Source organism: Leptolyngbya sp. AN02str, from assembly GCF_050565595.1.
Taxonomy (GTDB): Bacteria; Cyanobacteriota; Cyanobacteriia; order Elainellales; family Elainellaceae; genus Kaiparowitsia.
Genome location: NZ_JBNXVR010000038.1, coordinates 1 through 57,671, shown reverse-complemented (window position 1 = coordinate 57,671; position 57,671 = coordinate 1). Strand labels below are relative to the sequence as shown.

The window sequence follows — 57,671 nt, the reverse complement described above, 5'->3', positions numbered from 1 at the left end:
ACTTGGAAACGACACCATTGTAGGCGGTGCCGGTATCGATACCATCTTTGGTGAAGATGGCAATGACATTATCAATGGTGGCCTGGGAGACGATAGTAGTTTAGCTGGTGGTGCTGGCGATGACACCATTCTCGGTGGTGATGGCAACGATCGCCTCTTTGGTGACGCCGGAAATGACTCGCTCGATGGTGGAGATGGAAATGATTCTTTTGAAGGTGGTGACGGAATCGACACCATTCTGGGAGGAAACGGCAACGATTCAGTCAATGCCGGACTTGGAAACGACATCATCCAAGGCGGTGCCGGCATCGATACCATCTTTGGCCAGGATGGCAACGATGTAATATCTGGTGGCACTGAAGGCGATTCCCTTATCGGTGGCAGCGGAAACGATTTCCTTAACGGTGATGATGGAAACGATGTTCTGTATGGCAGTTTGGGCGCTGACACCCTCGAAGGTGGCCTTGGTAGTGACCTTCTCGTTGGCGATGATACTTTCTTTGTCGAAGGTGTCGGCAGCAATGATGTGTTGAAAGGTGGTGATGGCAATGATGTGCTGACTGGCGGTTATGGAGATGATTCCCTGTTCGGCGGTACTGAAAGCGATGACCTTTATGGTAACGATATCCTTCGCGGGGAGGATGGCAATGATAAGCTGTATGGCGGTCTAGGCAATGACGCCCTCGAAGGTGGCCTGGGCAACGATTTTCTTGAGGGCGATGATACCTTCGGCGGCAGCAATGATGTGTTGAACGGTGGTGCTGGCGACGACACAATCTATGGTAGAGCCGGAAACGACACCCTTAGCGGCGATGACGGCAGCGATGTACTGTTTGGTGGCCTAGGCAATGACACCCTCGAAAGTGGCCTAGGCAACGATAGACTTGAGGACGGGGATGTCTTCTCTGACGATGATGATGCCGACATTGATGTCTTAAACGGTGGCGATGGCAACGACACCCTCAGCGGTAGCTATGGAGATGATTCGCTCACAGGCGGTGCTGGTGACGACACCATCTTTGGGCGGGAAGACGACGATACTATATTTGGCGGCACTGAAAGCGATGCCCTCTACGGTGGTGATGGCAGCGATACCATTCACGGTGAGGATGGAGCTGACTACCTCTCCGGTGGCTTGGGCAATGACACCCTTGAAGGCGGCCTAGACAATGACTTACTCGTTGGCGATGATTCCTACTCTATCGAAGGTATTGGCAGTAATGACCTCCTGAATGGTGGTGATGGTAACGACTCGCTCTATGGTCTGTATGGTGACGATTCTCTACTGGGTGGCATTGGCAATGACCTCCTTTATGGTGGTGATGGCAACGATACCTTACGAGGATCAGATGGTATAGACACCATTTTGGGAGACGCAGGCGACGACTCTTTGTTTGGCGGCCTTGAAACCGACATCTTGAATGGTGGTGCTGGCAACGACAGCCTACAGGGTGGCGCTGGTAATGACACGATTGAAGGTGGCGATGGTAACGACTTCATCCGTGGCGAAACCGAAAACGATACCATTCTTGGTAATGCTGGTAACGACACCGTACTTGGAGGTCTTGGCAACGATACGCTTGATGGTGGTGTAGACAACGATAACCTTGATGGTGTGAACGGAGATGACTCCATCTTCGGCGGCGAAGGATTAGATACCTTATCGGGTAATGTCGGTAACGATACGCTAGATGGTGGAGCTGACAACGACTCGGTCTTGGGTGGGGCCGGAGATGACTCGCTGCTGGGGGGTACTGGAGACGATACACTCCTTGGCGAAGATGGTAATGACCTGATTCGTGGCCTAGACGGAAACGACTCTATTTCCGGTGGCGTTGGCAACGATTCCATCTTTGGTGGCCTTGACAATGATGTAATCGATGGCGGAACTGGCAACGATAACCTTTATGGTGGCGTTGGCGACGATTCCATTCTTGGCAGTGATGGACAGGATACGCTGTTTGGCCTTGAGGGCAATGATACGCTGAATGGTGGAGCCGACAATGATTCTTTGCTTGGTGACATCGGAAACGATTTGTTGTTCGGCGGGCCAGGAGACGACACACTCAACGGTGAGGACGGTAATGACATCCTGCGAGGTGGACTTGGCAAAGATGTTCTCTTAGGTGGTAATGGGAATGATGTGCTGGTTTCAGGTGGTGAACCGGATGTGCTGACTGGAAGCGCAGGGGCAGACACGTTTGCCTTTTTGGCTTCTACTAAGCCAGCTGCCTTAGGTCACTCTCTCATCTCTAGCCTGGATGAGATTACTGGATTTAACGCAGCAGAGGGCGATCGCATCTTGTTCAGCTTCACCAATAATCTAGCCAGCCCGAATCAACCGGTAGGCTTGTTTAATGCAGGGTCGGTTGCTGGAGCTAGCTTGACAGCAGCAGCGAGTGCAGCCTTTGCAGACAAAAACCAAGTCAGTGGAGGTGCACAAGCTCTGCTAGCAGATGAAGCCGTATCCTTTAACTGGCAAGGGAAAACCTACCTTGGCGTGAATGACAGCAATGCAGCCTTTAGTGCAAGCTCAGATTTCGTTGTTAAGATTTCGGCAATCAACTACTTTCACCCCTCCGCTCCGACTTCCGGAGTTCTCAACCTGAACAACTACTTTGCTGGCACTCCCGTCAAGTAACAGATGCATAGGCTAAAAACTTGATGCGTGGGACTCACACCTTAACGTGGGTCCCATTTGCTTTAAGCTTTGTTTAACAGCTCTAGCATCACGGCTGTTAAGTGCCTCGACACCATTAAAAACTAGATCTGGACCTACGCATTGGTGTTGTGGGTAGGGTGCTTCGCGCCCTACCCACAACACCAACACACCAGATTTAAGAGGCTTGCGTAAGTCCTGTAGACCTTAAAGTTCTGTGTCGCCTGCTGTGCAGGCGACACAGAACTTTAAGGTTTATCTTTGATGATGGCTACTTGCTTAAAAAAACGTGTGGCTTATCAAAACGCACACTAAAAATGGGTTGGCGAATTGGGTTGGCGAATTGCGCTGTCTTAATCAGCTAAATGATTGCCAGATCGGTGAGCTTGAGGCAGCTAAATTTAATTAACCCCGAGTACCTGGCGATTCAGCTCCAACACTGGGCAAAACACATGGGCCTGATCGGCACTGAGGTGTTGCTGCACAACCTGCTGCATCACTTGGTAAGTCATTTCACAACTGCGCTGAGCACCAAACGCGCGCATGATGGTTTGAAACCACAGTAAAAACCGCTCTCGTAGGGTTTCTGGGTCGCTCAGCAGCATCGCCGTTGCCGAATACCGCAGCACTCGCAGCGTGTCCCGCTTCCACTTCGCCGTCATATCTTCTCGCCCGTTGTAAAACAAGTTGGGGCTGAGCCGCTTCATGCGGGCTAGAACCTGCTGAACAATTTCCGACTCTGCTTCCTGCAACCGCTGATAGGTTTCTAACCGCAAGGTATAGGAGCGAGTATAGTCTTCAATAAACTGGAGTTCACTGTCTGTGGCGTATCGCCCATCTAGCTCTGAGGTGAGGTGCTTGATCTGGCTCAGCATAAGAGGTCACTTCTTTCTGGTGGAGGGATGTGTTCTAGAATGCCCTAGTTTAATAATTTTTAACCTTCTTATCCTGCGCGATCCAATTAGACACCACTGCTTTGTTTGAAGTAATCTCCCACGTTGAAGCTGGTTGATTTCTCTAGCTGCATGAGCATGGAGCGGGTGATGAGTTTTCCAGCTTCCACCAGAACTTGCCCAGTCAGGGGGTGAAGCAGATTTTGCTCGGCGCGGCGGCCCACTAACACTTCAATGTCTTTCAAAGAGTTGATGTACATCCCTGGGGGCAACTCCACAACAACCCCATTGGCTAAAACCCGCGACTGGCACGCCAACCGAGAGTTCATTTTGCAGGAGGTAATTACTTCGAGGGTGCGCTGCTCTCGACGGTTGATGGGCGATAGCGAGTCCATACCTTCGGTGACGTAGATATGGCAAGTCGCGCACATGCCCCGGCCACCACACTCGCGCAATACGTCTAAATCTTTATTGAGCAAGACAGAAAGCAAGTTGCCGTTTGTTTCAACGGAGGTTTGTTGAGCGATCGGCTCTAGACGAACAATTTTGGCCATAGATATCTCCAACGGGTATGCAGGGTGGCCCCTTATTTAAGCCCAAGCAATAGCTTTTGGTGAAGGCTGAGGGGTATTTGCTGAGTCAGGGTTGCAAAGTCTCGAATGACAAAGGAGCATCGCTTGATGAAGGCGGCTGTCCAGGTTTGTAGCCACTCTATTTCTTGCGGAGATAGGGGCTTTTCGGCAATGTTGACAACCACAACAAGGCGTCCGGTGCGATCAACAGAGATGCTTGCCAGCCATTCCACTGCGGGGCGGGTTGACTTCCAGTAGTTGCCTACAACGGTGGGGCCTAGGTAATGGGATGCAAATTGGCTAATTTCGTTGAGAGCGATGAGGCAGTCTTTTAGCGTATCTGGTTTGTGAGCGGTAGGCGAGGCTGAGGTGGGCAGCGGGGATGTGGCAGCGGGAACGCTTGGCGGGGCGCTCGGTGGCGGTGAATGGGTGGTGCTGCCATTAGATGGCAGCTGAGCGGTGCTACCGTTAGATGGAACTTGGATATAGGACGATTTGCTGTTGCTGCGGGGTTGCTGAAGGCCAGTGCTAGAAACAGCGGCAGCGGCTCGTTGCTTCCAATAGTTTTGGTTGGTGAGCGAAATGTTGCCAGCCATGAGCCGAAAGGTGGCGATCGCATTAGCTGAGTCTAACTGGAGTTCGGTTTTGAGCTCTTCGACGGCAAGAGAGTAATCAGAAATGACCAGGTCCCCGCCCGTCAGCACGAGCAGCACAATCCGATGATCCAGCTTGTAAATATAGATTTGGTGGTTTACAAATTGAAACTCAAAAAAGTTAAAGCCAGCGGGTGTGGTTTCAACTACTTGTTGAATTCCCTGGGCTAGCGCTTCTTTTTGCTGAAAGTTTAAGTTTTGATCAACTCCATAGAAATAAGGCCGCGAATGCCCATCCATCAGGGCAATTCCAGCAATTCCTGGTAAATTCAAGAAATCTTCGATAACCTCCCGCTTCATAAGATGCTCTAATACATAAAGGATTTCCGTTCGGACGTTAGCCATTGCTGGCTACTAGGCTTCATTGGGGATTTTGACAATTGAATCAACTTAGGATCTACTTATATACAGGGTTTATATACAGGTCGGTAATTCAATTTAATCACGCTCTCAAGCCCCCCGTGAGTCGTTCCGGACTTTGCGCCAGTAGCGGTTCAAACTTACATCATCCAACTGATGAATTCTTTGTGAGGTGGATTGAATGGTGGGAGCGTAATCTCATAATGCCCACGATGCCCCCGATGATGTAAATGCTGAGAGTTTCTGGCTAATTTTTCGTTTCAGGCTTAGCTAACCATGTCTGACCTTCCTTTTACACTTGACCAGTTGCGCATTCTTAAAGCGATCGCTGCAGAGGGAAGCTTTAAGCGCGCTGCTGATAGTTTGTATGTCTCTCAACCTGCTGTTAGCCTACAGGTGCAAAACCTAGAGCGTCAGCTCGATGTACCCCTATTTGACCGAGGTGGACGACGCGCTCAACTCACCGAGGCGGGCCATTTGCTGTTGAGCTATGGCGATCGCATCCTGTCCTTGTGTGAAGAAACATGTCGCGCCATCGAAGATTTACAAAATCTCCAGGGCGGTACGCTGATTGTGGGTGCCAGCCAAACGACAGGAACCTACCTGCTGCCTCGCATGATTGGTATGTTTCGGCAGCGCTATCCCGAAGTGGCGGTACAGCTGCATGTTCACTCCACTCGGCGCACGGCTTGGGGCATTGCCAACGGGCAGGTCGATCTGGCCATTATTGGGGGTGAAGTTCCTCCCGAACTGCAAGATTCTCTAGAAATTATTCCCTACGCCGAAGACGAACTCGCACTGATCATGCCGGTTTTCCATCCCATGGCGCGTCAGGGCTTGATTCAAAAAGACGACTTGTACAAGCTGGGCTTTATCTCCTTGGATTCGCAATCTACGATTCGCAAGGTGATTGACCAAGTGTTGACCCGCTGCGGCATCGAAACTCGTCGCCTCAAGGTGGAAATGGAGCTGAATTCCATTGAAGCGATTAAAAATGCGGTGCAGGCTGGCCTAGGTGTGGCCTTCGTTTCTACTTCAGCCATTGAAAAAGAGGTGCAGATGGGCATGCTGCATCGGGCGCGCATTCACGATGTGACGGTGAACCGTATTCTGTCGGTGATTGTGAACCCCAACCGCTATCGTTCCAAGGCAGCACAGGCGTTTATGGAAGAGATTTTGCCGCAGTTTAGCGTGTTCAAGCCAGTTTCTGAAAGCGAGGCTGAGGCTGGTCAGGCCGAAGGCAGCCCATCCTTGCCGAGCAGTTCTGAACCTGTGCCACTAGAGTCAACTTGAAACGGTACGCTGCCCTTGGGGCAAGAAGTGGAAGAATTGCAACGGAAGCGTGGTCAAACTCGCTTAAGTGCAAGCTGCTGGCGTATGCTGGAAGTAACATAATGTAACGGCAAAGCTATGGTTGAACGTCCTATTAAGCGATCGGAGCGGCAAGTACAGGAGTCTTCTGGAGCCGCAGAAGAAACGACTCGTTCATCTCGGGATGAACGGCCCCGGTCGGGCAATCGCAAAGACAGACGAGATAAGCGAGATAAGCGAGGCAAGGGACGTGGCGATCGCGATGAAGCCCCACGTCCTCCGGTGAACCCAGCATTTGTGCGTGGGCCTCGCCCCAGCATGAAGGCAGAAGAGCCTGTGTTGGAAGAGCCCGTGCTGGAAGAGCCCGTGCTGGAAGAGCCCGCATTGATGGAAGAAACAGTGGCTGACGAAGCAATGGCCGCCGCCGCTCAAGACCCAACTGTGTTAGGGGATGAGCCAGAGGTCGCCTCGCTGGAGCAAATTCCAGAGTCTGCGGTTGAAACAGCGATCGCCGAAGCGGTGGTAGAAGAAACCACCGACCCGTCGGTATCGAAAGCGGTTGACGAACCCCAGTCTCACGATCAGTAGTTTCCAAGGGTATGGTGATTTCAGACGGTTCTTCTTTGACCTGCGCCCAGGCTCACCAGCTTCTAAAACGGTGGGATTGTTTGACTGGTCATCAGCCCAGTATGGCCGAGCGTGATGATTTGCGCTCGGCTGTGCGAACGGTTGCTCACCATTCGGACTATCAAATTTTGGGCATTTGCGCAGAGTCGTTGTCGCTGGGGGTGCAGGCGCTTTTGGCCTATGCGGCAGCGTTGGGATACAGCCCCTCTCCGGCGCACCTGCCAGAACTGGATGGGCCTGTCTATCTTAAGTTCAACCCCAAGTCGGGGTTGCTCTATGGCGATCGCTACGTGGGGCCTCATCGCGGTGTGCTCGTTTCTTGCCAATCTGCCTATGCTGACGGCCTGAACGAAATGTATGGTCATTTGCCCCTAGATTTGTTCGCACAGGAAGATCGTTCCTGAGTCGTGCGGTTGCATGCATGTGGGTAAGGACATTTGGAATCTTCTCTTAGAATGGTTTGACGAGTGGCGGGCTGACGTGAGGCTAAGTGGTAGGTCGCCAATGCTTGCCCAGTTGATATGTTATTCGTACTGAATTTTGGATTCTTCGCTGCATCTTACGGTTGAACAGAAGGGCGATCGGCTGGATCGATACTTAGCCGAGCAGCTTCCCGATTTGTCGCGATCGCGCCTACAAAAGCTGATTGAGCAAGGTCAGGTGTTGCTCAATGACGTGTCCTGCACGTCTAAAAAGGCGGATGTTAAGACGGGCGATCGCATCACCATTACCGTTCCCGAAGCGCAACCGTTGGAGTTAATCGCCGAAGAGATTCCGCTCGATATTTTGTATGAAGATCAGCATCTTTTGATTTTGAACAAGCCGGCAGGATTGGTGGTGCATCCAGCACCAGGACACGAAGCGGGAACCCTGGTGAACGCCCTGCTGGCCCACTGTCCCGACCTGCCAGGAATTGGCGGCGTACAGCGTCCAGGAATTGTGCATCGGCTGGATAAAGATACGACAGGGGCGATCGCCATTGCCAAAACTGATCTGGCCCATCAGCATTTGCAGGCCCAGTTCAAAGCGAAAACCGCTCGACGCACCTATCTGGCGATTGTGTATGGCTCGCCCAAAACTAGCACAGGCACAGTGGATGCCCCCATTGGCCGACACCCTAGCGATCGCAAAAAAATGGCGATCGTGCCGGAAGAGAAAGGTGGGCGTCGGGCTGTGACTCATTGGCAAGTGCAGCAGCGCTTGGGCAACTACACCCTCATGCAGTTTGATTTGGAGACGGGAAGGACTCACCAAATTCGGGTGCATAGCGCCCAGATGGGACATCCGGTGGTGGGTGATCCGGTGTATGGCTCAGGCCGAACGCTCGGCGTGAATCTGCCTGGACAGGCGCTGCATGCCTGGAAATTGCGTTTGCAGCACCCTATTACCGAAGAGTGGATTGAGGCGATCGCCCCACCTCCATCCTACTTCACCACGCTATTGCGCGTTCTAGAGCAGCGTTCCTCCTAGCGGATTGCACACGGCTTCGGTTCAAAAAATAAAAATTGTCGAACGCGCTGAAGCTCCAGCATCAGCGAAAAATTCCTGGAAAAGCATGTCAAAATATGGCCTCGTCACAGTCCTCGAAACAGCCGACTGCCGGGTGGCCGAAACCGGGGAATTCGAGTGGGCTTGTCGCTTTCATCGTAAATTTCGCCCACAAGCTCCTCCAAAATATCTTCCAGGGTGACGAGGCCAACGGTGCCGCCGTATTCGTCCACCACGATCGCCATATGAAAGCGCTGTTGCAACATTTCCTTCAGCAGATCGGCCAACCGTTTAACATCAGGAACAAAAATCGGTGGGCTCATCGCCTCTGTAACAACGCCATCTTCACGACCTTCTTGGCGCAGCGTTTGCAAGGTTTGAATTGCTTGCTTTAGGTTTACGATGCCCACAATTTGGTCGCGTGAATCTTCTTGAACGGGAATTCGGGTATGGCCTGTTTCCAAACAGAGATTGACCAACTCTTGTAAGCTGGCATCGTTGTGGATGGTGCGCATGTGTACTCGTGGCTTTACAACGGTGCGCACAGTGATTCGATCAAGCATGAGGGCTTTGGTCAACAGCTGCCGACGGTCGAGGTCAATTTGCCCCCGACTGCCTAGGATTTCGATCATGAGCTGTAGGTCTTTGACCGATTCTCCCTGCTGGACCACGTTGCCTTGAAACATGCGAATGGCAAATTGGGCGATTCCTTCCAAAAAGGATGCAATCCCCAGCCAAGATAGCAGCCGAGACAAGACATAAATTGGGCGCACCACCGCCCGAAAGATGGGCATGACGTTGTTGATTGCCAACGATTTTGGGGTGATCTCACCAAAAATCAGCACCAACACTGTAATGACAACGGTTGCCACCAAGACCGCCGTACCACCTCCAAACCACATCACGAACAAATTGCTGGTGAGAATGGCCGCCAGGTTATTGACCAAGTTATTGCCGACCAGCAGCGTGGTGATAAACCGAGCCCGCCGCTCCAGCACAAGGGTAAAAATGCCGCTTGGATCGCCTTGTTCTTTAATCAGCGATCGCAACTTTAGGTTGTCAAGGGCGGTAATCGCGGTTTCCGAGCCAGAGAAAAAAGCCGACATCCCAATCATGACGAACAGCACGGTCACATCTATCCACGCGCTACCCAGCAGCGGATTGACCTGAGCCAGCAACGAAGGTGTGGGAAAAGCAAACATGGAAGTGATGGGATGGATGAAGATGTGCGGTGGATGCGGGAAGCTGAGCATTATCCAGGATGCGAATTACCCCTGAGGATACCAGAGTGTTTCGATCTGGTGTGCGATCGCCTCGGCATCGGCTCGGGTTTGATGCGACTCTAGCAATACGGTAACGTGTCCCAGCTTACGTCCCAGACGAGACTGGGCTTTACCATACCAGTACACATGGGCCTGGGGAATGGCAGCCAACTGCTGCCGCTTGTCTGCATAGTCGGAATCGGAGGACTCGAAGCCCAGCAGGTTCACCATCACGGCCCCGGCGGTGGTCAGGTCGGGGCTGCCCAAATCCATTCCCGTCACGGCGCGAAGCTGTTGTTCAAATTGCGAGGTGGTGCAGGCATCGAGCGTGTAATGCCCCGAATTGTGGGTGCGCGGGGCGATCTCGTTTACCAAAACGGTCTGCTGTGCGGTGAGAAATAGCTCAATGCCCATCACGCCGACATAGTTGAGCGAGGTGAGCAGATTGTGGGCGATCGCCCGTACCTGTTGGGTCACGCCATCTTGCCATTCCCCTGTCGCATACACGATGCGGCACACCTGGGTTTTTGCATCTTGCACCGTTTCCACAACGGGATAGACGGCAATGTCTCCCTGGGGCGATCGCGCAGCCATCACGGCCAGTTCACGTTCAAACGGCACAAACGCTTCGAGCAGCCAGGTTTGCCCCGAGGCCGACTGCATAGCCTGCTGAACCTCAACCAAAGATTTGCAAACAAACGTACCGTAGCCGTCATACCCATGCCGCCGCGCTTTTAGCACGACCGGGAATCCCAATTCGCTCAGCTCCTCTAGCGAGGAATTTGCGGCTACGGCTCGAAATGAAGGGGTGGGTACCCCAATGTTGGCAAAATAGGTGCGCTGATGTAGCTTGTCGAGAACGGGCTCAATGGCCGACAGCGGCGGATAGAAGCGAACCCCTGTTTGCTCGAGCGATCGCAGCGCTTCCAAATCCACAAACTCGTTTTCAAAGGTGATGACATCCACCTGCCTAGCGAGCTTTGCTGTAATGGCCGCGTCGGCTACACCCCCTAGCACGGTGTCGGTGGCAATGCTAACAGCGGGATCTTGTTGGGATGGTGTTTGCACCACAAGCTCTATGCCTAGCTTTTGCGCTCCTTTTGCCATCATCCACGCCAACTGACCGCCGCCAATGATGCCGACCCGAATCGTCATGTCCTAAATCTAATGATGTGCCATCCCATGTTACGCCAGTTCGATGGCCGAATTCGGTGGCCGAATGGTCGCGTTTGAAAAGGCCTAGCAGCCAAGCGATTCTCGAGTATTTACTCCAGTTTGGGAATTGACGCCTTTGGCGATCGCACAGAGTTGCTTGATCTGGGCTCCGTCCAAAATGGCATCCGTAAAGTCGGCTCCAGTAATATCAACATCTTGAAATGTAGAGCGCAGCAGAATCGCGTTGGTTAGATTGGCATCGCTTAGATCCGTTTCTTGAAACTTGGTTTGATCAATCATCGAATCCGCCAAGTTGGCCCCGTGCAGGTTGGTTTTGGTCATTACCGATGCGCTAAACACGGCTCCGCGAGCATTGGCATTGGACAAATCAACGTCTTCCAAATTAGCGTTGGAAAATTCCGCAGTGCGTAACGTTTGCCCCGAAAAATCTTGCCCGCGCAGCTCAGCATTGCTGTAGGACAGGGGGGGAGCGTACTGGCTAGCGGCGATCGCAGGCCCACTCATCCACCACATCACCATCGCGAATATCCAAGCCAATATTGATTTCAAACCCATCATAAATTTTGCTGCAACTTGCTCTTTTTTCTTGTATCTTGGCAGGTTTTGCTAGAACCGAGGTGATGCTCAGGTTGGATCGGGCATCCCAAATAGGATGGGTAACGCCTCGGCTAGCGGATCGTTTGCCACTTTGCCACGCTGCTGCTGCCAAAACTGGCTCAAAAAATGAATTTGTCGCAATCCCACCAGCAGGTTCAACCCTGGAATGAACAGCCACCACACCTCCAACGGCTGCGGCTCCCCAGCGCTTTGATAAAGCCGATTAACCGTGCGGTACAGCCGATACTGCACGATAAAAATCCACACCACCCCCAGCATCGAAACCCAACCAAACCAGCCTGGAACATCCGGATCAAAGATTCGCAATAGCTGAGGCACGGCCACACCCAACAAAAACGGCAAGAGGCAAACCGCTCCAGACCAGTCTTGTCCGGTGTAGCGCCTCAGCTCATTTTGAATGACCCACTTGTAGTATCCGTAGTAGACCAATCCGGTTGCGAGGGACAGGAGAACCACTCGCCACAGCGGTCTTGGTTCACCCAAGAGTCTGGCTTCTGGCGCGATCGCCTGATGGAGTGCCGTAGTTTCCATGGAGCGTGATTTGAGGCAAGGGTTGAAGCAAGTAAAAGCGGCTTAATGCCCTTTTACAAATCTTAATAAATTTGGGGAGTTGTGCAACCTGGGCGATCGCCTCACAAGTTCCTCAAATTCTTTTTTTACAGTAATCCTAGTTTCGAGCACACCCCTACATTACTGCTGGACTTACGCATTGGTGTTGTGGGGGGGGGGGGGGGGGTTTGCGCGGGGCCCCCCCCCCCCCCCCCCCCCACAACACCAACACACCAGATTTAGGGGGCTTGCGTAAGTCCTGTACTGGTAGGAATGACTGATTCATTGGACCCTTGCTATGAGTCACCTCAAGAAAAATCCTGCTTTATCACTCATGGAGATTCCCGCAGGCTATCTCAACATCATGGGCTATGTGGATGAATCGGAAGTGAATGGTCCTGGAAGTCGAGCGGTTGTTTGGGTGCAGGGCTGCCTGCGCGAGTGTTCAGGCTGCTTCAATCCGGCTTCTTGGTCGTTTGAAACCAACCAGTTAATCTCAGTAGACTCGCTGGTGAGTAAAATTCTGAGCCATCCTCGCAATGAGGGAGTGACCTTTTCAGGGGGAGAACCCTTTTGGCAGGCTCCGGCGCTTGCTGCGGTGGCGCGCCGAGTCAAGGCTGCTGGCAAAAATGTCATGTCCTTCACGGGCTTTTGTGTTGAAGAGTTGCAATCAAAGTATGCCCCTGCTGGAGCCATGGATCTTTTAAATCAGCTCGATATTTTGATTGATGGACCCTATGTGCAGTCTCTGGCGATTCATAGCCCTACGTCCCTGGTGTCATCCAGCAATCAGCGAGTGCACATCTTCAACCCAACTCTTCAGCAGCGCTTAACGTGGGCCAGCGACCAGGTCGAAATTCATGTGATGAGGGATGGAAGCCGTATCGTTACCGGATATCAAGGGACGGCTTTTCCGGAATAGCTGGGCTGCTTTAGAAAACCGTTTTTGCATGGTTAGTCTCCTTGGTAAGGCCCTCACTTCGTTGGTGAGAGCCTTTTTTTGTCATCAATTGCTTTGTGATGAACACATCTCCTGCATGGGAGGACACCTCCTGCATGAATTGTTGCGCGGCACTGAGGAGCAGAGGGTGTTGCGCTGCCTGCGATGGGGATGAGGGCGCGCGATCGCCAGGTTAGCTTGAACCCGGATGGTTTGAATCCTTTTGCTGAGCCAGGAGTTTCAAACAGGAGTTTCAAAACAATACAATCTCCCTCTGTAGGGGGAGCAATGTGGGAAGATCAAGCGTTATCCAACGATGAGAAGAGCGATCGCCTTCTTGAGCCTGATTAAATAGATGAGACCTTAATCGAAAGATATTTCTTCAAAACCGTTCTACTAAGTTATAAAGTCAGGTTATAAACACGGTGAAACAACCGCCAGAAGCCATATGCTGTGCAAACCCTTCTGGAAAAGTCAATGTATCTAGAGACATCTGTAAATTTTCAAGAAGCCTCCTATGATGAGCTAGGCGCAAGGTGAGAAGCAGAACATGAGTGGGTTCGCCATTGTTGAGAAAGGGCTACTTCTCGATCAATCAATTTTGGGATTCTTGTCTGGGCCTGTTACCGACCCGGTTGGTGTATTTCTGATTATTATGGCCATCATGTTGGTGGCTCCGTTGGTTTTTGAGCGGTTCCGCCTACCGGGAATTGTGGGCCTCATTTTGGCGGGAGTTTTGGTTGGGCCAAATGGCTTGGGCATTTTGCAGCGCGACAATACGATCGTCTTGCTAGGGACGGTAGGGCTGCTATTTCTCATGTTTATGGCCGGGTTGGAAACTAGCCTGGATGACCTGAAGTACAACGCCAACAAGGCGATCGGGTTTGGAATGGCGACGTTTTTTATTCCTATGGCAATGGGAACAGCTGCCTTTTTGCTGCTGGGCTATGGCTGGTTGGCGTCTATTTTGGTGGCGTCGTGCTTTGCCTCTCATACGCTATTGGCGCTGCCGATTGTGAGTAAGTTGGGCATTATGCGATCGCCCGTCGTCACGGCAACGCTGGGGGGTACGCTGATTACCAATGTCTTTGCGCTGTTGGTGTTGGCGGTTGTGGTTAAGGCGCACCAAGGCGACCTGACTCTGGGTTTTTGGCTATTTTTAATTCCCTCTCTGGTGTTGTATACGTTTGCAACGTTGTGGGGGGTGCCGCGAGTTGGCCGCTGGTTCTTTCGTCGATTTGGTCATGACGAAGGGGCCGAGTTTTTGTTTGTGGTAGCAACCCTGTTTGTGGCCTCCTATGTTGCTCGATTAATTGAGATTGAGCCCATCATTGGCGCATTCTTGGCAGGAATTGCCATTACTCAGCTTATTCCCCAGCTCAGTCCGTTGATGAACCGAATTCAGTTCATTGGCAATACGCTGTTTGTGCCATTTTTTCTCATTTCGGTGGGCATGCTGGTCAATCCCGGAATTTTAATCCAGGAGCCGCAGTCGCTTTTGGTGGCGGTGGTGATGGTGATTGTGGCGATCGCCGCAAAGCTACTACCAGCATGGGGAACCGGCAAACTGTTTGGCTACGACATGGCCAACATTATGACCATGTTTGGGCTATCGGTAGCCCAGGCGGCCTCGACGCTAGCAGCCATTACGGTCGCGTTCAATATTGAGCTTGTGGATCAGCTCACGGTGAATGGCACCATTGTGATGATTTTGGTGACCTGTTTGCTGTCACCTTGGGTGACCGATCGCTGGGGGCGTCAGGTAAAAGCGACTGGGGCCGATACAAAAGCGTCAAAAACCTCAAATACCGATACGGTCAGCACGAAGCCCGCGAAGTACCGAATTTTGGTACCTGTTGCCAACCCCAATACCGAAGATAATCTGCTTCAGCTCGGAATTTTGCTGGCAAAGCAAAGCCAGGGAACGCTGCTGCCCCTGCATGTGCTGCTTGACCAACTTGGGCCGATTTCGGTGGAGGAAAAGATTCGCCAAGACCAGCTGTTGGCCAATGCCGAAAGCATTGCCCATGCGGCAGTCACCGATGTCAACACCATTGGCCGCGTGGATGATTCGATCGATAAGGGAATTTTACGAGCATCCCAGGAAAACAACGCCAGCCTCATTATTTGTGGATGGAAGGGGCATTCCAACTACCGCGACAACTTTTTTGGCAGTGTGATTGATAATGTGGTGCGGCGATCGCCCATTCCGGTGCTCGTGTCTCGATTTACCCATCCCATTAAAACCACGCGGCGGGTCGTGCTGGCGATCGCAGATACAGGCTATGGCCAAAAACACTTCAACGAAACGCTCACCATTACCAACACATTGGCAACCGAGCTTAAAGCCAAGCTAGAAGTGGTACAGGTGACCTCTAGCGCGTCGCGATCGCCATCCACCATCACCATTCCTGAAACGTTGGTTGATGTTGCAGTGCAGCAGCTCCGAGGAAATTTTGTCGCTCGCATTCTTCAGCTCATCACCGAGGATGATTTGTTGGTACTCATTGCAGACTCGGATATGAATTTGCCTGGTTTGCCAGTGCTGGGTAACTTTTCAGAAGCGATCGCCCGTAGCTCTCGACAGGTGTCGATCTTGATTATCCACTACCCGTCCTAGCACCGCCCCGGACCACCGAAAAGCCCCCACCTTTGCTAATTGTGAAAAGGTGGGGGCTTTAGAGTTTTGGGTTCCCGAAGCACAGTGATGGGCTTGGGGCAAAGTGCGAACGGTGGAGCACCGAACGGATTAGCAGCGAGACTTGGGGCTAGATTTGTTGTAGCCAGCCAGCACTCAAAACAATCGTAAGTCCCAAAAAGATGATGGTTAAAGCCCAGGTCAAACGATTCAGCGTGGTTTCTGCACTTTTGGTGCTGGTAAACAGTTGAGCCTGTCCACCTAAACCGCCCAGACCGTCTCCTTTGGGGCTATGCAACAAAACCAGCACAATCAGGCCAACGGCACAGAAGGTCCAAATCGCTTGAACAATAGCAACAATGGTCATAGCTATGGGGTTAATAAATAAACATGTGCAAACGACACCTCGTCGCCGCAGTCAATACGCTCTATTCTACCGACAGATGAGCGTATTGAGCGAGCAACCTAGCGAGGAGGCGCGATCGATTACTCCCTTAAGGAAGCTTAAGGAAACTTAAGGAAACTGCAAACCGATTGGAAACAGCCTAGAGAGATACCCGCACGGGTGTACGGTTTGAGCGAACGTCAAATTCAATTGGTTGAATGAGCGATCTTCCGGTCATTTCAATCGGCTGAGGAATCTGCAAAATTTCCAAAATAGTAGGGGCAATATCGGCCAGGGTGCCGCCGGAGCGTAGGTTCACCTCGGTGCCATGGCCAGGAATTTTTCGTTTTTCACCTTCCACCAAAATGAATGGGACTTGATTGGTGGTGTGAGCTGTCCAGGGATTGCCCTGCTCATCGCACATCACTTCGGCATTGCCATGGTCAGCCGTAATGAGCGTTGTCCCGCCCGCTTTAATGACGGCTTCGAGCAGCTTGCCAAGCGTGCGGTCAACCGTCTCAATAGCGGTAATTGTGGCTTCCATTTGGCCTGTATGCCCCACCATATCGGGGTTGGCGTAGTTGATCACAATCAGTGAGTAGATACCCTTTTCGATCGCGGTGATTGCCCCCTTGGTTACCGCATCGGCTGACATCGCGGGAGCCCGATCGTACGTAGGCACCATGGGACTTTGCACCAATTCGCGATCCTCACCGTCAAATGGGTCTTCAATGCCGCCATTAAAGAAATAGGTCACATGGGCATACTTTTCGGTTTCGGCAGTACGCAGTTGCTTCAACCCAGCGTTGGCAATGACCTGACCCAAAATGTTGTCAAAATTTTGAGGCTCAAATGCTACTAAAACAGGCAGTTGAGAATCGTATTGAGTGAAGGTCGCAAAGGTGAGCGGCGAAATGCGATCGCGCTTAAACCCAGCAAAATCGTGCTCAACAAACGCTTGAGTGAGTTGCCGAGCGCGATCGGGACGGAAGTTGAAGAAGATCACTCCGTCTCCTGCCTCGACTGCCCCAGGGGCAATGCGAATCGGCTCAACAAACTCATCCATGGTGCCCGCTTCGTAGGATGCTTGGAGCACTTGCAGTGCAGTTCGACCATCTCCATCCCCATGGGTGGTCATCAGGTCATATACCTTTTGAACCCGATCCCAGCGGCGATCGCGATCCATGGCAAAGTATCGTCCGCTCAACGTGACAATGCGCCCTAAGCCCGCGTTGGCAATGTAATCTTCAATGTGTTGAATTGCAGAGAGACCATCGGTGGGCTTGGTATCTCGACCATCGGTAACAGCATGAATACAGACATCGGTAATGCCTTGGGCTTTGGCCAACTCAATCAAGCCAAACAAGTGGCTTAGGTGAGAGTGCACCCCTCCATCAGAGCACAGCCCAACCAAGTGCAGCTTGCCATCGGTCTGTTTCACTTCCTGACAAACTTTCAACAGAGCAGGGTTGCCTAGCAGGGTGCCGTCTTCAATTGCGTCAGAGATGCGTACTAATTCTTGCGGCACAACGCGTCCCGCGCCAATGTTCAAGTGGCCAACCTCGGAGTTCCCCATTTGCCCGTCTGGCAAACCGACATTCTTTCCAGAAGTTGCGATGAGAGTACGAGGGTAGGCGGCCCAAAGGCTGTCCATCACCGGGGTGTTGGCGGCGGCGATCGCATTGCCGTCGGCATCCTCACGGTAACCCCACCCGTCTAGAATAACGAGGACAACAGGAGAGATCGGCGCTTGTGCCATGCTATGTAGCCCTTACAATCCGCAATAATTTCTCAGCAATAATATCACTCAGGCTTTATTTGTGCCTGAGCTCACAATTCGCAGTCCGTCTGCCGTGCAGATGGCTGGATGTAGAATCACATTCGCAGCCAATTTCCGTTCTGGAGTTGTGCCGTTCTTTCGAACTAATTGAAAACCTTATCAAATTCTCAGACATCCGACATGAAGATCAGCAAAAATCCGAGGATGTACAGTCTGTAACACCATAAATTTTGCGATGACGATGCATTCAACACGACTGGTGAGTGGTGGAATGCTGTCTGGTTGATGTCTGATGCTGTCGTGCCTTTGGCGGTGCTCCACAGAAAAAAACAACGTGGAACTGGCTAGATGAGCCTGCTGCTGGTTAAATCAGCAGAACGGGAGCCGGAAAAATTCAGTATAGAAAATATCGATTAAATCTGACTCAACAATAAACAGAGTTAAAAATTTTAGTCAAGTGTTCGCCGACTCCAATCGGCTCTGATTTGCTTTTGGAAAGCGGTCGATACATTGATAGGTCTAGCCCTCAGACGTTGTTGTGCTGGTGATAGCTTTGCTCTATGGGACAAACTTTTACAAACGCTCGATACCGCTTCACAGTTTTGAGAGAGGGCGGAAATTCTTGAGCAGAACCTTGGGGGCGAAGCTTTGGGACGCATCCCGATCGCGTTGTGCTCGGGTGTATGGGCTCAACCCCAATCCTTTGATCCTGAAAAAACGTGAATTCAGGATAAGCTGGAAAGCCCTTAACCCGAACTGACGTTAAAAATGAATTGGCAAATGAGGTTCGGCGGTCGCCATCTCCTGGTTTTGTAAAATCACTGGTTGGGTCATGACGCGTGAGATATTTTTGGCCATTGTTGAGTGGGCTTCCGTCTTTGTGTATGCCCTAAGCGGCATTGTCGAAGCTCGAAAACGCAATTTGGATCTGTTTGGTGCCTTGGTCATCGGATTTGTAACGGCCTTTGGGGGCGGCACACTTCGAGATGTGTTGTTAGGTCGTCATCCCTTGTATTGGACTCAGCACCCAATCTACATCGCAACGGTTGTCATTACGGCTATTCTTGCCCTGTTCTTTCCGTTTCAGGCAGATAAGCGAACCCGCCGCCTCATTATTGTTTTGGATGCATTGGGATTGGGCTTATTTAGCTATTTGGGAACTTACCATGCCATTACTTACAGTACGCATATGCTCGTGGCACCCATTATGGGCATGATCACGGCAACATTTGGTGGAGTGATTCGAGATGTCTTCTTTTCTGAAATCCCCCAAATCTTTTTGCTGCGTACTCAGCTTTACGCTGTGTGTGCGCTGTTGGGGGCGTTTGTGTATGTTCTGTTGCGCATGTTAGAAACCGATAACTCCATTGCGATGCTGATGTGCGTTACCAGTACGTTTTTGATGCGAATGCTGGCGATTAAGCACAATTTGCGCTTGCCTTTGTAGGGTAAAGGCCGGGTCGAATATTTGCACGGTGAACACTAATTCTAGCTATTTTTTAACTATCAATGAATGTGCTTTTTGCAGCGTTGGTTCTAGGGTTGAAAGGTTGGCAAACTTGAGATGTTTGAATGAAACCCACCAAATCGTTCACGCCAAGTAATTCGCAATATAACCGTTTGCTAATGATCCAAGATGGTTTTGCTTTGAATGATGCCCTGTGAGTCAAATTCATAAATGATGGGAATGCCAGTGCCTAGCTCTAATTGAGTGACCTCATCGGGGGAGAGTTGATCAAGTTCCATGATGATGGAGCGCAAGGAATTGCCATGGGCAGAGACTAATACCTGGTCGCCATGCTTGATGTGGGTCATGATGCGATCGCTAAAGTAAGGCAGCACCCGCTTTTGAGTATCTTCTAAGCTTTCGCCACCGGGTGGCCGCACATAAAACGATCGCCGCCAGAGATGAATTTGTTCTGCACCGTACGCTTCTGCTGTTTTTTGCTTGTCGAGTCCTTGCAGTTGTCCGTAGTAGCGTTCGTCGAGCGCTGCTGTAGGGTAAATGGGTAATTCTTGAGAACCGTTGCCCTCGTAGCGATCCCACCCGTGCCAATTGGCATCATCGGGTTCATGCTGAATGATGGGAATTTTCCCTCCACAAATCTCATCACATTCGGTTAACACAACGATCGCCGTTTCAATTGCTCGAATGAGCATGCTGGTGAAGCAAACATCCACCCGGTAATGCCTCAGTTTTGTCGATGCGATCGTGGCTTCTGCACGGCCACGTTCACTAAGGGGTACGTCTACCCATCCAGTAAACTTATTTTCTGCATTCCAAAGGCTTTGTCCATGGCGGATCAAAATTAGGGTAGCCATTGCGGATATTGCTCATCGGGTGTGTTTGTGTTTCATATGTCTAGAGCATCACCCTAGGGTGAATTCAAACTAGCTCTGAAAATGGTTTTTTCTGGTTGCAGAGTCTCATCAACCCAAGAATACGGGATGTAACGTGGGATGCTCTTAACTCACATTGTAGAGTTTGAAAATGGATCAACTTCTCGTGTAAGTACACACGAGAAGTTGACCAGAAGTAGGGTAGGGCGATCGCCCTACCCCGAGTATTGCGTTATTGCAGCGAGACCTTAAGAGAAGCTGGCTTGGCGCGATCGCCCTCCAGCTTGATCCCACGCTGATTTGCCTCCAGATGGCGCACGATCAGGTACACCGACTCCACATCATTGGGGGCTTGGGCCTGTTGTGCCAACTCCGAGACCGAGAGCGGTTGACTGGCAGCTTTGAGGGCTTGCACAATTTGCTGCTGCAAAGACAGCACCGATGCAGCGGCTTTTTTGCCTGCTTCCACCCCAGGCTGATGGTAGGCATTGATATTCACGAGCGATGCATAAAGGCCCACAGCCCGCTCATACAGCGCAATCAGCGCCCCAACCATGCGCGGGTTCACCCGAGGAATGGTAATGGTGATGGAATCGCGGTGATTCTCGTAAAGAGCCTTGCGAGTTCCTTGCAGCAAGCCCGAAAGGTAGTCACCGCTGGTTACTCCTGGCTCTACCTCTAGCGCATCGCCAGCGCCGCCCGGCTTGTCTTCCAAGACCTCAATAAACGTGGCAAAAAAGTTGGGAACCCCTTCGCGCAACTGTTGGACATAGGCGTGCTGGTCGGTAGAGCCTTTGTTGCCGTAAACGGCGATCCCTTGGTTTACGGTGTTGCCATCCAGATCCATCTCTTTGCCCAACGATTCCATGATGAGTTGCTGCAAGTAACGGCTAAATAGCAGCAGACTATCTTTATAGGGCAAGATCACCATGTCTTTTTCGCCGCTGCCGTTGCCGCTGGCGTACCAGCATAAGGCCAACAGCGCGGCTGGATTTTGTTGCAGGCTGGAAATGCGGGTGGCAGCGTCCATTTCTTTTGCTCCGGCCAGCATGCCGCGAATATCGATACCCTGTAGCGCGGCGGGCAGCAGCCCAACGGCAGATAGCTCAGAGGTGCGGCCTCCCACCCAGTCAAACATGGGGAACTCAGCCAGCCATTGCTCGGTTTTTGCTAGTTGTGACATTTTGCTGCCAGTCATGGTGATGGCGACAGCGTGCTGTGCAAAGTTGAGCCCCTTTTGCTCAAAAGCGTGCTTGACTTCGAGCATGCCGTTGCGGGTTTCGGGAGTGCCGCCCGATTTGCTGGTAATGAGAACCAGGGTAGAGTTGAGGCGATCGCTCAAACTGTTCAGAATGCGGCCAATGCCAGCGGGGTCGGTATTGTCGATAAAGTGAATCTGCATGGGGGCTTGTTGGGGGGCAAGAGCCTCGGCCACAAACTGAGGCCCCAAGGCCGATCCCCCAATTCCGACCGACAGCACATCGGTAAACTTGGGTGCATCGGGCGGTTTTATTTCGCCAGAATGGACTTGCCCTACAAATGTTTCAATTTGCTCCAATCCATCCAAAATTTCGCGGCGAATATCTGGGTTGGGTGCTAACTGGGGATCGCGCAGCCAATAGTGACCCACCATGCGCTCCTCGTCTGGATTGGCGATCGCCCCTTTTTCCAGTTCATCCATCGCTTTGAATGCCTGGTCAAATTTGGGAAGCAGGGCATCGACCAGATCGCGGCCAAACCGCATCCGGCTGATATCGAGGTAAAGGTTGAGGCCGCTGTGAAAGTACAGCCAGTCCTGATACCGTTCCCAAAGTTGTTTTGCATCCATGGATAGAAATAACTCCTTATAAACAGTTCTGTATGGCTTTAAGTTTGTTGCCTTAAGGCTAGCCGAAAGTGCTGAGTTTTTTGTATGCATTAAGCATAAAAAAATCCCCTTTTGTGGGTAGATTCTTGACGCACTGGGGGGAGCAGGGCTTGGGAATTGGCAAAAGTGACGCTGGGGCTGTTGAACTTTGCTGGTGCTATTCTCGCATTGGGCGTCGTCGGACTGAAAGGCAGAAGCGACTCCTCAGCGACTCCTCAAACAGCGTTAGATGTGGATGGTTGTTGTAAAGGCAGTCGGAGCTTGCTTCTACAACCATCCACCGATCTAGAACAATACCCAACTCCTGGGACGAGTTCGATACCCAACATGATGGCGCTTTCGCCTGAGCTGAACCTTAGAGGACGTTTAAAAAGTGCCCAAAGCTTCGTGGATTGCCCTCACCTCTTGTGTTCTCCTCTTCCAAATTTGGGCGAGGGGAAAGGGCTTGCAGCTCCCCTTCTCCCAAATTTGGGAGAAGGGGCTGGGGGATGAGCGCGATTTTTTGATGCTCAGACATCCTCATTAGTCGCTGATGCGCAGTTGCTGAACCTCAGCCGCTGAACTTTAGTCAATGCCAAGCCTTAGCTGAGGTTACGGGGTCACTTGGTTTTTGATGGGGCGGCCCAATTCAAAATCGGCGAGGTTGCTGAGGGTGGTGTGGGCGATCGCCTCTAGTGCATTCTGGGTGAAAAAGGCCTGATGCGCAGTAATTACCACATTTGAGAACGACTGCAGCAGTTGAAATGTGTCGTCTTTAATGACCTGATCTGACCAGTCTTCAAAGAAGAGATCGGCTTCTTCTTCGTAGACATCGGTGCCAAAGTAGCCAATCTGTCCCGATTTAATTCCTTCAATCACGGCCCTCGTATCGACCAAGCCACCTCGACTGGTGTTAATCAGCATGACGCCAGGTTTCATTTTGGCGATCGCCGCTTCATTCACAATATGGTGCGTAGAGGGTAACAGCGGACAGTGCAGCGAAATAATGTCGGACTGGGCGAACAAATCATCAAGCTCAACATAGTTCACTCCCAGAGCCTCGCTCTCTGGGTTGGGGTAAAGGTCGTAGCCCAGCAAATGACATCCAAAGCCGCGCATAATTTGAGCAAAACATTGGCCAATTTTGCCGGTGCCAACCACACCCACCGTCGTTTTGTGCAGGTCAAATCCCAAAAGCCCATCCAGCGAAAAGTTATCTTCGCGGACGCGGTTGTAGGCCCGATAGAGTTTGCGATTGAGCATGAGCACAAGCCCAACCGCATGCTCGGCCACTGCATAGGGCGAATAGGCTGGAACCCGCACCACTGTTAGACCTAGTTCGGCTGCTGCATGCAAATCCACATTGTTGTAACCCGCGCACCGCAGGGCAATCACTTTCGTTCCCACATCGGATAGTTGATGCAGCACTTTGCGATCAGCCTGATCGTTAATAAACAAACACACGGCTGGAAATCCGTCTGCAAGTTCTGCCGTTTGGTGCGTTAGGCGAGCTTCCAAAAACTTGAGCTCATGGCCATAGCTTTTGTTTACGGTCAACAGCGAATGGCGGTCATACCGCTTTGCACTAAATACAGCAACTTTCACGAGGGTGTCCTAGTTCGTTCTTTACAAAAAATGATGGTAAAAGCTGGATGCACTCTGGAGAACGTGAAGGGGCGATCGCGTTCAGGGTTGCCATGACGCATTTCACAAATCCTCACAGATCCTCAATAGATCCCCACAGATCCCCAGAGTCCCCAAGCCGATCAAGCGTAGTTAGAGATAGCCACTAACTACGCTTGCGGAACATGCCTTAGTACGGCCACTTCCAATGAGTCATATCGTCGCGATCGGTGCCGTGTTCGTAGGCGTAGTTGCAGTTGTCAATGATGGCGTTTTTCATCCGCTCTCGCACATGTGCCCCTGCCGAGCCCAACTTCGGCACCCGATCGATCACATCAATCACTAAGTTAAAGCGATCGATCTTGTTGCTGATTGCCAACTCCAGCGGAGTATTGATGTTCCCCTTTTCGGTATAGCCCCGTACGTGGAGCCGCTCCTGATTGGTACGGCGATAAGCCAGCTTGTGGATCAAATAGGGATATCCGTGGAAGTTGAAGATGATGGGTTTGTCGGGAGTAAACAGGGTATCGAACTCTCGGTTCGATAGCCCATGGGGATGCTCCGTATCGGGCATGAGGGTGAGTAAGTCCACAACGTTAATGAACCGCACCTTGAGGAATGGAAACTCCTCGCGCAGAATGGCAGTCGCAGCCAGGGCTTCCTTGGTGGGAATGTCGCCACAGCAAGCCATCACCACATCCGGCTCATCGGGCTCGACCCCGCAGTCATCATTCGAAGCCCATCCCCAAATGCCCAAGCCTTTGGTGCAATGCTGGATCGCCTCATCCATGCTGAGGTATTGCAGGTGCTTCTGCTTATCCGACACGATGACATTGGTGTAATCTGTGCTGCGCAAGCAGTGATCGACTACCGACAGCAAACAGTTGGCGTCGGGCGGGAAGTAGACGCGAACCACACTGGGATTTTTGTTGAGCACCACGTCAACAAAGCCGGGATCTTGATGAGAGAAGCCGTTATGGTCTTGTCGCCACACCGTCGAGGACAACAGCACATTCCACGAAGAAACCGGAGCCCGCCAGGGAACTTCGTTTTTGGAAATGTCTAGCCATTTGGCGTGCTGATTAAACATGGAATCAATGACGTGGGCAAAGGCTTCGTAGGTGTGGAAGAAGCCATGCCGTCCTGACAATAGGTAGCCTTCCATCCATCCCAGAAGGGTATGCTCGCTCAGCATTTCCATAACGCGGCCATCGATTGAGAGTTCGCTGCCATCCAGGTCTTCGGGCAGCATGTCGGCCATCCAGGTTTTTTTAGAAGCCTGGTAAACGGCTTGGAGGCGATTGGAGGCGGTTTCGTCGGGGCCAAACATGCGGAAGTTTTGCATGTTGTTGCGCATGATGTCGCGCAAAAAGTTGCCCAGAGGAACGGTGTTTTCAATTTCGCTAGAGCCGGGTTTGTTGACTTCGACGGCGTAGGTTTTGAAGTCGGGCATGCGGAGCTCTTTGCGGACGAGGCCACCGTTGGTGATGGGGTTGGCTCCCATGCGTAGGTCGCCTTGGGGGGCAAGGGCTTTTAGTTCGGGGCGCAAGCTGCCGTTCTCATCGAAGAGTTCTTCGGGGCGGTAGCTGCGCATCCAGTCTTCCAACATTTTGAGGTGATTGGGGTTGTTGTTGATGTTGGAGAGGGGGACTTGGTGCGATCGCCAAAATCCTTCTGTTTTGTGGCCATCTACATAATCTGGGCCAGTCCAGCCTTTGGGCGATCGCAGCACAATCATGGGCCATAGGGGGCGATAGCTCCGGCCAGAGCGACGAGCCTCCTCCTGAATTTCCTTAATTTCGGCCATGACCGTATCCAGGGTGGCTGCCATCGCCTGATGCATATAGTCGGGATCAGCCCCTTCCACAAAATAGGGCTTGTAGCCATAACCCCGAAACAGGCTTTCCAGCTCCTCGTGGCTAATGCGAGCCAAAATTGTGGGGTTTGCAATCTTGTATCCATTCAGGTGCAAAATTGGCAACACTGCCCCATCCCGTGCCGGATTCAAAAACTTGTTGGAGTGCCACGCAGTTGCTAGGGCTCCAGTTTCGGCTTCACCATCACCGACGACCGCCGCCACAATCACATCAGGGTTGTCGAAGGCTACGCCATACGCATGAGATAGGCTGTAACCCAGTTCGCCCCCCTCGTGAATCGAGCCGGGAGTTTCGGGGGTGCAGTGGCTGCCAATACCACCGGGAAATGAGAACTGCTTAAAGAATTTGCGCAGGCCGTCAGCGTCTTCGCTTTTGTCGGGGTACACCTCAGAATAGGTGCCTTCCAGGTACACCGGACCTAAAACTCCGGGGGCACCGTGCCCCGGCCCGGCAATATACACCATGCTTTGGTTGTATTTTTTGATGATGCGGTTGAGGTGGGTGTAGATAAAACTAAGGCCTGGGCTAGAGCCCCAGTGTCCGAGCAACCGATGTTTCACATGCTCGGCTCGCAGGGGTTCGCGCAGCAGTGGGTTGTCGCGCAAATAGATCATGCCAACGGCCAAATAGTTGCAGGCTCGCCAAAAGGCATGAATGTCATGCAACTCTTGATCCGTTAGGGGTTTTGTTGTGACCACTTGTTTTTCTGGGGAAGCAACCATGATGTTTATGCCCTTTGCTGAAAATCAATGAAGCGTCAGTTTGCTGATAAGGTCTGCTGCTGAAGATTCACACCCGATCGCACGTATACATGACAGGGAATGAATGATAAAGCGGGTCAATCGCAAGTTGTTGTCATTCTAAAAGTGCAACCTTGGCACAATGCCCTAACTATCGATATAGATCTCGTGCTGATTTTGGGAAATGAATCATGCAGATTTAACACCATACATCCCTTACTGGTGTTGGTATTCACGTGCTGTAACTCAATGAATGAATGATTTTATTTAGTGAAATGGAATTCACTGGTTTCGGTGAGGACTATCAATTGAACTACTCCAAAAAACACCCAAAAAGGATGATCGTTGCTGCTCAAAAGGCTCGCGTCTGAAGTCACTGTAAAGCGATCGCTCCAGATTGACTAGTTCTACTGGCTACTTCTTTAGACTTTATTTAGGTCATCAAAATTTATTGAGCAGAGCGTCATTGTTCGCTGTTTTACTAGCACTTACGTCAAAAATGGAATGTTCAATCTGTAATAGTTTGAAAAATTAAATCATCCTAAAATAATTCGTGAAAATTTTGCGATCGCGTCCTTTCACCGCTGAGGAATGGAGCGATCGCGAAGAGAGTTGTCTGCGTCGATTTAGAATTTTTTTCGACTTGATGCAACGTTCAGGTTTTGTGTTCTGCGCCTAATTTGGAAGGTTATGGTTCCAGCGATTCGAGGATATGTTTTGGCATTGTGTGATCCAGCAATGAGTCGGGCTGCAATTCGGGTGGCGCTCATGGTTGGCTCGCTGCTGCTGGTGATCAACCACGGGGCTGCGGTGTTTCAAGGAAAGATGACGCGCGATCGCTGGTTATCTGCGGGGATCACCTATCTGGTTCCCTATGCGGTCAATATTCAAGGCCAGTACGCAGCCACCGCTCGACGCACGAAACAAAAAGCAGGCCAGGTTTGACAATTAAATCGCTAAGTAGCTTCCGGGTCGATCAATGTCAAGGTCGATCAGTGTCAGGAGCGATCGCGCCGCTGTGCTTTTGTTTCCCCATGCAAGCCCTATCGCATCTATTACAAACACAAATAGATGATAAAGCCTCGAATAATTCGCTGCTGTGCCCGTGGTATCGACGTTACAGCGTGCAATCGCCAATTCAAATTAGCGTTCCTAAAACGACAAAGATCCTTCATAATTTATGAAGAATGTAACGCGCTACCTCAGTCCGCATCGGTGTGTGCGCATATCGGGTAGTTGCTCCCATCCCACCAGGAGGTCCATTCCCCTATGCCAATGATCGAAACCAAAACCGAACCCATGGTTATCAACATGGGGCCGCACCATCCCTCGATGCACGGTGTGTTGCGCCTCATCGTAACCCTGGACGGTGAGGATGTCGTCGACTGTGAGCCCGTCATTGGCTATTTGCATCGCGGCATGGAAAAAATTGCCGAAAACCGCACCATTGTGCAGTATGTGCCTTACGTAAGCCGTTGGGACTACGCCGCCGGCATGTTCAATGAAGCCGTTGTGGTCAACGCGGTTGAGCAACTGGCCGGGGTTCCCGTGCCCAAGCGTGCCAGCTACATTCGCGTCATCATGCTGGAGCTAAACCGCATTGCGAACCACCTCTTGTGGCTTGGCCCCTTCTTGGCCGACGTGGGCGCTCAAACTCCTTTCTTCTACATCTTTCGCGAGCGCGAGCTTATCTATGATCTGTGGGAAGCGGCAACAGGCTACCGCATGGTCAACAACAACTACTGGCGCGTTGGCGGTGTCGCAGCTGACCTACCCTACGGCTGGATCGATAAGTGCGAAGATTTTTGTGACTATTTCCTCCCCAAAGTGGATGAGTATGAAAAGCTCATTACCAACAACCCCATCTTCCGCCGTCGTACCGAGGGGATGGGAACCATCACGCGGGATCAAGCCATTAACTGGAGCTTGTCTGGCCCCATGCTTCGGGCTTCGGGGGTGAAGTGGGATCTGCGCAAGGTTGACCACTACGAATGCTATGACGAGCTTGATTGGGATGTGCAGTGGGAAACCGCGGGTGACTGCTTTGCGCGATATCTGGTGCGGATGCGCGAAATGCGCGAGTCGGTCAAGATTATTCGTCAAGCGCTGAAGGCTCTGCCAGGTGGCCCCTACGAAAACCTGGAAGCACAACGGATGAACAGTGGCCCTAAGTCAGAATGGAATGGCCCGGACTACCAGTTCATTAGCAAGAAAATTCCGCCAACCTTCAAGATTCCCAAAGGCGAAAACTATGTGCGTTTGGAGTCTGGTAAGGGCGAGTTGGGAATTTATGTGATTGGTGAAGACAATGTCTTCCCAGGTCGATTTAAGATTCGAGCAGCCGATTTCAATAACCTGCAAATCTTCCCCCACATTATCAAAGGGGTCAAGGTTGCGGATATTGTGGCTATTCTCGGTAGCATTGACATCATCATGGGTTCGGTTGATCGCTAGATTTGTTTGGCGGGATAGAGCGATCGCCTACCTTCCCGTTTTCTCGTGAGTTTGAGAAAGGAGCATGACCCCATGCTCCTTTTTTGTATGATTTGCACAGATTGATTCATTCCGTTCTGTTGAACGTCCACTCTTCCCCATGAAAGCAATTTTGATGACGGCTCCTGGTGATCCCTCAGTGCTGCAGCTGGGCGATCGCCCCGAACCTCCCCTCCAACGTGACACCGAACTGCTGATTCGGCTGCATGCGGCTGGAGTCAACCCCATTGATACCAAACTGCGGCAGCGTGGCACGTTCTTTCCCGATGCGATGCCTGCCATTTTGGGCTGTGATGGTGCTGGCGTTGTCGAAGCGGTAGGGCCAAAGGTGCGTCAGTTCCATATTGGTGATGCCGTGTACTTTTGTAATGGTGGTTTGGGCGGGCACCCAGGAACCTATGCGGAATTTGCCACCGTGGATGAGCGGTTTGTGACTCGCAAGCCCGGTGCTCTCAGCTTCGAAGCGGCAGCGGCAGCTCCTCTGGTGCTGATTACGGCGTGGGAAGCGCTGATGGATCGGGGGCGATTGCAGGCAGGCCAATCGGTGCTGATTCAGGCGGGAGCGGGTGGCGTGGGCCATGTGGCCATTCAGCTAGCTAAACAGGCGGGAGCCCAGGTTTGCACGACAGTCAGTTCGCCCGAAAAAGCGGAATTTGTCCGCAGATTGGGGGCCGACCATGTGATTGTCTATCCCGAAACAGATCCGGTACAAGCGGTGCTGAACTGGACCGATGGCGCAGGGGTCAATTTGGCATTTGATACGGTTGGCGGGCCAGTTTTATCCCAATGCATTGCAGCGACGAGAGTGTATGGCGATGTGGTGACGATCTTGGCGGCGGACCCGGCAACGGATTGGAAGACTGCCCGCGACAAAAACTTGCGGGTGAGCTTTGAGCTGATGTTAACGCCGATGTTGAAGGGGCTGGCGGCGGCTCAGGAGGCACAGGCGGCCATTTTGTACGAATGCGCCCAGCGGTTTGATCGAGGAACCCTAACCATTCATGTGGGAAAAACCTTTCCGTTGGCCGAGGCGGCGGCAGCGCATCAACTGCTGGAGCAGGGTGGCGTGTTCGGTAAGATTGCTCTGACGATGTAGGACGCGGCGTGTGGCAGGGCATAGGAAGTTGGGCGGGTTCGTGTGGGCATCTAGATGGGTCGGAAGATGGGTGGGAATGCTGGTGGCTGTGCTGCTGGTAGTATGGCTGGCGTGGCCCCAAGGGGCGTGGGGGGCGATCGCCCAACCTGACCGAGTGCCTCTAACGCTGGAGCTGTTGCAATCGCGCCTAAAAACTCCAGTGCCGATTGAAGGAGTTGCCACCATTGATTTGCGCCGCCTCATTATCGATTTGCGTCCCGAGAATGCTACCTTGCGCGATGCATTTTATCCGCTAGTGCGCGATCGCCTATTGCGTTCATCCATACCGTTGGGGTTGGATTTCAGCTTTTCGCAAATTCTGGGTGAGTTTGATATGCGGGAAATTGGCCTGCGGGTGCCGCTGTATGGCGAATCCTTGCCTGCCAACTTTACTGCAGCCGAACAAACCCAACTGCTGCGCGATCGCCGTCGCATTGCCCAACTCAGCCAGCTGTCGCGATCGCTCGTGATGCAAGCCCAACTACCGACGTTGCAAATTAGCGTCTTGCGTGGCCCGCTGCGGCTCAACCAAACCCGTTTTGAAAACTCCACCAACTTCAACAACACCTTTTTTCTGAATGCGCTGACGGCTCAAGGGGCCGATTTTGCCCAGGCGGTCGATTGGTCAGAGGCCCGTTTTGGCAGTACAGTCTCGTTTGCAGGTGCCCTATTTCGCCATACGGCTCGCTTTCGCAGCACCATCTTTTTTAAGCGCACAAGCTTTAATCAAGCTCGCTTTCGCGATACGGTCACGTTTCAAAGTAGCGAATTTCAGGATACCGCCAATTTCAGTAAGGCCCTGTTTGAGCAGCCCGCGAATCTAACCCGCGTTGTTTGGTTGGGCAATGCCGACTTTGCCCAAACAGAGTGGCAGTCCTTGGCGGATTTTGATCGCAGCAAATTTGGCAAATCGTTGTTTTTGGCAGAAGCCACCTTTCATCAAAACGTAACGTTTCGAGAGGCGCAATTTATCCAGCCAATCAATTTGCGGGGGGCAACCCTTCAGCAAGAAGCAGACTTTGGCGATGTCATATTTGGTGCCAACGCTTACTTGAATGTGGTGGGGCTGCAATTTAACCCAGATGATGCCAGGATTATGGGCTCACCGGGCGAGATTGGCCGCCATATTTCGGTACCAACCTTGCAAGGCAATGAAACGCTGTTGCGCAACATTGTTCGAAACTTTCGCTTACAGGAGCAGATTGCCGATGCCAACCAGACGGAGTACCTGATGCAAAAATTGCGGCTGAGTCAGCTTTGGCAACGGCTCACGGGGTTGAATATCAATACAGCATCGCCAGCTCAGCTTAGGCGAGTGGGCTTGTCGGATCAGCAAATTGCGGCGATCGCCACTCTGCGCCAAGAACAGCCTTTTCGCAATACCAACGATTTGTTGAAATTGGATGACATTGATTTGAGTACCTATGTTAAGGTGCGCGATCGCCTTGTTGCGGCTCAGCCACGGGCCTTGTTAGACCAGATGTTGAGTGCGCTCAACGGTTTGGAACTACTGATTTTGTTGCTGCTGACGGCCTTTGGCACAAATACCAACTTGGTATTTGGCCTGGGAATGGTGGCGATCGCCTTTTATGCGCTGCTGTTTTGGCTGCTTGACCGCCTTCGTCGACAAACGCCTCAACCAATTGCCCCAACCGCCCAAGAAACCACGTGGATGCTAGCCACCAACGGCCTGCTCATGCTGCTAGGCTTATCCGCTATTTTTCGCAGTGGCGAATTTCCGTGGCTCAGCTTGCTATGCGGCATCATCATTTTTGTCCCATTTCCGCTCGTGCTAACGATCATCATTTATCGACAGGGGCGCTATCACGACCAAATGGATACCAGCTACCTTGTCGAAGATGGCAGCACACGCCAGCTCCGCATCTTAATTGGCCGTTTGCCCAATATTCCTCGATATCCTTTTTTTCGAGAACGCTTTAGCCCCTTATTGTGGGATCGTCGCTGGAACTGGCTCAACTATATCGACTTCAGCCTTAACAATATGTTGCGATTTGGCTTTAATGATGTTCGCCTGCGCGATGAGGCATTGCCGGGGTTGATCAATGCGATCGTTTGGTATCAATGGACGTTGGGATTGCTCTACGTCTCGCTATTTTTGTGGACTTTATCTCGAACCATTCCAGGTCTCAATTTATTGATCTATTTCAAGTAAATCGCTTCATCATTGTGTCGATCGGTAAACGAGTTTTTTTATAGGTGAGGGTGGCTGCTTTCAAGTTAATTTACTGGGGAATTAAATGCTTGGTAAGGTTTGCTGCCGAGGTCGCTTAAAAATAACGTTCTAGGTTTCTGAGAACTCGTTGATTTGCACTTACTGAACTTTTCGACCCTCCATCTATGGTTAATGTTGGGTTTAATGTTGAGCTCGATTGTGAATTATCGCCAAAAAAATAAGAGTGCGTTTGAGTCGCGAAAAATGGTTCAGGCTGCTCTTCAATCCATATTTTCACTGAATAAATACTTCTACAGTTTTTTACCTCCTCAAGCTGCTAATCTTAAGCCATTGGTTGGAAAGGAATCTGTTATCGAAGCCAAATTCTCTAAAAGACGGCAAGATAATAGATTGATTGGTTATTTGACGAGATTTTGCTTTGCTGAATTACCCTGTAAGCCATTAATACCAAATGGTTTTGGCGATTGATTGCATTGTTGAGATTGGCGATCGCCCTAAAAAATATCCGCACAAAAAAAGATCTTTTGTAGATTCACCCAATGTAGATCTACAAAAGATCGATAGATTAGCGACTGTTTTTATTCAGGCTTTATCTTTACGGATGTAACCGTTCAGGATTACATTTTGCCCTTCTGCATGACTTCTTGTAGATGAGTTCGCACTTCTTCAGCTTGCTGAATTTCGGTTTGCTGCAACTTTTCTAGCAGCTGAACACAAGGTTGTGAACCCACTTGCTGAGCATCTTGAATGTAGGTTTCGTAGCCTTTAATGGCTTCAGCTTTGTTCTTCAATACCGTTAGCAAATCATACTCAAGATTGCTAATTGCTTGCTTGCCATTCATTGCCATTATTAAATTTCCAAACTCATTACCTCCCACTCTGACGAATTTCAGTCCAAGCCTCATCTACCTAAAGTGAGCTTGCAGGCGATCGCAACAAATCGTTTTTTTAACAATACGTGAGGGTTTTAGTTGTCATGTTTTTAAGACGGCCACTCACACACCAGAGATCGGGTACAGTGATTGAGTTCATAAATCTCTACAGTCCGATCGCGACAGTAGGGTTAGATTCCTATCGCCATGGGAACACTGAAAAGGTCTGAAACATTTGACTCATGGCTGTTGAGTGGGTGATTCGCCAATTAGCCATCTGAGTAAATGGCTGAATCTGCCCGACGCTAGCCCCGATGCATTTGCAGTCAGGGTTCAGCCCTTAAATCATTCGCTCTTACTGAGAGATGTCTATGGTGACCGCAATACAACACCCTATCAAGCTCAAGCACGCTAAAAAGCACAACCATTATGGCTTTCGCGATTTCTTTCAGTTTGATCCTGAGCAAGGGACACTGATTGACTGGAACGAAAGCTACAACGCTCTCACCACAGAAGACTTCATCATTGGCATGGTGGAAGGGTTGCAAGAAGAAGTGGGAGATGCCGCCGCCGCCACGATGTACACCATTGGGTGCGAGTGGGGCCAAAAAGACGCATTCTTTTTTGAAAAATGGTTTGAAAAGGAATTTGACCGCAATGTGCGGCAAACCAATCTCATGTTTTTGCTGGAAACCTGGTGGTGGCCGTTTACCGCTCAGGGTTGGGGTCGTTGGGAAGTGGACATGGGCGATCGCAAGCAGGGTTTCATGTTCATCAACATTTTTGACTCGGCCGTAGCACGCACCTTGGGAGATGTGGGCAAGCCCGTATGTTTCTTGTACGCCGGGTTGTTTGCCGGGTTCTTTACCGAATTGGTGAAAAAGCAGCTCAGCTGTATCGAAATTCAGTGCTATTCCATGGGCGAAACCTACTGCAAGTTTTTGCTGGGTGGCCAGGATCGGATTGATGCTGCATCCTTCTGGTTGAATGAAGGAGCCACCGCACGGGATATTGAAAAGCGGTTGCGTGCTGGGGAGCGACTGGGATGACGAGTATGACGCTGGCGCACCGAAACGGAGCAAGTGCGAACTTGCCATCTCCTTCATGGTTGCAACAATCGACCCGCAAGTTCTTTGGCGAATTTAACTGGGAAGACATCCCGCCAAATGTGCAAGAAATTCGGGTAACAGCGGTTGAGGTTCCCAATGAACCCCTGAGCCTACTGCTGACCACCAGCCAATTTTTTGGCGCGATGAATTGGGAGGGTGATGCGATCGCCCAAACGACACCGCTTCCCCCGGCTGATCAGGTTGATGCGGTTGATGTTTTTACCCTAGAGGACTTTTCTGACCTGTTTTAAGCCGGGTTTACACCCAGTCAGGTGGGAATCGGTCAGTTCTTCCTCTTCATTACGTTCATCCTTGGTACTCTTATGCATCCACAAATTGAAGCCGTCTTTGACGAGGCCGAAAATCGTTATCTCCATCCCGATGAAATCAACGTCCTGACTCAATACGTCAACACATTGCCCAGCCGGCTAGAGACCTATCGCACTCTGCGTGACAGAGAGTTAGAAATCATGCAGCCCGTGGCCGATCAGCTTGTCAACGAAATGCCCAATGAAAGCCTCCCTAACCTGGAGCGGTGCATTAAAAACTCGATATTGGTACTGCGCAGCTGTGCCTTGGGCATGTTGCTGGAAGATGAACAGCTAGTGCGCCAACGGTTAGAAGGCTGGCTCAGCACCACAGCGCAGGCGTACAACTCCTATGCGATCGACGCAACGCTTTACCGCATTATGGAACGACAGCTCGCTCAAGTTCTGTCGCCTCAGCAAATGAGCCTATTTCGCCCGATGTTTGGTTTGGCTCAGCGCCTTCTGATGAATGTAGAAGATGAGCCGCTCACGGCAGCCACCATCGGTTGGTAAGGGTTATTTGTTGGGTTTATCCATTCTGGAATCTTGTGGTGATTCATTATGATTTCTGTTGCTGATTTATTAGTTAATAACCGCATTCCCGGCAATTACTTTGCAACCGATGCCTATGTGCGGGGTGATTTGGAATTGGGGGTGCTGGAAAACCGGCAGGGCGATCGCCTCATTGCCCTGCCTTCAACCCTCATTCAAGGCATCTATTCCGGGTTAGAAAAAGAAACGGGGCAAGCCTCGCGCTTAGTGTTGTTCAATTGCGGACGGTGGTGGGGCAAAAACTTTTACAGCCGCTTCACCGAAGCCATTACCGACTACTACGGCACGTCTCTCTCAGAAATGCCCATGGTGGAATTTATGCAAACGCTGCAGCAATGCTGGATTACCCACGGCTGGGGCAAAATCGACATCGACCAAACCTACCAGCCACGGGGCTTTTTGGTCATGAAGACGTGGAATTCGCCATTCGCGCGGTTGGCTCCGCAATCAGGACAGCCCTCTTGCCATTTAGAAGCGGGTATTCTGTCTGCCTTCTTTAGCCAAATGACGGGGCGAGAACTGCACTGTTTGCAAACGACATGTGAATCAATGGGGGCAGATTGCAATCAGTTTGTGATTGGCTTGGCCAAGCGGCTAGAGCCAGCCGAAACGATGGTCACCAACCTTGATCACGACGCAATCATGCAGCAGTTGTGCAGCTAGGCGAAGGTGGCATTGGCCTGATATTGCGGTGGCACACATTCCGGTGGCATACATTCCGGTGCCTGTTTCGCTAACCTTTAAAGTTCGCTAAATGTTAAATTGGTCTGCCTATCGTCAACAAGGCCCGGTAAGATTGTTGCTGATGTTGTACTGCCAACTCTGTGCTAACGCTTCATGGCAAAGACTCTCGTCGCTCAAACTATCGGCTCCTGGGATTGGTGGGTCAGGGTCAGTTTGGGCGTGTGTTTTGTGCGGTTCATCGACAAACTGGGCAAATCGTCGCACTCAAAAGTCTAGAGCGAGAGCGGTTTTCCACGCATAAGTTTTTGCGTGAACTGCGGTTTTTGCTGAGTCTAGAGCATCCCAATATTGTGATGTGCCAAACGCTGGAACACACGGCGACGGGGCGGCACTTGGTGATGGACTATTGCGAGGGCGGCACTTTGCGCACGCTGATGCAAGACGAGGTGCGGCTGAGTATGGCGCATGGCATTAAGCTGGTGTGCGATGTGTTGCAGGGGTTGGCCCATGCCCATGCGCAGGATATTGTGCATTGCGATATTAAGCCGGAAAACATTTTGCTCAAGGTGGAGGAGCATGGGTGGACGGCTTGTATTTCAGATTTTGGCATTGCGCGGTTGACCCAAGAAGTGACTGAACCCTATGCGGGTTTGGGAAACACGGGGTCTCCAGCTTATATGGCTCCCGAACGGTTTTATGGCCAATATTCGGCTGTTTCTGACCTGTACTCGGTGGGTGTGCTGCTGTTTGAGATGCTAGCGGGCGATCGCCCGTTTTCGGGTACGCCTAAGGAGCTCATGTCAGCTCACCTTAACCAAGTGGTGTCATTTCCAGCCCAGATTGCGCCTGGATGGCACTCTGTTTTGCTGAGGGCGCTACAGAAGCTACCAGCACGTCGCTTTCGTACCGCAGAGGAAATGCGAGATGCCGTATACCAGGCGGCTCAATTGAATGACTTAGACCTTGCATCTTTGGGGATCCATTCCGCTTCAACCTCATCCCCGCTGCTAGAATGCCACTCCACCGTTCCTAAAACGCCGATTGGTTCTGTACTAGCCATGCCGCTCGATCGCATGCCGACTCAGATGATGGCCATGCCTGCGGAGGCGGATGGTGAAAGTCGTGTGGCGCTGATACAGCCGTTTCCAGATGTGGTCACGCTTTACCAGGCGATTGGTTCCACGATCGCCGTTTCCACCCACCCCACTACCAGCGAAGGATCCAGACCTCCCCAACAAGAAACGATTCAACTACCCGAACCCGTAACGCAACTACTGCCTCATCCTCATGGCTGTGTGGCGATCGCCTCTCATTCCATCCTGCTGATTCACCGTACCGATGCGGGGGCCGTTCGGGCAAAACCGTTAGCCTCGTTTCAGCAATCGGTGGTCGCTACTGTGGAGCCAACGGGGCGATGGTTGGCTGTGGGCAAGCCCAACGTTGCTCAACAGGACAGTGCTCAACAGGACAGTGCTCAACAAGACAGTGCCATGCTGCTGCTGCCGCTGCACCACCCGTTCCCCATTACCTTGGCAAAGCAATCTATTTCGCTGCCACAGCGCTGTTTACACAGCCTGATCGCGCTGGATTCACGCCATGTTGCGGCATTTTCGGATGTGGCATCGACTTCTCACAGTTCCGTCAACACGGCGATTGATGTGTACACCCGTCGAGGAACACAACTGGTACAGTTCTCGACTGCACTCATGCTGAAGCAGGTGGTGGCTACGTCTTTTCCCTATCGCCTGCTGGCTGCGGATATGAATGATGCCGGTTCGCTGCTGTTGATTGATTTGAAGCCATACCGACTGACCCGCATTGGTTTGCCCGTGGTGCCAACCCTGTTCCACGCGACTCGTTGGGGCTACGTGGTGGCCGATACCCACGGTGAGGTTGTGCTGCTAGATGAGTATGGCGACATCGGAGGCCGCATTGCGATAGATGAACCCATTGAGGCGATCGCCCCGTTTGAACCCTATGGGTTGCTCGTCGCGACTCGGCAGGCCAATCAGGGGCGACTGCTAACGGTTAATTTGAAAACGTTGGAAACCAACTTTATGTTTTGAAGATGAGCGTTGGAACTGAGCGGGAACGGAGAGAGGTGTCAACGATTGGTCATCGAAGACTGTAAGAACAGCATGGAAGCCAGGCGACTCTACAAAATTCGGGGTACCCTAGAACCTGTATGTACTCATGATCCCGCATTACTTTGGCTGCCTCTATGGAAACCGGATGGCTCACTGCAAGCCACTTCATCATGTTTGGTCTCTTGGTTGGGTTTGCGATCGCTCATAGCGGTCTTGCTGCACTACGCCCAATCGGTGAAAAATACGTGGGGCCACGGCTGTATCGTGTGGGGTTTGCCCTCGTAAGCCTGCCTCTTGCCACCGTACTCATTATTTACTTCATCAACCATCGCTACGATGGCCTGCGGCTTTGGAATGTGCAAGGTGTGCCCGGTATGGAATCCTTGGTTTGGATTTTATCGGCCATTTCGTTCTTATTTCTCTATCCAGCAACCTTTAATTTGTTGGAAATTGCAGCGGTGCAAAAGCCCCAAGTTCATCTTTATGAAACGGGGATTATTCGCATCACTCGGCATCCTCAAATGGTGGGTCAAGTCATTTGGTGCATTGCGCATACGCTTTGGTTAGGCACAACGTTTATGCTAGTTACCTCTGCGGGATTAATTTTGCATCACGCATTTGGAGTTTGGCATGGCGATCGCCGCTGGAAAAAACGGTTTGGCGATGCCTATGAAGCGGTGATGGCTCGTACGTCGATTACACCGTTTTTAGCGATCGCTCAAGGCAAGCAAACGCTCGTGCTAAAGGAGTTCTTGCGTCCTGCATACGTTGGAGTCGGGGGATTTATCATCTTCTTTTGGTTGGTGCATCCCGTTTTAATCCGTGCAACTAGCAGCATAAGCTGGTAAATTGATCCCAAAGGAATTTTGAAGACTCAATTTATAACACTATGGTAATAACAGTTGACGAGCGGAACTTTTCTCAGGAAGTTTTGGCATCCTCCGCTCCTGTCGTTGTAAATTTTTGGGCTCCCTGGTGCGGCCTGTGCCGATTGGTCAACCCGTTGCTCGATACTTTGCAAGCTGAGTGGGGCGATCAAGTAAAAATTGTCAGCATTAATGCCGACGAAAGCTTAAAACTCTCCAACATGTATCGGCTGACAAATTTGCCGACTGTTTTGCTATTTGCCAACGGAGATGTGTTAGAGCGATTGGACAGCTTCCACAACCGGGATGATATTGCTCACGCTTCCGCTGTGCTTCGTGGCACGATTGAGTCTCTTTATTTGGCCTACAGCGGCGTTATGCGATAGGGCTCATATTTGAAGGGATATGTGTGAAATTTGGCTCTGCTGTGTGGTGTTCAGCATGGGCCGTCTAAGTCTTCTGCCTTAGCTTACCAATCCCGGTGACTGGATCGAGCCTGACAGATGCTGTTGGGTTTGTTTTAGCAATCAGCCATTGTTAAATATAAAAACCTAAACCCCTGTGCCATCCGCTGTGCGGGTGGCGCAGGGGTTTAGGTTCTGGTTTTTAGTGGTGTCGAGGTACTTATCTCTAGCTTCCACATGAGCTGGAGGTGACATGCGCGGTGGCAGATGGAGCGATCGCCCATTGCATACCCAAGTGAGCCTTACTGACCTTGGATATGCAATAGTGAGGACACCTTGCTTTGGCGGTCGCCTGCGGATAAATGGCAAAACTTACCGACCTTTTGCGTCTTTGAGAGCGCCCATGGTCATCGCGGCGATCGCTTGATCGTTCGCCTTGGGTAGGTGGTAGTATTTGCCGCCTGCATGTTTGGCCAGCTCTTTGGCAAAGCCAGTGGAAACGAATTTGCTCTCAGTATCAATCACCAAAAGCTGCATTCCCTGAGCCCGCACCTTGGCCGCAATCTCCAATAGTTCGCCCTTGATGTCGGGTTTGGTGCCTTCCTCGACAGGCTCACCGAGCGATCGCGACAGCGGCACATTGCCTCGACCATCTGTAATCGCCACAATCACGACTTGCCCAATATCGCCAGACTGACGAGCATTGACGCCAACACGAACAGCCGTCGTGAGACCGTGGGCTAATGGCGAACCGCCACCGCAGGGCATACGCTCCAACCGTCGCCGTGCGGCTGCAATAGAACGGGTGGGAGGCAGCAACACCTCGGCCTGCTCTCCTCTGAAGGGAATCAGCGCGATCTGATCCCGGTTTTGGTAGGCTTCGGTCAGCAGGCGCAGGACGGCTCCTTTGGCGGAGTTCATACGGTTCAGTGCCATAGAGCCAGAGGCATCTACCACAAACACAATGAGTGATCCCGCCTTGCGAGCCAACCGCTTGGCGCGAATATCGCCTTCTTCAATAAACACGCGTTTGCGCGAGGTGGAGCCTGAAGTTTGCTCGTAGCGATTTCGGCGCGATCGCTGGTAGGGGGAAGCCGATCGCAACGTTGCATCCACAGCCACCCGCGATACTTTGCCGCGAGGCAAAACGGGCTTGATGTAGCGCCCGCGATCCTGAGAAAAGATAATACCTTGGGCACCCGATTTCCCACGCCGCTGGGCCATTTGGGCAAAGTACAGCACCGACGGATCGAGAATCACCCCTTCAGGATCAAAGACAAACTCTTCGGGAATATTCGGAGGCTCGGGCTGGTTGTCCTCCTCCTCGTCCTCGTCGTCCTCCTCTTGGTCTTCCTGTTCCTGGTCGTCCTGCTGTTGGTCTTGTGGTGGCGGTGGCGGTGGCGGCGGTGGGGGCTGTTGCTCATCGGGGGGCATATCCAGCACAGTGGCCCGCGGCACAATCACCAATTCCACGGCTCGGCGCAAGTCATCGGCGCTCACTTCCGATCGCCCTTCTAAGGCGGCATGAGCCTTGGCAACTCGAACTGCAAATAGCTCGGCCCGGTGCCCCTCAACCCCCGCCCGAATGGCTTCTTTGACCAGATACTCAATTTGGGCTGGGCTAATGCGGACATCCTTTAGCCATTCTCGCGCCAGAATAATTTGAGTCTTCAAATCATCCAAATCTGCTGTGTACAGATCGAGGAAACTTTGGGGCGATTCGGCATAGCTGGTGGCGCGCTCTACGGCTTCAACCCGTTCATCCAATCCCAGCACGGCATCGGCCGAAAGGGCGATCGCAATCCGATCCAACAGGTGCGATCGCAAATCGCCTTCCTCAGGGTTATAGGTGGCAATCAGCAATGGCTTGCACGGGTGCTGAAAACTAATGCCCTCGCGCTCAATTTGGTTGCGTCCATCCGTTAGTGCCGACAGCAGTAAGTTGGCCGTTTGGTCATCCAGCAGGTTGATTTCATCCACGTACAGCACGCCACGGTGCGCCTCGGCTAGCAAGCCAGGTTGAAACACCGTTTCTCCCTGCTTAATCGACTGGGCAACGTCCACCGAGCCAATTAGGCGGTCTTCGGTTACCCCCAAGGGAATTTGGATGAATGGGGCAGGAACGACTGCTGTTGCCAATGAAAATTCATGAGAGCCGGAATTTTGCTGCTGCTGAGCGCGATCGCGCGTATCGTCATCCCATTCGTTGGGCTTGGTGGGATCGGCGTTGCAGCAGCTTCCCTCAATGACTTCGATAGGGGGCAGCAGGGCGTGGATTGCTCGGGCCATAACCGATTTGGCGGTACCGCGTCGTCCGGCAATGACCACACCGCCCAATCCAGGATCAATCGCCGCCAGCAGCAGTGCCAGCTTAATGGCATCTTGCCCAACTACAGCCGTCAGGGGGAATGAAAAGACTTGAGGAGACGCAACAGACATGCTTGAAATCTAGATATATCCAGACTTTTAGCATACCAGGATGCGGAGCCGATGCAGGCTATCCGATTGCTTCTGCTAAAAAGATGTCGGTGCGGTAGTGCATGAGAACATGGCGATCGCCCGTTTCAGATGGTTGAGCCCACTGGTCAAAGAGCTGGTCGAGCTGGGCCAACAGTTGCTCGCAGACGGAGCCTTCCTTGGGTACGTAGGAGGAACTGAGCGCCAGTCCCTTCAATGCATCTTGAGACACCGCGCGAGACCAGAGGATGCGATGGTAGCGATAGTGAGTAAATAAGGGGCTAGTGGCCAACGCCTCGGCAGACTTTCGATCTTTGCGATTAAATACGCGAGGATCGGCGACCGAGCGAATCACAACCTCGTGGGCAGCGGTAAAGGGATCTTCGGTGTTTCGGGTGTTCCATAGCAATGCAACGCGACCACCCGGTTTGAGAATTCGGTAAAACTCTTGCAGCGCTTCCATTTGCCGAAACCAGTGAAACGCTTGGCAGCACGTCACTAAGTCAATGCTGGAATCTGCCAGGCCAGTAGCTTCGGCAGTGCCAGCCCGAAAGGTGACCCTAGGATGCGGAGCGGCAGTTTCTCGCATGGCCACATTGGGTTCGATTGCCCATACGGTAGCCCCTGCATCGGCCAACAGCCGCGACGAAATGCCCGTGCCCGCGCCAATATCCGCAACGGTGAGGGTGGTTGTGGGTTGAAGCTCAGCCAGCACATGGGCGATCGCCTCGGTGGGATAGCTAGGACGATACTGTGCATAATCCTGCGCTCGATCTGAGAATCGCTGAGTGGGAGACTGAGCATGCAGGGGCTGCCTATCTGCATCGTGAGACATAGGAGAAATCGGATTCATGAACGGTGCATCCTTCTCTAACTTTGGAGCCTAGAGAGTGGCAAAGATGGGGGCGATATCGAAGGAGAAAAAGGGCGATCGCAACACCCATCAATAAAATTCAACAGTTGTCGAATCGATCCCGGTTTTGTCACAACCAAAATGGTAGACCCAGGTTCTAACACGGTGTTGCCGTTGGGAATGACCAACTTGTCGTGCAAATGGTGCTGGTAGCCAATAATCAGCGAATCAGCAGGAAAGCTGGCATCTTGGGCAATCTGAGCCACACTGCGACCTGCCACCGAGCATTCCGTGGGAATGGCTAGCTTAATCACCTCAATTTGCCCTTGCTCAAAATGCATCATGGATTCCACTTGGGGATACTCCAGCGCATTGGCCATCGTCGATACCGCGAGATCCACCGCATTGATAATGGTGGTAGCTCCAGAAATCCGATAGGGCTCAGCAAAGTCTCGATGCCGCATCCGCACCACAATTTGGGACACCCCATAATATTTGGCCAGGGTGACCATCGCCAGGTTGAGCGGGTCTTCGCGCAGAACGGCAGCCACGGCATCGGCTTTGCGAATGCCCGCTTCCAGCAGCACGTCGGTACTGACTGCACTCCCTTCAAAGGCCATTACTCCAAGCTGCTCGCGGGCATAGCGGCAGGCGTTTGGGTCTACATCAATGACTGCGACAGTGTGCCCCAAGTTCACCAACATTTGTGCAAGCGAAATGCCGTAAAGGCCGGCACCACCAATGAGGACGTACATGGCTTATCTACCGAAAACGCAAGAAATAACGAGCGGCCACATCTGGCAGATATTGCTCTAGCGATAGCGTAACGTATGGTTTACAAATCGGGGGCGATCGCTGCTTTTCTGGGCTCTGTTTCGTGGTTGATATGCGGATGGGGATGGTTTGTTGGCAGAACAATCTGGCGATCGCCATCGGCCGTTGATCCAACCAATTTGCATAACGATTTTGCATCACGATTGGCGCGATCGCGTGCCCGAACACAAAAGCTTGGAACCGCCCAAGAGCAGCTCCAAGCTTGAGAATGAGATTGCAGTACATCAGCGCAAAATCGCTGCGGGATGACCGTTATTCGAAGAACACCCCTACACCAAGGGCGCACCGCTCAACCGACGAATGGCTACCACACTGGGTTTGGGTGGATCGTTGGGCTGACCACCAGGCCAGTTCGAGCCAATCGGCACGGTACGCTCTTGCATAAATTCCTGCCCATCTGTGGTTCTAAGGGCAAACTTGCGAACCTCGGCTTGCATGGCATTACGCGTACCGCCGATTTCGCCGGGGTGCTGAGCTGCCAAAAATAGAGTTCGCATGTCCTTGGTCATAAAGGGGCCGGTCATTTCCGCATCCATGGGGCCATAGGCAAACAAGTAGGCTTCGCCTGCATTGGGGCCTGAGGTGGGCAAGTACCATACAGAGTTATTGCCATACAGACCTCGGAGATCCGACTGACTCACGGCTGAGCCATCCTCTTTGACGCGGCTGGCAATCTCTTTGTTGTGTTTGTCTGTAGACATGTCGGTCACCATCCACAGGTTACCGTTGGCATCAAATTCGAGGTTGTCGGGGTTGGCAAATCCAGATCCTCCATCCGCAGGCTCCCCCCCTAACGAGAATGACTCCCAGCGGAAGGTCATTGCGGTTGGGTCGTTGCTATCTTCCATGAGTTTGACAATCCAGCCATACTCCCATTGGGCTTCGCCAGTCGGAGCTTTGAAAATGTCTTTGTTGGGGCTGCCGTCGCTGCCGCTGGGCGCACCCGAGGTAAAGGCAATGTATAGCGTACCGTCGGCACCAAGGTCTGTATCTTCGGGGCGGGCTGTGCAGGTTGCTCCGGCGGCGTTCGCTGCAAAGTGTGCATCAATCAGGATGGCACCCTGCTGTTCGGCGGCGTTACCTTCGTACAGGTCGCCCAGGGTTTTGAACTGGGTTTTGTAGGTGGCGATCGCTCCATCGTCTGTCACCTTACTTATCCCACCGTCGGGTCTGTTGGGTAGGGTGATCATGCCACCGATGTGAACACTGGGTAGCTCCGGATCAACGGGGGTATTTGCTTCGAGCGCAATCCAACGACCAGTTCCATCGGCATTCAACTTGGCCGCGTATAACATGCCATCTTCCAACAAACGAGAGTTGGACTTGCTTTGGGGATTGCGAACGATGCCGTTGCTCACAAACTTGTAGATGTGTCCACCCCGGCGATCGCACCCAGCGTATACCACCAACGGTTTGTTGGCCTCGGCCCGAATGCCAAATCCCTCGTGGCGATAACGTCCCAACCAGGAATGCTTGGTGCCAAAATCGTTGGGGTTTGCAGGGTCAACTTCGACTGCCCAACCATACTTGTTGCCAGCTAAGCCAAAAACGTTGCCCAGTCCATCAATCCCCTCACTGCTCAAGTTAAAGGTTTTATTGGAGGGATTGAGGGAGGTGCCATCGGCATATACGGTTTCTGGCACAAAATCCTGGAAGTTTTCCTCACCGCTCAGAATGGTTCCCCAAGGAGTGGTGCCCCCGGAGCAGTTGTTGAATGTGCCAATGGCGCGATCGCCCAATCCATCCAAGTATCCCTGACCACTGCGCTTGCGAAACACAGCAGTGGCGGGGCCGGTGGTTTTCAAATAGCGGCCATCTTCAAACCCAGAAAGACCTGTAATGCGGCGATCGCGGTTAGAAAAGGTGCGTACCCAGCGACCATCCGCTTCTCGACGCACAGAGATAACCCCAATCCCTACGTCGATCATGGCCTCTTTGCAGTAGTCCATCACCTGGGTCTTCACGGCATCCCCATCGGCCAGGGCAAAGGCATTAATGCCCTCGTCACCGGATGCTTCAGCGGCAGCCAGTACAGCATCGACAGGAAGAGCCTTACCCACAACTTCCTCAAAGGTTTGGTTCCAAGGAAGTGGGCTAATGTACTCAAAGTTGACGGTGAGGTATCCCTCGCCAGGGGCTGTTTCTACAAATGAAAGATAGTCGTTGTTGTAACCAAACCGCGAATCGCCAACAGGATCTCCCCACGCGGCAACGACATCGTAGGTGAAGCCTTCGGGAACTACCACATCATCGACCACTGCAAAGCGGCTGTACTCCTCAACCTGCTTGGTCAGAGCCACTCCATCTGTTTCGATAGGCATTGCGCCTTTAATCGGGGTAAATGGCAACACACCTTGGGCGAATGCTGGATTTCCCTTAAGGGTGAGGGTGTTGGAGAGCGATCGCCCACCGGATGGCACAAAGGATTGCAGTGCTACAGAGCCAGCGCTGGCTCCCAAGAACATGAGAAAGTGTCTGCGTTTGAGTGTCATATTTAAGGCGTGTTCTCTTCTCTAGCGTGATGTTGAGGATCGGAAATTGTGACTTGCAGCGGATCTGGAGTTCTACAAACGGTTTGCATCTATCCGCTAACTGACGGACATCGATTCCGCAGTCCCTTTAACCCGACGTTGCTCGTTCATTGAGCCAAGGGCACCGTAAGAGAATGTAACGATCTCCGTTTAAGCCTGGGTAATCCTCACGTTAAAGTGCGATAGAACTTACGCACTTCATCCGAAAAACCTGGGGTTTGAATGATGGTTGGGCCGCTAAGTGCCCCAACCATCATTCACTGCGTAAGTCCTGTGCAAGTTTTCTTCCCATGTTCGCGATCGGCGACCTGCCGAGATGGACTCCAAACTAGCTGAAACCCTCGGTTGGGTTTCACAGATTTACAACCTCACCAAACCCGCCTTGAGTATGAACAAAGAGCATGGTGAGCCTGATAGATTTCTGGGTAACCTGAACTCGATGTGCTTCAAAAGCAAGCATTCACTCATGCCTACTTCGCGGTCATCTAAAAGCGACGGATGTCGCCCTAGCGAGCTTTTCACCGCGTTGAAGGGTTTGCAGGATTGCCTCACATGCCGTCGCCAAAACTCAGACTTCAAAGCTTAGGAAAGCTCAGGTATCAAAGCTCAGACCTCACCACGGAGCTAGTAGCGGCTAACCTGGTTAACGGGCAAAGCCCAGATGGAACGAGGACGCAAATTTGTAAAGAAGCGTGATGTGTCTTAGGGCTCACTGTATCAATTCTTAACCTTTCGCTGATGGGAAGAGACGAGCCGTTGTTTGCCAAGCTCAAGCGTCAAAATCCTTTTATTTTCCGACTCCACAGCATCCACATCGTTGGGCGATGATGACGCCGACACGCCGACAAGTAGATGTAAAAGTTAACTTTTCCCTGAGTTAGAATTGCAATAGGTGTAGTTTCTTATACGATAGTTAATGGAAGGACAAGCCAGGCTCAATTATGGTCTGGTCTCGTCTCAAACCCGCTAAGTCCTGCCTTCGTCCTCGCTTTACAAGCGATCCCCAGTTTGTAAACAGGCTTTTTCACATACTGTGGCAGGCGATGGCAGGTTTGATCTCTCCAAAACGGTTGAAGATCCTGGTTTGAGAGGACTGTACAAGCGTGAGTCAGCATTTTCTGAGTCGGCTCAAGCGCTACGATCCAGATGCGATCGCCAAGTATTACCGCTATCGCCCCTGGTTAACCATATGGCGCTCCCTGGTTGTTATTGGGACATTCGTTGGTTTTTTTCTGGGCCTTAAGTTTGATGAATGGCAAGGACTGGCCGAAGTCAATCGTCCTCGTCGTGCAACGCAAATTCGCAAAATATTGACCCGCTTGGGGCCAACGTTTATCAAGGTTGGTCAGGCGCTCTCTACACGGCCTGATCTGATCCGTAAGGATTACTTGGATGAGCTGATAAAACTGCAAGATCAGTTGCCACCTTTCTCCAATGCGATCGCTTTCTCCATCATTGAGGCAGAGCTCGATCGTTCCGTCAGCGAAATTTATCGCGAGATATCGCCCGATCCAGTTGCTGCTGCAAGTTTGGGTCAGGTTTATCGAGCAAAGCTGTATTCCGGCGAAGAGGTTGCAGTCAAGGTACAGCGGCCAAATCTGCTGCCCACCCTAACCTTGGATTTGCACTTGATGCGCTGGTCTGCCACTTGGCTAGGGCCACTCTTGCCGTTGAACCTGGGGCACGACCTCACCCTGATTGTGGATGAGTTTGGCATCAAGCTGTTTGAAGAGGTGGACTACCAGAACGAGGGCCGCAACGCCGAAAAGTTTGCTGCTAACTTTGCTGACGATCCTCGGGTCAAGGTTCCTGAAATCTATTGGCAGCACAGCAGCCAACATGTGTTGACACTGGAGTGGATTAACGGTTTCAAGCTGAATGACTTCGATCGCATTCGAGAGTCTAATCTAGATCCCAATGTTTTGATTGAGATTGGGGTGACGACCGGATTACGGCAGCTACTAGAGTTTGGCTTTTTCCATGCCGATCCCCATCCAGGAAACTTGTTTGCCATGCCTGATGGCCGCATGGCTTACATTGACTTCGGCATGATGGATCAGTTGGATCAAACAACCAAGGAAACGCTGGTTGATTCTGTTGTTCATCTCATTAACAAGGACTACGAAGACTTGGCTGCCGATTTTGTGAGGCTAGGCTTTCTAACTCCTAAAACCAACATCGTTCCCATTATTCCTGCATTGGAGAAGGTGTTGGGTAACGCGATTGGGAAGAATGTTGGCGATTTTAACTTTAAGACGGTCACTGACGATTTTTCAGAGCTGATGTATGAGTATCCCTTTCGGGTACCTGCCAAGTTTGCGCTGATTATCCGCTCCTTGGTGACCCAAGAAGGCTTGGCGCTCACACTCAGCCCGGATTTTCGGATTGTAGAAGTGGCCTATCCGTATGTAGCGCGTCGCTTGCTCACTGGTGAGACTCCGGAACTTCGTCGTCGATTACTAGAGCTTTTGTTCAAGGACGATCGCTTCCAGTGGCATCGGCTTGAGAATATGATTGCGATCGCCCGCTCCGACAATAGCTTTGATCTGTTGCCAACTGCCCAGCTAGGTCTGCAATTCCTCATGTCTGAAGAAGGCCAATATTTCCGACGACAGCTGTTGTTGGCGCTGATTGAAGACGATCGGCTGCACACTGAGGAAGTTCAGCGGTTGTGGAGCCTGGTTAAAGATGACTTGAAGCCTGGAAAACTGTTGACTGCGGCTTTGGGTGCCATTACTGGACTCACAATGGAAAGTGCCGCCTCACTCTTACCTTCTATGGCAACGCTGCTTACGTTTCAGCCGCCTGCTACAGAGTTACCGCGCTAGTTCGATTTCACCACTCAACTCATCTCATCCTTAGCCCAGCGTCTTGTCTAAATGAGCATGACCTGGGCTTTTTGCTGCTTGCTGAACTCCTGGTTGTGTTGCGCCTGCTAGACCTGGGGCCGCACCGAACTCCTCAAACTCATGGAAAATGCTTGGCTCTGTTTGTCGCCGCATTGAGCTTGCTTCTTAGCATGCTCTCAGGTTTATTCGCTATGGTGAAGAGGCAAGGCGATGCAGCCCACAACAGCATGTACTGGATAGCCTGTACTAAATTAAGGAAGCCGTTGCCAGAGTTAAAGTTGGCAACGTTCGGCAAGAATGATGGCATGCATGGGCTTTTGCCTGATGAACCGGGTTTTACAGGTTTTGACTCAAGCGATTGATGGATTGCAAAAAAATGGGTTCATCAGGACGATCGCCCAGTGAAATGATTGGCAAGTTTGATTTCGGTTTGATGGTGTTAATTGGTTGAATCGTGCTGGTTTTTGAATAGATTTCCCCCGTTGTTTAGAGGAGGTTGCCGTGGTTGCAACAGTATCGTTACCGTCCTCAATCGAGTCTCTACTCGGCGACGAAGCCGAGTCGTTGCTTACTCACAAAGCCAAGATCTCTAAGGATTTGCTACACTTACCCGGCCCCGACTGGGTTGAGCGCATTTTTGCTCAGAGCGATCGCTCTCCTCAAGTGCTGCGCAGCCTGCAACAGCTTTATTCCACAGGCCGCTTAGCCAACACAGGTTATCTCTCTATCCTTCCGGTTGATCAGGGGATTGAGCATTCTGCCGGAGCTTCCTTCGCACCCAATCCGATCTACTTTGATAGCGAAAATATCATCAAGCTGGCGATCGAAGGTGGTTGTAATGCAGTTGCTACCACGCTGGGTGTGCTGGGAACCCTGTCGCGCAAATACGCGCACAAAATCCCGTTTATTCTTAAACTGAACCACAACGAATTGCTCACTTGCCCCAACCAATTTGACCAAATTATGTTTGCCTCGGTTGAGCAAGCCTGGAACTTGGGCGCGATCGCTGTGGGAGCCACCATCTATTTCGGTTCGCCCGAATCTGGTCGGCAAATTCAAGAAGTAAGCCGTGCGTTTGCCCGGGCTCATGAGTTAGGATTGGCCACTATTTTGTGGTGCTATCTGCGCAATGGCGAGTTCAAGCAAGATCAGGACTATCACTTGGCCGCTGACTTGACCGGACAGGCCAACCACTTGGGCGTCACTATCGAAGCGGACATTATCAAACAAAAGCTGCCCGAACTGAATGGAGGCTATGCCGCTGTCGCAAAAGCCTTGGGCAAAAGCTATGGCAAAACCGATAGCCGCGTCTATTCAGACCTCACGACCGATCATCCGATCGACCTCACCCGTTACCAAGTTCTGAATTGTTATGCTGGCCGCGCCGGACTCATTAATTCTGGTGGCGCTTCAGGTAAAAAAGATAAAGCTGAGGCAATTCGCACGGCGGTGATTAACAAACGCGCTGGTGGCTGTGGTCTGATTTCAGGTCGAAAAACCTTTCAGCGCCCGTTTGAAAAAGGGGTGGAACTGTTCCATCTCATTCAGGATGTTTACCTCTCGTCTGAAATTACAATCGCTTGAACTTTACAGATGAAGTTTAGCTGTAAAGTTGATTGTTGATATCAAAACGGGGTTTGAGCAAAGTTCAAACCCCGTTTTGATAAACAGCTAATTGTGGATAGTGAAAGAGCGATCGCGCTACTTATCGCGAATAAACTCGTACAGCTCCACATAGGCTTCTCCTGGTAAATTCCAAGAGAAATCACACTCCATTCCCTGAAGCCTCAACTTCGCAAACTCTTCAGGATAGGAACGCCAAAGCCCGATTGCCCGATTCATGGCCGACTCTAGGGCATAATTATCCGTTTGGAAGAAAACGTAACCATTACGCTCTTCGGGTTCGTGCAGGTTGTCGTAATCCCGGTCAAATACCGTGTTTACTAAGCCGCCAACCCCACGCACAATCGGTACCGTACCGTACTTCAAGCTGATCATTTGTGTGAGGCCGCAAGGCTCAAAGTTGCTCGGTACCACAATCATGTCTGCGCCCGCATAAATGAGATGAGACAGCTCCTCATTAAACCCAAGCTCCAAATGCACATCGGGATGAGTCGATAAAAAGTCTCGCTCATGGGCAAACCAGGTATCAATGCTGCGATCGGTTGCCGAACCCAACAGTACAAACTGAGCATCATTCTTGAGCGCGTGATAAATCGCATGATGCACCAAGTGCATTCCCTTTTGTTCGTCCAATCGTCCAATAAAGCAAATTAAAGGCTTCGTAGGATCATCTTGCAGCTTGAGACGTTCGCGTAATGCTTTCTTATTCTGAGCCTTACCGGCCATATCATCTTTGGCGTACTGATAAGGAATGTAAGTATCAACTTCTGGATTCCAAATGTTGTAATCAATTCCATTTAGAATGCCGGTAAACTTATCGCGATACAAATGTAGCGTATGGCCTAATCCATAGCCAAAATCGCCGTAGTGCGCTTCCCATGCATGGTGGGGTGATACGGTTGTCACAGCATTTGAGTACACAATTCCACCCTTCATAAAGTTCAGCACAAAGGGGTTGAAATTGTCTCGTAGGCGATCGTAGTGAAAGTAGTGTTCCGGACGGTTGAGCCCGGTAGCACGCAGAACCTCAACGCCGCCAATCCCTTGATGCTTGAAATTGTGAATGGTATAGCAAACACGCTGATGCCCCATGCCATGCCACTGATAAATTTCGTACAGCATGACTGGAATTAAGCCAGTCTGCCAATCGTGAACATGGATAATATCCGGTCGTTTATTGCTTTGATGCAAAAACTCCAATGCGGCTTTGCTAAAGAATGCAAACCGCATGACATCGTCATGGCAACCGTAGTAGACGCCCCGATCAAAGAAGTTGTCTTGAGAATGGGGACGGATGAAGAAGCAGAGTCGGCCATGCACCCAGCCGCAGAGTACTGAGCAGTGAACGCGACCACCGTACCAAGGCACCCATAGATCGCGATAGGCATCATGCAAGCCCCAAATGTGGTCATACCGCATGCAGTCATACATGGGCAGAATTAGCTCGACGGTATTGCCGCGAATTTCGAGCTCTCGGCTTAAACCGTAGACGACATCTCCTAAACCACCAGCTTTTATCACCGGGGCGCATTCAGAGGCGATCTGTACGATATACATCTCTCATCCCCACGTTAAAAAAGAACGTCTTATCTTCACAAAAGTATAGGTTCTTTTGCCAACTTAACAAGTCTGTGTGTTTAAGTCAGCTCAGGTCATCCTAACTAAGGGAGAACTTTGAGGGCGGACTCTATGCCTCGGGCATGGGAAAGCATCAGGTTTGAAATACAAAGTTTTGATACAGGGTGTTCTCAGGTCCTGATGCTCTCTGGTGCGTTCACGATTTTGCCTGGGTTGAGGCTGAAGTTTGCCCGAACAGTACTTTTTTACTCTCTTCGGTCATAATCGATTGGCTGGTGAACGGTGCACCTTTTTCGTAAGCGCGAACCACTGCCGATCGCCCTTGAATCGTTTCAAACCAGCGCTTCAAATTGGGGAATTCACTCAGGTTTTGCCCTTGCTTTTCATACGGAACGATCCAGGGGTAAGCGGCCATGTCTGCAATGGAGTACTCATTAGCTAGAAATTCATGGTCAGCAAGGCGTCGATTCATGACGCCGTATAGGCGGTTGGTTTCCTTCACATATCGCTCGATTGCGTAAGGAAGTTTCTCTGGGGCGTACTGGCTAAAGTGGTGATTTTGGCCCGCCATGGGGCCTAGGCCACCCATTTGCCAAAATAGCCATTCGAGCGTAGTGCTGCGATCGCGCAGATTACGAGACAAAAACTTGCCCGTTTTTTCTGCTAGGTAAAGCAAAATTGCTCCCGATTCAAATACCGAAATGGGCTCACCGCCATCGGATGGATTGTGGTCAACAATAGCTGGCATACGATTGTTGGGGGCGATTTTCAAGAATTCCGGCTTGAACTGGTCGCCCGCTCCAATATTGATGGGGATAATCTGATAATCCAACCCAGCTTCTTCTAGAAAAATGGTGATCTTGTGGCCGTTGGGTGTTGGCCAGTAATACAAATCAATCATGAAGGCTCCTGTGCGATCGCAGATGTTTATTTGTGCTTCTTAAAAAGCAGAGAAATGTCTGCATGCATGACAGCAATGTCAGGATCTCGCTGAATGGCTCGATAGTAGCCTCGTTCTAGGACCGTTCCGTACTCTGCGGGCTGCAACAGTTGCTCGGCCTCAGCCAGCAGTTCCATCACTCGCTCATCGGCCACAGGTTCTTTCGATTGCAACACATCATCCATCTGTACGATGAATTGAGACATAGGCCGCAGCCATTCAAACCATTCATGCCCAACAACAAGCTGAAAATATTCTCCAGTTGTCTTAATAGGGCCATGAAATTGCTCATAGGCATGACGCTCCGAATTGAGGAGCGCTTTGTGCAATTTCAAAATTACTGAGCGAACCTCTCTCAGCCGTTGACGCATGATCTCAGACGTGGAATTCTCAGAAGACATTGAACCCTGTATCAAGCAAAACCTCTAGCTCTATCTTGTCATACTCAGCTCATGAAAGTTGACTGTGGCTATCAATCTCCCCAGCTTAAAAGAAGCTTAAAATCCTGAATATCGGCTGAATTGTCTATCCAAACGCTCCATACTGAAGAGGCAATTTTAAGCGATCGCACAGCCTCAATCAGTCTCATCTCCTGAATAGTTAGCAATATTGAATGCTCAGAGACTTCACTTTAAGAAAGTGTTAGCGAAAAGAAAGCATTGGCGAATACCTCTGCCAATCGTGAGGTCACCAATACCCCTATCTAGTATTTCCCTGAATATAGGAAACTCCATGACTCAAGCGCACTCCTCAACAAGTTTTGCTAAATTTCAAGATGCAACAAATCATAACCTTCCACCCATCTGTGGTTACGAGAGTGAAGTTCAATCTGCCACAACGTCAGATCGAGATCCGATATTTCTAAATCATACAAACCTAAATCTTGAAACTATAACATCTGGTTTTGCATGTGCTTTGCACATGCATCAACCGACCATCCCCGCAGGTACAAATGATTCATTAATCAGTCATTTGCAATATATGTTTGACCATCCTAACGAGGGAGACAACCATAATGCAGCACCGTTTGCTTGGTGTTACTCTCGCATGGGTGAATTTATTCCTCAACTTGTTCATGAAGGATGTAATCCTCGTATCATGTTGGATTACTCTGGCAATCTTCTGTGGGGATTCAGCCAGATGCAACGGCATGATATTTTGGACAATCTCAAACTCATAACCTGTGATAAGCAATATCAACCGTATGTAGAGTGGCTTGGAACAATGTGGAGCCATGCTGTTGTTCCCTCAACTCCCATTCCTGATATCAAACTACATATTCAAGCTTGGCAACATCATTTTGCTACCATTTTTGGTGCCGAAGCTCTAAAGAGAGTGCGAGGCTTCTCTCCTCCTGAAATGCATTTACCCAACCATCCGGATACGCTCTACGAATACGTCAAGGCGTTGAAAGAGTGTGGATATCAATGGTTGCTTGTACAAGAACATTCTATTGAAACTTTAGACGGCCAGCCGCTATTTCATGAGCAAAAATATATCCCAAATCAGCTGATAGCCCGTAATTCTTCTGGCCATACAATTAGCATTACTGCATTAATTAAAACGCAAGGCTCAGATACCAAGCTAGTTGCTCAAATGCAGCCATATTTTGAAGCAAAAACTAAAGGTAAACAATCATTAGCTTCCTACTCCATTCCCTCGTTAGTATCTCAAATTGCCGATGGTGAGAATGGTGGTGTCATGATGAATGAATACCCCCGTGACCTATTTCGTGTTTACCACGAAATTCGAGACAACGGGGGAGGACTGTCAGGCACTGTTCCGATGAACGGAACAGAGTATTTAGAACTTGTTGCGTCCTACGGAATAGAGCCAAAAGATTATCCTCCGTGCCAAGCCGTACAGCAGCATAAAATTTGGGAGCAGCTTGCCCTCGAAGGAGATATCACACCTGAATTAGTAGAAACGGCGATCGCACACCTACAGCAAACTGACCCCAACTTTCATATGGATGGGGCTTCATGGACCAACAGTATCAACTGGGTGAAAGGATATGAAGACGTCCTCGACCCAATGCTGAAACTAAGCACGGCCTTCCACCAGAAATATGACAGCCAGATAAGCAGCGATCCTTACGTCACTCAGCAACAAGAATATAAACAGGCACTTCTCTATAACTTGTTATTGCAAACGAGTTGTTACCGTTACTGGGGCGCTGGACGCTGGACAGACTATGCACAAAAAATATATCAGCTTGGTAAATCAGCACTTGAACAATCCTAAAGACATTGTCTGCACTGTGCGACTGCTTTAACCAAGGTTTTAAGGATTAGAGCTAGCATTACTCGATATCAAGTTTTCCAAGAGTTCGACATCAGGCTATCAGCTGACTCTGGCGGTCGTGAGATATCAGAGTAGGACAGATTGCCAAAGGTGGTTGAAGGTGCGATCGCGATTCTACTGCGACAGGCCCTCGTGCGGTTACCTCAACAGAGATAGAGTGATGGAGCAATTCAAGCTTTTCCCTGCTCACCATGTATTAAATCTGGCAAAACTTTCACCAGCAGGCTGAACATGGGTTAGCGCCGAAGGCCAGATATTTGACCACGCTAGGGTTAACACTTAGCGGTTCAGTTGGTGAGCCGCCGTACATTCGAAGCACGAGCCGCTGCCTGACTCTGTCCATGCACAGCAACGCCGAAACCATTGGGCAGTGCTGCCTTTCCAAAGCAGTGCTGGTGTGCGCTGGACATTGCACTTCTTATTTAGTTGTCCCTGAAAAACTATCAAAAGTAAAGCAGAGAACAGATCATAGGAGTGTCAACTCAAGTATAGAATTGCCAGAAACCACCCTCAAAGTTGCAAAACCTGGTGAAATGAGTCGAGGATTCCAACCTAAATCGAAGGCATCAGATGGAGAACGTCCCCTGCTAAAAGAGCAGTTGAACTTGGCCCATCCATTGGTGAAGTTGAGTGAGTCCATCCACTGAAGTGTCCTCGAAGCAGAGTTAGGCCAGCCCGTCGGAAGCGAGGGAGGACGACCTGCCCTGCCCACCCGACTGCTGGTAGGTCTGCACTATCTCAAAGCACTCTACGATGAGAGCGATGAATCAGTGGTGGCGAAATGGGTGGAGAACCCATACTGGCAGTACTTTTGTGGGGAGGAGACGTTCCAACATGAGGTGCCATGTCATCCCATTAGTTTGGTGAAGTGGCGACAACGAGTTGGTGTAGACGGCGTTGAAGCCCTGCTGAGAGGGGTGATTCGCATAGCGATGAGCCAGCAGATGCTGAAGCAGTCCGAGATTGCCCATGTGAACGTGGACACGACGGTGCAGGAAAAGCGGTGGGAAAGGCCACCGATGCGCGCTTGTACGACAAAGCCAGACGAGCATTGGTGCGTGCCGCCCAACGCCAGCAGGTGAGGTTGCGTCAGAGCTATGCGCGCTTAGGCAACTCTGCTCTGATGCGCCAGGGACGCTATGCGGTGGCCCGCCAAGGCAAACGCGCCCAGCAACAGACGCGCAAACTGCGAACCTACTTGGGACGAGTGATTCGAGACATCGAGTGTAAGGTGCAGCCGTTGCCGGAGCGGTTAAGTGCGCTGATGAGATTGCAAAACGCATTCATCAGCAGAAGCCCAAGGACATGGGCAAACTCTACAGTGTGCATGCGCCTGAAACTGAGTGCATTGCCAAAGGCAAAGCTCACCGACGCTATGAGTTTGGCTGCAAGGTGGTGATGGTGACCACCAATCACAGCAATTGGATTGTCGGCATCAAAGCAGTGCATGGCAATCCCTATGATGGGGCGACTTTGAGAGGTGCTCTCATCCAGGCCGAACGGTTGACGACGGTTGCGTCACAGCAGGTGTTTGTGGACAAGGGCTTTCGTGGGGCTCAGCATCATCCGACTGACGTGGATGTGCTGGTCTCAGGGACTCGCAGGTTGAGGAGGGTGCGTCGGCGTCGCCTCAAGCGCCGCAGTACCATTGAGCCCGTCATTGGTCATACCAATCAAGACCATGCCCTCAAGCGTAATTTCTTGCGCGGTCAGTCAGGTTGATTGCATCAATGCTTTGCTGGCGGGGTGTGGCTTCAACTTGCGTAAGATGCTTCGTCTCTTCTCTTCACCTTCTTTGGCGATCGCCTAAGCTGAGTTTTTCAGGGACGACGATTTAACTGAAATATCCAGGTTAAGATTCAGCCCTGCCCCGAGCAGACTACAGCCGTCCTAGCTATCTCTGTATATATATAGTAAGAAGAGCGCTTTATTGTAGCGAGTTAAAGCTACGCCAATCGCCCGATCATTATCCGAATCATTGCCAGATGAGTCAATGTCTCCAAGGCCTCTGACAATAATTTATCGTCCCCGAACCAAGCGACGACAGTACATCAACCAGTCGAGCACCCCTCCCATTGCTTTTTGAGCAGCACGAGTCCCTTGTATTGTTCGAATCGTTGCCAAACAAAGCTTTTGGGATATTGCAAGGCTATCCATATCATGGGTGATTAACCTGACTTGATATTATTAGGTATACACCGTTTGCCGTGCCGGAAAGTCTTCCGCAACGCTCGCCAACAACAACCCTCGACTAGAACGTAGAAGATGGCATTGAAAACTGTCTAAATCTCGAGGCTGCGTAGGTGACCACCGAATTCTGGCTTTAGAATCAGCTTACTAAGCCATTCACATGCAGCACGGGGCAGATTACTGGGATAGGACTCACTCATCTCGCTCCACTGAGTGAGATGAGGATACGAAAGAACTCATCTCACTCAATGTGAGCTTCTCTACTGTCTACAAGACGCTATTAAACACCCTCTAAGACAGCCAAATGGCGGGAAATAAGGCATTTCAGTTTTTCTGCAGAAATTGCTTGACGAGATAAGGTGGAGGTAGTTATATTAGTAAAGCGGTCGAGGCGGTGCCGAGCGAAAGTGAGGCGAGCGCGAGACTTGCGACCGAACCTAGAAAGCTGAATAGTTTGAGAGACAGGATAGC

General features: G+C 51.2%; 49 protein-coding genes and 1 pseudogene (1 of these 50 running past the window's edge). 27 read left to right on the top strand and 23 right to left on the bottom strand.

From position 1 onward, the window contains the following. Positions 1-2,641 carry the 3' portion of a DUF4347 domain-containing protein gene (locus tag ACQ4M4_RS22220; RefSeq protein WP_430686658.1) on the top strand. The gene continues 980 nt to the left of window position 1, outside the view, so the window shows 2,641 of its 3,621 coding nt (coding positions 981-3,621); its start codon lies beyond the left edge, outside the window; its stop codon occupies positions 2,639-2,641. Between the two features lie 419 nt (positions 2,642-3,060). Here ACQ4M4_RS22220 and ACQ4M4_RS22215 read toward each other — a convergent pair whose 3' ends face one another. From ACQ4M4_RS22215 to ACQ4M4_RS22205, 3 genes are all read right to left on the bottom strand, one after another. Then, positions 3,061-3,534 carry a phycobilisome protein gene (locus tag ACQ4M4_RS22215; RefSeq protein ID WP_430686657.1) on the bottom strand — a complete coding sequence of 158 codons (474 nt, stop codon included), beginning with the start codon at positions 3,532-3,534 and terminating at the stop codon, positions 3,061-3,063. A gap of 86 nt (positions 3,535-3,620) precedes the next feature. Then, positions 3,621-4,106, bottom strand: coding sequence for a 2Fe-2S iron-sulfur cluster-binding protein (locus ACQ4M4_RS22210; protein ID WP_430686656.1), 486 nt, complete (start codon positions 4,104-4,106; stop codon positions 3,621-3,623). Between the two features lie 32 nt (positions 4,107-4,138). Next, complete coding sequence (locus ACQ4M4_RS22205; protein ID WP_430686655.1) at positions 4,139-5,122, bottom strand: hypothetical protein; 984 nt, start codon at positions 5,120-5,122, stop codon at positions 4,139-4,141. A 291-nt stretch (positions 5,123-5,413) separates the two neighbouring features. Between ACQ4M4_RS22205 and ACQ4M4_RS22200 the strand changes: the two genes are divergently transcribed. The 4 genes from ACQ4M4_RS22200 (at position 5,414) to ACQ4M4_RS22185 (ending at position 8,545) form a co-directional block, all read left to right on the top strand. After that, positions 5,414-6,430, top strand: a complete 1,017-nt coding sequence (locus ACQ4M4_RS22200) for a LysR family transcriptional regulator (protein WP_430686654.1) — start codon at positions 5,414-5,416, stop codon at positions 6,428-6,430. 117 nt (positions 6,431-6,547) lie between these two features. Next, positions 6,548-7,036: a hypothetical protein gene (locus ACQ4M4_RS22195; protein ID WP_430686653.1), complete on the top strand. Its 489-nt coding sequence runs from the start codon at positions 6,548-6,550 to the stop codon at positions 7,034-7,036. Between the two features lie 11 nt (positions 7,037-7,047). Then, on the top strand, positions 7,048-7,479 hold the full coding sequence (locus ACQ4M4_RS22190; RefSeq protein ID WP_430686652.1) for a DUF1824 family protein: 432 nt from the start codon (positions 7,048-7,050) through the stop codon (positions 7,477-7,479). A 136-nt stretch (positions 7,480-7,615) separates the two neighbouring features. Further along, entirely contained in the window at positions 7,616-8,545 is a 930-nt protein-coding gene (locus ACQ4M4_RS22185; RefSeq protein ID WP_430686651.1) for an RluA family pseudouridine synthase, read from the top strand. Between the two features lie 104 nt (positions 8,546-8,649). Here the strand turns inward: ACQ4M4_RS22185 and ACQ4M4_RS22180 are convergent, their stop codons facing one another. The 4 genes from ACQ4M4_RS22180 to ACQ4M4_RS22165 all read right to left on the bottom strand — a co-directional run bounded on the left by ACQ4M4_RS22180 (position 8,650) and on the right by ACQ4M4_RS22165 (position 12,150). Then, positions 8,650-9,765, bottom strand: coding sequence for a hemolysin family protein (locus ACQ4M4_RS22180; RefSeq protein WP_430686650.1), 1,116 nt, complete (start codon positions 9,763-9,765; stop codon positions 8,650-8,652). A 66-nt stretch (positions 9,766-9,831) separates the two neighbouring features. After that, entirely contained in the window at positions 9,832-10,980 is a 1,149-nt protein-coding gene (locus ACQ4M4_RS22175; RefSeq protein WP_430686649.1) for a 5-(carboxyamino)imidazole ribonucleotide synthase, read from the bottom strand. 84 nt (positions 10,981-11,064) lie between these two features. Beyond that, positions 11,065-11,520, bottom strand: coding sequence for a pentapeptide repeat-containing protein (locus tag ACQ4M4_RS22170; protein WP_430686648.1), 456 nt, complete (start codon positions 11,518-11,520; stop codon positions 11,065-11,067). Between the two features lie 105 nt (positions 11,521-11,625). Further along, entirely contained in the window at positions 11,626-12,150 is a 525-nt protein-coding gene (locus tag ACQ4M4_RS22165; RefSeq protein WP_430686647.1) for a hypothetical protein, read from the bottom strand. 316 nt (positions 12,151-12,466) lie between these two features. On the opposite strand from ACQ4M4_RS22165, the gene ACQ4M4_RS22160 reads away from it, so the two are divergent. Both ACQ4M4_RS22160 and ACQ4M4_RS22155 read left to right on the top strand, forming a co-directional pair. Next, positions 12,467-13,090, top strand: a complete 624-nt coding sequence (locus ACQ4M4_RS22160) for a 4Fe-4S single cluster domain-containing protein (RefSeq protein WP_430686646.1) — start codon at positions 12,467-12,469, stop codon at positions 13,088-13,090. A gap of 568 nt (positions 13,091-13,658) precedes the next feature. Beyond that, positions 13,659-15,728 (top strand): cation:proton antiporter, encoded by a 2,070-nt coding sequence (locus ACQ4M4_RS22155; RefSeq protein ID WP_430686645.1) that lies wholly within the window; start codon positions 13,659-13,661, stop codon positions 15,726-15,728. 148 nt (positions 15,729-15,876) lie between these two features. Here ACQ4M4_RS22155 and secG read toward each other — a convergent pair whose 3' ends face one another. After that, a complete protein-coding gene (gene secG, locus ACQ4M4_RS22150; protein WP_430686644.1) occupies positions 15,877-16,113 on the bottom strand; it encodes a preprotein translocase subunit SecG in 237 nt (78 codons plus the stop codon). Positions 16,114-16,291: 178 nt separating this feature from the next. Beyond that, positions 16,292-17,890, bottom strand: coding sequence for a 2,3-bisphosphoglycerate-independent phosphoglycerate mutase (gene gpmI, locus ACQ4M4_RS22145; RefSeq protein WP_430686643.1), 1,599 nt, complete (start codon positions 17,888-17,890; stop codon positions 16,292-16,294). An 853-nt stretch (positions 17,891-18,743) separates the two neighbouring features. Here gpmI and ACQ4M4_RS22140 point away from each other — a divergent pair. After that, positions 18,744-19,358 (top strand): trimeric intracellular cation channel family protein, encoded by a 615-nt coding sequence (locus ACQ4M4_RS22140; protein ID WP_430686642.1) that lies wholly within the window; start codon positions 18,744-18,746, stop codon positions 19,356-19,358. A 176-nt stretch (positions 19,359-19,534) separates the two neighbouring features. Here the strand turns inward: ACQ4M4_RS22140 and ACQ4M4_RS22135 are convergent, their stop codons facing one another. The 4 genes from ACQ4M4_RS22135 to ACQ4M4_RS22120 all read right to left on the bottom strand — a co-directional run bounded on the left by ACQ4M4_RS22135 (position 19,535) and on the right by ACQ4M4_RS22120 (position 26,319). Beyond that, the gene (locus tag ACQ4M4_RS22135; protein ID WP_430686641.1) at positions 19,535-20,233 is read right to left on the bottom strand and encodes a 2,3-bisphosphoglycerate-dependent phosphoglycerate mutase; all 699 of its coding nucleotides are present in this window, start codon (positions 20,231-20,233) and stop codon (positions 19,535-19,537) included. 250 nt (positions 20,234-20,483) lie between these two features. Next, on the bottom strand, positions 20,484-22,079 hold the full coding sequence (locus ACQ4M4_RS22130) for a glucose-6-phosphate isomerase (protein WP_430686640.1): 1,596 nt from the start codon (positions 22,077-22,079) through the stop codon (positions 20,484-20,486). Positions 22,080-22,709: 630 nt separating this feature from the next. Continuing rightward, positions 22,710-23,702: a 2-hydroxyacid dehydrogenase gene (locus ACQ4M4_RS22125; protein WP_430686639.1), complete on the bottom strand. Its 993-nt coding sequence runs from the start codon at positions 23,700-23,702 to the stop codon at positions 22,710-22,712. Between the two features lie 208 nt (positions 23,703-23,910). Next, on the bottom strand, positions 23,911-26,319 hold the full coding sequence (locus ACQ4M4_RS22120) for a phosphoketolase family protein (protein WP_430686638.1): 2,409 nt from the start codon (positions 26,317-26,319) through the stop codon (positions 23,911-23,913). Between the two features lie 708 nt (positions 26,320-27,027). Between ACQ4M4_RS22120 and nrtS the strand changes: the two genes are divergently transcribed. The 5 genes from nrtS (at position 27,028) to ACQ4M4_RS22095 (ending at position 32,627) form a co-directional block, all read left to right on the top strand. After that, on the top strand, positions 27,028-27,282 hold the full coding sequence (gene nrtS, locus ACQ4M4_RS22115; protein WP_430686637.1) for a nitrate/nitrite transporter NrtS: 255 nt from the start codon (positions 27,028-27,030) through the stop codon (positions 27,280-27,282). Positions 27,283-27,606: 324 nt separating this feature from the next. After that, positions 27,607-28,791 (top strand): photosynthetic/respiratory NAD(P)H-quinone oxidoreductase subunit H, encoded by a 1,185-nt coding sequence (locus ACQ4M4_RS22110; RefSeq protein ID WP_430686636.1) that lies wholly within the window; start codon positions 27,607-27,609, stop codon positions 28,789-28,791. A gap of 139 nt (positions 28,792-28,930) precedes the next feature. Beyond that, positions 28,931-29,926, top strand: coding sequence for a zinc-dependent alcohol dehydrogenase family protein (locus tag ACQ4M4_RS22105; RefSeq protein ID WP_430686635.1), 996 nt, complete (start codon positions 28,931-28,933; stop codon positions 29,924-29,926). A gap of 40 nt (positions 29,927-29,966) precedes the next feature. After that, positions 29,967-32,138, top strand: a complete 2,172-nt coding sequence (locus ACQ4M4_RS22100; protein WP_430686634.1) for a pentapeptide repeat-containing protein — start codon at positions 29,967-29,969, stop codon at positions 32,136-32,138. Positions 32,139-32,357: 219 nt separating this feature from the next. Beyond that, a complete protein-coding gene (locus tag ACQ4M4_RS22095; protein WP_430686633.1) occupies positions 32,358-32,627 on the top strand; it encodes a hypothetical protein in 270 nt (89 codons plus the stop codon). A 149-nt stretch (positions 32,628-32,776) separates the two neighbouring features. On the opposite strand, the gene ACQ4M4_RS22090 is transcribed toward ACQ4M4_RS22095, so the two are convergent. Beyond that, on the bottom strand, positions 32,777-33,007 hold the full coding sequence (locus tag ACQ4M4_RS22090) for a DUF892 family protein (RefSeq protein WP_430686632.1): 231 nt from the start codon (positions 33,005-33,007) through the stop codon (positions 32,777-32,779). Positions 33,008-33,402: 395 nt separating this feature from the next. On the opposite strand from ACQ4M4_RS22090, the gene ACQ4M4_RS22085 reads away from it, so the two are divergent. From ACQ4M4_RS22085 to ACQ4M4_RS22055, 7 genes are all read left to right on the top strand, one after another. Next, positions 33,403-34,080: a V4R domain-containing protein gene (locus ACQ4M4_RS22085; RefSeq protein WP_430686631.1), complete on the top strand. Its 678-nt coding sequence runs from the start codon at positions 33,403-33,405 to the stop codon at positions 34,078-34,080. Then, positions 34,077-34,391, top strand: a complete 315-nt coding sequence (locus tag ACQ4M4_RS22080) for a hypothetical protein (protein ID WP_430686630.1) — start codon at positions 34,077-34,079, stop codon at positions 34,389-34,391. The genes ACQ4M4_RS22085 and ACQ4M4_RS22080 overlap by 4 nt, the downstream gene beginning before the upstream one ends. 72 nt (positions 34,392-34,463) lie before the next feature. Then, positions 34,464-34,961 carry a hypothetical protein gene (locus tag ACQ4M4_RS22075; RefSeq protein ID WP_430686629.1) on the top strand — a complete coding sequence of 166 codons (498 nt, stop codon included), beginning with the start codon at positions 34,464-34,466 and terminating at the stop codon, positions 34,959-34,961. A 48-nt stretch (positions 34,962-35,009) separates the two neighbouring features. Beyond that, positions 35,010-35,663, top strand: coding sequence for a V4R domain-containing protein (locus ACQ4M4_RS22070; protein WP_430686628.1), 654 nt, complete (start codon positions 35,010-35,012; stop codon positions 35,661-35,663). A gap of 161 nt (positions 35,664-35,824) precedes the next feature. Next, positions 35,825-37,750, top strand: a complete 1,926-nt coding sequence (locus ACQ4M4_RS22065; RefSeq protein WP_430686627.1) for a serine/threonine-protein kinase — start codon at positions 35,825-35,827, stop codon at positions 37,748-37,750. A 155-nt stretch (positions 37,751-37,905) separates the two neighbouring features. Beyond that, complete coding sequence (locus ACQ4M4_RS22060) at positions 37,906-38,619, top strand: NnrU family protein (RefSeq protein WP_430686626.1); 714 nt, start codon at positions 37,906-37,908, stop codon at positions 38,617-38,619. 41 nt (positions 38,620-38,660) lie between these two features. Beyond that, positions 38,661-39,023 (top strand): thioredoxin family protein, encoded by a 363-nt coding sequence (locus ACQ4M4_RS22055; RefSeq protein ID WP_430686625.1) that lies wholly within the window; start codon positions 38,661-38,663, stop codon positions 39,021-39,023. 390 nt (positions 39,024-39,413) lie between these two features. Here ACQ4M4_RS22055 and bchD read toward each other — a convergent pair whose 3' ends face one another. From bchD to ACQ4M4_RS22035, 4 genes are all read right to left on the bottom strand, one after another. Continuing rightward, positions 39,414-41,480 (bottom strand): magnesium chelatase ATPase subunit D, encoded by a 2,067-nt coding sequence (gene bchD, locus ACQ4M4_RS22050; RefSeq protein WP_430686624.1) that lies wholly within the window; start codon positions 41,478-41,480, stop codon positions 39,414-39,416. Between the two features lie 58 nt (positions 41,481-41,538). Further along, on the bottom strand, positions 41,539-42,351 hold the full coding sequence (locus ACQ4M4_RS22045) for a class I SAM-dependent methyltransferase (protein WP_430686623.1): 813 nt from the start codon (positions 42,349-42,351) through the stop codon (positions 41,539-41,541). Between the two features lie 17 nt (positions 42,352-42,368). Then, entirely contained in the window at positions 42,369-43,106 is a 738-nt protein-coding gene (locus ACQ4M4_RS22040) for a potassium channel family protein (protein WP_430686622.1), read from the bottom strand. A gap of 348 nt (positions 43,107-43,454) precedes the next feature. Next, positions 43,455-45,677 carry a PhoX family protein gene (locus ACQ4M4_RS22035; RefSeq protein WP_430686621.1) on the bottom strand — a complete coding sequence of 741 codons (2,223 nt, stop codon included), beginning with the start codon at positions 45,675-45,677 and terminating at the stop codon, positions 43,455-43,457. A gap of 1,142 nt (positions 45,678-46,819) precedes the next feature. On the opposite strand from ACQ4M4_RS22035, the gene ACQ4M4_RS22030 reads away from it, so the two are divergent. The 3 genes from ACQ4M4_RS22030 to ACQ4M4_RS22020 all read left to right on the top strand — a co-directional run bounded on the left by ACQ4M4_RS22030 (position 46,820) and on the right by ACQ4M4_RS22020 (position 50,149). Continuing rightward, a complete protein-coding gene (locus ACQ4M4_RS22030; RefSeq protein WP_430686620.1) occupies positions 46,820-48,544 on the top strand; it encodes an ABC1 kinase family protein in 1,725 nt (574 codons plus the stop codon). 152 nt (positions 48,545-48,696) lie between these two features. After that, complete coding sequence (locus tag ACQ4M4_RS22025) at positions 48,697-48,927, top strand: hypothetical protein (protein WP_430686619.1); 231 nt, start codon at positions 48,697-48,699, stop codon at positions 48,925-48,927. 139 nt (positions 48,928-49,066) lie between these two features. Beyond that, positions 49,067-50,149 (top strand): class I fructose-bisphosphate aldolase, encoded by a 1,083-nt coding sequence (locus tag ACQ4M4_RS22020; RefSeq protein WP_430686618.1) that lies wholly within the window; start codon positions 49,067-49,069, stop codon positions 50,147-50,149. Between the two features lie 117 nt (positions 50,150-50,266). On the opposite strand, the gene glgA is transcribed toward ACQ4M4_RS22020, so the two are convergent. The 3 genes from glgA to ACQ4M4_RS22005 all read right to left on the bottom strand — a co-directional run bounded on the left by glgA (position 50,267) and on the right by ACQ4M4_RS22005 (position 53,041). Then, the gene (glgA, locus tag ACQ4M4_RS22015) at positions 50,267-51,745 is read right to left on the bottom strand and encodes a glycogen synthase GlgA (RefSeq protein WP_430686617.1); all 1,479 of its coding nucleotides are present in this window, start codon (positions 51,743-51,745) and stop codon (positions 50,267-50,269) included. 217 nt (positions 51,746-51,962) lie between these two features. Next, positions 51,963-52,667, bottom strand: coding sequence for a glutathione S-transferase N-terminal domain-containing protein (locus tag ACQ4M4_RS22010; RefSeq protein ID WP_430686616.1), 705 nt, complete (start codon positions 52,665-52,667; stop codon positions 51,963-51,965). Positions 52,668-52,693: 26 nt separating this feature from the next. Then, the gene (locus tag ACQ4M4_RS22005; RefSeq protein WP_430686615.1) at positions 52,694-53,041 is read right to left on the bottom strand and encodes a hypothetical protein; all 348 of its coding nucleotides are present in this window, start codon (positions 53,039-53,041) and stop codon (positions 52,694-52,696) included. A gap of 397 nt (positions 53,042-53,438) precedes the next feature. Here ACQ4M4_RS22005 and ACQ4M4_RS22000 point away from each other — a divergent pair, with 397 nt between their 5' ends. Further along, a complete protein-coding gene (locus tag ACQ4M4_RS22000) occupies positions 53,439-54,950 on the top strand; it encodes a glycosyl hydrolase family 57 (RefSeq protein ID WP_430686614.1) in 1,512 nt (503 codons plus the stop codon). A 347-nt stretch (positions 54,951-55,297) separates the two neighbouring features. Here ACQ4M4_RS22000 and ACQ4M4_RS21995 read toward each other — a convergent pair whose 3' ends face one another. After that, on the bottom strand, positions 55,298-55,420 hold the full coding sequence (locus ACQ4M4_RS21995) for a hypothetical protein (RefSeq protein ID WP_430686613.1): 123 nt from the start codon (positions 55,418-55,420) through the stop codon (positions 55,298-55,300). A gap of 294 nt (positions 55,421-55,714) precedes the next feature. On the opposite strand from ACQ4M4_RS21995, the pseudogene ACQ4M4_RS21990 reads away from it, so the two are divergent. The 3 genes and pseudogenes from ACQ4M4_RS21990 to ACQ4M4_RS21980 all read left to right on the top strand — a co-directional run. Continuing rightward, positions 55,715-55,861: pseudogene (locus ACQ4M4_RS21990) on the top strand (transposase); the annotation flags it as partial. Between the two features lie 12 nt (positions 55,862-55,873). Continuing rightward, the gene (locus ACQ4M4_RS21985) at positions 55,874-56,092 is read left to right on the top strand and encodes a hypothetical protein (protein ID WP_430686612.1); all 219 of its coding nucleotides are present in this window, start codon (positions 55,874-55,876) and stop codon (positions 56,090-56,092) included. A 223-nt stretch (positions 56,093-56,315) separates the two neighbouring features. Then, positions 56,316-56,732: a hypothetical protein gene (locus ACQ4M4_RS21980; RefSeq protein WP_430686611.1), complete on the top strand. Its 417-nt coding sequence runs from the start codon at positions 56,316-56,318 to the stop codon at positions 56,730-56,732. A 748-nt stretch (positions 56,733-57,480) separates the two neighbouring features. On the opposite strand, the gene ACQ4M4_RS21975 is transcribed toward ACQ4M4_RS21980, so the two are convergent. Then, positions 57,481-57,671 (bottom strand): hypothetical protein (locus ACQ4M4_RS21975; RefSeq protein WP_430686610.1); only part of this gene is annotated, 191 nt, incomplete at its 5' end.

What these genes read in the sequence shown, in the direction of transcription:
- ACQ4M4_RS22040 (WP_430686622.1), bottom strand. Translation starts at nt 43,106, where the DNA reads ATGTACGTCCTCATTGGTGGTGCCGGCCTTTACGGCATTTCGCTTGCA.
- ACQ4M4_RS22140 (WP_430686642.1), top strand. Translation starts at nt 18,744, where the DNA reads ATGACGCGTGAGATATTTTTGGCCATTGTTGAGTGGGCTTCCGTCTTT.
- ACQ4M4_RS22090 (WP_430686632.1), bottom strand. Translation starts at nt 33,007, where the DNA reads ATGGCAATGAATGGCAAGCAAGCAATTAGCAATCTTGAGTATGATTTG.
- ACQ4M4_RS22210 (WP_430686656.1), bottom strand. Translation starts at nt 4,106, where the DNA reads ATGGCCAAAATTGTTCGTCTAGAGCCGATCGCTCAACAAACCTCCGTT.
- ACQ4M4_RS22045 (WP_430686623.1), bottom strand. Translation starts at nt 42,351, where the DNA reads ATGAATCCGATTTCTCCTATGTCTCACGATGCAGATAGGCAGCCCCTG.
- ACQ4M4_RS22010 (WP_430686616.1), bottom strand. Translation starts at nt 52,667, where the DNA reads ATGATTGATTTGTATTACTGGCCAACACCCAACGGCCACAAGATCACC.
- ACQ4M4_RS22080 (WP_430686630.1), top strand. Translation starts at nt 34,077, where the DNA reads ATGACGAGTATGACGCTGGCGCACCGAAACGGAGCAAGTGCGAACTTG.
- ACQ4M4_RS21980 (WP_430686611.1), top strand. Translation starts at nt 56,316, where the DNA reads ATGGGCAAACTCTACAGTGTGCATGCGCCTGAAACTGAGTGCATTGCC.
- ACQ4M4_RS22085 (WP_430686631.1), top strand. Translation starts at nt 33,403, where the DNA reads ATGGTGACCGCAATACAACACCCTATCAAGCTCAAGCACGCTAAAAAG.
- ACQ4M4_RS22190 (WP_430686652.1), top strand. Translation starts at nt 7,048, where the DNA reads ATGGTGATTTCAGACGGTTCTTCTTTGACCTGCGCCCAGGCTCACCAG.
- glgA (WP_430686617.1), bottom strand. Translation starts at nt 51,745, where the DNA reads ATGTATATCGTACAGATCGCCTCTGAATGCGCCCCGGTGATAAAAGCT.
- ACQ4M4_RS22205 (WP_430686655.1), bottom strand. Translation starts at nt 5,122, where the DNA reads ATGGCTAACGTCCGAACGGAAATCCTTTATGTATTAGAGCATCTTATG.
- ACQ4M4_RS22155 (WP_430686645.1), top strand. Translation starts at nt 13,659, where the DNA reads ATGAGTGGGTTCGCCATTGTTGAGAAAGGGCTACTTCTCGATCAATCA.
- ACQ4M4_RS22060 (WP_430686626.1), top strand. Translation starts at nt 37,906, where the DNA reads ATGGAAACCGGATGGCTCACTGCAAGCCACTTCATCATGTTTGGTCTC.
- ACQ4M4_RS22180 (WP_430686650.1), bottom strand. Translation starts at nt 9,765, where the DNA reads ATGTTTGCTTTTCCCACACCTTCGTTGCTGGCTCAGGTCAATCCGCTG.
- ACQ4M4_RS22110 (WP_430686636.1), top strand. Translation starts at nt 27,607, where the DNA reads ATGCCAATGATCGAAACCAAAACCGAACCCATGGTTATCAACATGGGG.
- ACQ4M4_RS22105 (WP_430686635.1), top strand. Translation starts at nt 28,931, where the DNA reads ATGAAAGCAATTTTGATGACGGCTCCTGGTGATCCCTCAGTGCTGCAG.
- ACQ4M4_RS22215 (WP_430686657.1), bottom strand. Translation starts at nt 3,534, where the DNA reads ATGCTGAGCCAGATCAAGCACCTCACCTCAGAGCTAGATGGGCGATAC.
- ACQ4M4_RS22160 (WP_430686646.1), top strand. Translation starts at nt 12,467, where the DNA reads ATGAGTCACCTCAAGAAAAATCCTGCTTTATCACTCATGGAGATTCCC.
- ACQ4M4_RS22165 (WP_430686647.1), bottom strand. Translation starts at nt 12,150, where the DNA reads ATGGAAACTACGGCACTCCATCAGGCGATCGCGCCAGAAGCCAGACTC.
- ACQ4M4_RS22130 (WP_430686640.1), bottom strand. Translation starts at nt 22,079, where the DNA reads ATGGATGCAAAACAACTTTGGGAACGGTATCAGGACTGGCTGTACTTT.
- ACQ4M4_RS22035 (WP_430686621.1), bottom strand. Translation starts at nt 45,677, where the DNA reads ATGACACTCAAACGCAGACACTTTCTCATGTTCTTGGGAGCCAGCGCT.
- ACQ4M4_RS22000 (WP_430686614.1), top strand. Translation starts at nt 53,439, where the DNA reads ATGACTCAAGCGCACTCCTCAACAAGTTTTGCTAAATTTCAAGATGCA.
- bchD (WP_430686624.1), bottom strand. Translation starts at nt 41,480, where the DNA reads ATGTCTGTTGCGTCTCCTCAAGTCTTTTCATTCCCCCTGACGGCTGTA.
- ACQ4M4_RS22070 (WP_430686628.1), top strand. Translation starts at nt 35,010, where the DNA reads ATGATTTCTGTTGCTGATTTATTAGTTAATAACCGCATTCCCGGCAAT.
- secG (WP_430686644.1), bottom strand. Translation starts at nt 16,113, where the DNA reads ATGACCATTGTTGCTATTGTTCAAGCGATTTGGACCTTCTGTGCCGTT.
- ACQ4M4_RS22175 (WP_430686649.1), bottom strand. Translation starts at nt 10,980, where the DNA reads ATGACGATTCGGGTCGGCATCATTGGCGGCGGTCAGTTGGCGTGGATG.
- ACQ4M4_RS22055 (WP_430686625.1), top strand. Translation starts at nt 38,661, where the DNA reads ATGGTAATAACAGTTGACGAGCGGAACTTTTCTCAGGAAGTTTTGGCA.
- gpmI (WP_430686643.1), bottom strand. Translation starts at nt 17,890, where the DNA reads ATGGCACAAGCGCCGATCTCTCCTGTTGTCCTCGTTATTCTAGACGGG.
- nrtS (WP_430686637.1), top strand. Translation starts at nt 27,028, where the DNA reads ATGGTTCCAGCGATTCGAGGATATGTTTTGGCATTGTGTGATCCAGCA.
- ACQ4M4_RS22195 (WP_430686653.1), top strand. Translation starts at nt 6,548, where the DNA reads ATGGTTGAACGTCCTATTAAGCGATCGGAGCGGCAAGTACAGGAGTCT.
- ACQ4M4_RS22170 (WP_430686648.1), bottom strand. Translation starts at nt 11,520, where the DNA reads ATGGTGATGTGGTGGATGAGTGGGCCTGCGATCGCCGCTAGCCAGTAC.
- ACQ4M4_RS22135 (WP_430686641.1), bottom strand. Translation starts at nt 20,233, where the DNA reads ATGGCTACCCTAATTTTGATCCGCCATGGACAAAGCCTTTGGAATGCA.
- ACQ4M4_RS22200 (WP_430686654.1), top strand. Translation starts at nt 5,414, where the DNA reads ATGTCTGACCTTCCTTTTACACTTGACCAGTTGCGCATTCTTAAAGCG.
- ACQ4M4_RS22120 (WP_430686638.1), bottom strand. Translation starts at nt 26,319, where the DNA reads ATGGTTGCTTCCCCAGAAAAACAAGTGGTCACAACAAAACCCCTAACG.
- ACQ4M4_RS21995 (WP_430686613.1), bottom strand. Translation starts at nt 55,420, where the DNA reads ATGTCCAGCGCACACCAGCACTGCTTTGGAAAGGCAGCACTGCCCAAT.
- ACQ4M4_RS22075 (WP_430686629.1), top strand. Translation starts at nt 34,464, where the DNA reads ATGCATCCACAAATTGAAGCCGTCTTTGACGAGGCCGAAAATCGTTAT.